The following is a 56701-nucleotide window of genomic DNA, read 5'->3' on the forward strand; positions in this document are numbered from 1 at the left end:
CAGCCGCCAGGCCAGCCACTGGCAGCCCAGGGCCGCGACACCGATCCCGCCGAATGCCAGCAATATCTCTTGTTCGTTCATTCGGGCTCCCTATGCCGGCGGTGTTATGGAAGACTAGCGGTATTTTTACGGCCTACCACCGAGTCTTCATGCCCGCCATCGACCACCCGCTGATCGACCAGTTCCTCGACGCCCTGTGGCTGGAGAAGGGGCTTTCCGACAACACCCGAGCGTCCTACCGCAGCGACCTGGCCCTGTTCAACGGCTGGCTCCAGGAGCGGGGCATGGCGTTGCCCGATGCCGGTCGCGAGCTGATCCTGGACCACTTGGCATGGCGCCTCGACCAGGGCTACAAGCCCCGTTCCACGGCGCGGTTCCTGTCGGGCGCGCGTGGCTTCTACCGCTACCTGCTGCGCGAGAAGCTGATCGCCCTCGACCCGACCCTGCAGGTCGACATGCCGCAACTGGGCAAGCCGTTGCCCAAGTCGCTGTCCGAGGCCGATGTGGAGGCCCTGTTGAAGGCTCCCGACCTTGGCGAGGCCATCGGCCAGCGCGACCGCGCCATGCTCGAGGTGCTGTATGCCTGCGGGCTGCGCGTCACCGAGCTGGTGAGCCTGACCCTCGATCAGGTCAACCTGCGCCAGGGCGTGCTGCGGGTGATGGGCAAGGGCAGCAAGGAGCGCCTGGTGCCGATGGGGGAGGAGGCGGTGGTGTGGGTAGAACGTTACCTGCGCGACGGCCGCGTCGAACTGCTCAACGGCCGCCCCAGCGATGTCCTGTTCCCCAGCCAGCGTGGCGAGCAGATGACCCGCCAGACCTTCTGGCACCGCATCAAGCACCAGGCCCAGGTGGCCGGGATCGGCAAGGCGCTGTCGCCGCACACCCTGCGCCATGCCTTCGCCACCCACCTGCTCAACCACGGCGCCGACCTGCGCGTGGTGCAGATGCTGCTGGGCCACAGCGACCTGTCGACCACCCAGATCTACACCCATGTGGCCCGCGCCCGCCTGCAGGAACTGCATGCCCGTCATCACCCGCGCGGCTGAGCGCTGATCGCACATTGCATGCGTCGCCAGCAGTCAATGCAGGGCGGCGAATGTGGTACGCTTTCGCGGTTTACACCCGGGCCCTGGATCGCGGCCGTTTTTCGGTACGCCTGTTCCGCTTTCGGCCCCCTGTCCGCCTTCAGGAGTTTTCATGCGCGTGACCCAGATTTTAGCCGCCGCCGCCCTGGCGCTGGCCAGTTCCTTCGCCGTGGCTGCGGCCAACGATGCCGAGCAGGCGATTCGCAAGTCGCTGCAGTCGCTGGAGTCGGAAATACCGGTCGACAGCATCGCTGCCAGCCCGGTCAACGGCCTGTACGAGGTCAAGCTCAAGGGCGGCCGTGTGCTGTACGCCAGCGCCGACGGCCAGTTCCTGGTACAGGGCTATCTGTTCCAGATCCAGGACGGCAAGCCGGTCAACCTGACCGAAAAGGCCGAGCGCGTGGCCATCGCCAAGACCATCAATGCGATTCCGGCTTCCGAAATGGTGGTTTACCCTGCCAAGGGCGAAACCAAGTCGCACATCACCGTGTTCACCGACACCACCTGCCCGTACTGCCACAAGCTGCATGCCGAAGTGCCCGAGCTGAACAAGCGCGGCATCGAGGTGCGCTACGTGGCCTTCCCGCGTCAGGGCCTGGGCTCGTCGGGTGACCAGCAGCTGCAGGCGGTATGGTGTTCCACCGACCGCAAGGCGGCCATGGACAAGATGGTCGACGGCAAGGAAATCAAGGCCGCCAAGTGCGAGAACCCGGTCAGCAAGCAGTTCCAGATGGGGCAGTCGATCGGCGTCAACGGCACGCCGGCCATCGTGCTCGAGGACGGTCAGGTGATCCCGGGTTATCAGCCGGCCCCGCAAGTGGCCAAGCTGGCATTGACCGCAAGCAAGTAATTCAATCAGTGAGCCGTCACCATGGGGAGACGGCTGTTTTTTCGACCGGCGCATGGCCGGTCGTTCAATGGGGAGTTCACAGTGAAACCGGTCAAAGTAGGCATCTGTGGGTTGGGGACCGTCGGTGGCGGTACCTTCAATGTACTTCAGCGTAACGCCGAGGAGATTGCCCGCCGCGCCGGGCGTGGAATCGAAGTGGCACAAATCGCCATGCGTACGCCAAACCCGAACTGCCAGATTACCGGTACCCCCATTACCGCTGATGTGTTCGAGGTCGCGAGCAACCCCGAGATCGATATCGTCATTGAACTGATTGGCGGCTACACCATTGCCCGCGAGCTGGTGCTCAAGGCCATCGAGAACGGCAAGCACGTGGTCACCGCCAACAAGGCGCTGATTGCCGTGCACGGCAACGAAATCTTCGCCAGGGCGCGCGAGAAGGGCGTCATCGTCGCCTTCGAAGCGGCCGTGGCCGGCGGCATCCCGGTGATCAAGGCGATCCGCGAAGGCCTGTCGGCCAACCGCATCAACTGGGTGGCCGGTATCATCAACGGCACCGGCAACTTCATCCTCACCGAAATGCGCGAGAAGGGCCGCACCTTCCCCGACGTGCTGGCCGAAGCCCAGGCGCTGGGCTATGCCGAGGCCGACCCGACGTTCGACGTCGAGGGCATCGACGCCGCGCACAAGCTCACCATCCTGGCGTCCATCGCTTTCGGTATCCCGCTGCAGTTCGACAAGGCCTACACCGAAGGTATCACCCAGCTGACCACGGCCGACGTGAACTACGCCGAAGCGCTGGGCTACCGCATCAAGCACCTGGGGGTGGCCCGCAGCACGGCCAATGGCATCGAACTGCGCGTGCACCCGACGCTGATTCCGGCCGACCGCCTGATCGCCAATGTCAACGGCGTGATGAACGCGGTGATGGTCAACGGTGACGCCGCAGGCTCCACCCTGTTCTACGGCGCCGGCGCCGGCATGGAACCGACCGCCTCGTCGGTGATCGCCGACCTGGTCGACGTGGTCCGTGCCATGACCAGCGACCCGGAAAACCGCGTGCCGCACCTGGCTTTCCAGCCCGACTCGCTGTCGGCTCACCCGATCCTGCCGATCGAAGCCTGCGAGAGCGCCTACTACCTGCGCATCCAGGCCAAGGATCGTCCGGGCGTGCTGGCCCAGGTGGCGAGCATCCTGTCCGAGCGCGGCATCAATATCGAGTCGATCATGCAGAAGGAAGTCGAGGAGCACGATGGCCTGGTGCCGATGATCCTGCTCACCCACAGCGTGCTCGAGCAGCGCATGGACGACGCGATCACCGCCCTGGAAGCCCTGCAGGATGTGGTTGGCAGCGTTGTGCGCATCCGCGTCGAACAACTGAACTGAGCCGTCTTTGAGTTAGAGGAATAGGTCATGCGTTACATCAGTACCCGCGGCAAGGCACCGGCCCTGAATTTTGAAGATGTCCTGCTGGCCGGCCTGGCCAGCGATGGCGGCCTGTACGTGCCGGAAAACCTGCCGCGCTTCACCCAGGAAGAAATCGCCTCGTGGGCCGGCCTGCCGTACCACGAGCTGGCCTTCCGGGTGATGCGCCCGTTCGTCACCGGCTCCATTGCCGATGCCGACTTCAAGAAGATCCTCGAAGAAACCTACGGCGAGTTCGCTCACGCCGCGGTTGCCCCGCTGCGTCAGCTGAACAGCAACGAGTGGGTGCTGGAGCTGTTCCACGGCCCGACCCTGGCGTTCAAGGACTTCGCCCTGCAACTGCTCGGCCGCCTGCTCGATCACGTGCTGGCCAAGCGCGGCGAACGCGTGGTGATCATCGGTGCCACCAGCGGTGACACCGGTTCGGCTGCCATCGAAGGCTGCCGGCGTTGCGACAACGTCGACATCTTCATCCTGCACCCGCACCAGCGTGTGTCGGAAGTTCAGCGCCGCCAGATGACCACCATCTTCGGCGAGAACATCCACAACATCGCCATCGAAGGCAACTTCGACGACTGCCAGGAGATGGTCAAGGCCAGCTTCGCCGACCAGGGCTTCCTCAAGGGCACCCGCCTGGTGGCCGTGAACTCGATCAACTGGGCGCGGATCATGGCCCAGATCGTGTACTACTTCCACGCCGCCCTGCAGTTGGGTGGCCCGGCGCGTTCGGTGGCGTTCTCGGTGCCTACCGGCAACTTCGGCGACATCTTCGCCGGCTACCTGGCGCGCAACATGGGCCTGCCGATCAGCCAGCTGATCGTGGCAACCAACCGCAACGACATCCTGCACCGCTTCATGAGCGGCAACCAGTACGTCAAGGAAACCCTGCACGCCACCCTGTCGCCGTCGATGGACATCATGGTGTCGTCGAACTTCGAGCGCCTGCTGTTCGACCTGCACGGTCGCAATGGCGCCGAGATTGCCGGCCTGATGGACACCTTCAAGCAGGGTGGCGGCTTCAGCGTCGAGCAAGACCGCTGGACCGAGGCGCGCAAGCTGTTCGATTCGCTGGCGGTGGATGATGCGCAAACCTGCGAGACCATCGCCGACGTGTTCGCGCAAACCGGCGAAGTGCTCGACCCGCACACCGCGATTGGCGTCAAGGCCGGCCGCGAGTGCCGTCGCAGCCTGGACACGCCGATGGTGGTGCTGGGTACCGCGCACCCGGTCAAGTTCCCCGAGGCGGTGGAGAAGGCGGGCGTGGGCAAGGCCCTGGAGCTGCCGGCGCACCTGACCGACCTGTTCTCCCGCGAGGAGAAATGCACGGTACTGCCCAACGACCTGAAAGCGGTGCAGGCCTTCGTCAGCCAGCACGGCAACCGTGGCAAGCCGCTCTGACGGCAGCGGTATGCAGCGTTGAACCAGGCCCCGGTGCGCAAGCCCCGGGGCTTTTTGTTGCGCGGCCCGCCATGCCACGGCAGGAACCTGGCTTGCTGGCGAACCGACGCGACGCGTCGATACCGTGGCGACACGAGGACGTTGCCGCCCCCTGGTTTCGGATTTTTCCTATGGGACGCCCGCGCGGGCTTTCCTAGAGTGGGCGCCCGTCCAATCCGGAGTCGCCCATGCGCTCACTCAAGGTTCTGCTTCTGGAGCCCCATGCCTATCGGCTGATGAACCTGCACCAGATGCTCAATGGCCTGGGCATCTACGACGTGCGCGTGGCTGAAACGACCCTCCAGGCGCACGGTGTGCTCGAACGACGGGGGCCGGTGGATATCGTCATCTGCGACCCGCTGTCGCCCGAGCACGATGGCATGGGCTTCATCGAGCACCTGGCGCTGCACGGCCTCGCCAGTGCCCTGATTGTCCTCAGTGGCGCCAGACGCAGCGTGCTCCAGGGGGTTGTCGAACTGATCGAGCTGTCGGGCCTGCGGGTGCTGGGCAGCACCCCCGCGCCAGCCAGCCCCAGCCAGTTGCACCCGTTGCTGCTGCAACACCCGGAGGCCGGGCCCGTGGCATGAATCTGTCATGTGCACCGGGCATGCTCGATGAACGTGCAGCGCGCCGCGGCAGAACTTTCAGCCTGTGCCGAGGGTCAGTGAAAGACCCCCTTCAACAACAACGTGAACGGTGAATGGATGGACAATATCAGCTTGTTGCTAAGTGAAGCATTGACGCCCTATCAGGTCACGCTGACCTCCCGGCATGCCAGTGCCGACTTCGACCTGCAGCTGGTCGACCCTGCCGGCGACACCGTGCTGCAGCGCAGTGTCAAGGCCAGCCAGCTGCATGACCAGCGCCTGCTCATCGACCTGGTGGACGGTATCCAACGTGACCTGCGCATCCACGAAGGACGCCTGCAACCCTGCATGATCGCAGCCCTCAAACATGCCCGCCAGGGCCGCGCGCAAATCGTTGCGGCGTGACGGGAACCTTTGTCCAGACAGGTACTCAGACAGCTTAAGGACAGTTGAACGGCATTTTGCTCCGATGCCGCCAGGCTGTTCGTGCGAGGCTCCAAGCAGCCCTCGTTTAACCCCGACGGCCTCCCCACCGCTCGGGGTTTCTTTTTGCCTGCGTAAAAGCGCGTGCCGGGGTCAGTGCTGGCTCAGCAGCTCGCGCGCCGCATCGAGGTAGGTCTTGCGCTGGTCGGGCTCTAGCCATTGTGCATACAGCGGTGCCAGGGTCTGCAGGCGCAGGTTGCGCAGCAACTGGTCGAGGTGGCTGATGGCCTCGCGGCCCAGCGGGGTGTCGGAGCAACCCACGTAGGTCAGCTGGTAGCGCGCCACGCCCTTGATCGGAAAGTACGTCAGGGCCTGGGGCTGCGGCTGCTTTTCGTTCATGTAGCGCACTTCCGGCCAGTAGGCCAGCAGCAGGTTCAGGCGCCCCAGCTGCTGCATCTGCAGCAGGCTGCCCACCGCATCGTTGCCGTAATGGCGGCTGATGGTGGCGGGCGGGGCGTTGGCCAGTATCGCGTCCACGGCGGGGCTGTAGCTGCGCTGGCCGACGACACCGAGCTTGTGCGTGTTGCTTGCCAGCAGGGCGTCCAGGTCGATTTCGCCATCGTGCAGGTACGGCGCAAGGCTTGCCTGGTCACTCTGGCGGGCAATCACCATGTTGCTCTGCGCAGCCAGCGCCGGTATCGAGAACTTCACGAAGCGCTCGCGCTCCGGGGTTCGCAGCAGCGTGGGGTCGCAGGTGAAGGAGGGCTCCTGGAGCATCTGCATGCCGCGCGCGCGGTTGACCCGCACGATGCTGTGCTGGTACTCGGGCATCTGCGCGATGAGCAGCGGCAGCAGCTGGTCCATGGCGCCCTGGCCGGTTTTGGGGCCCTCGAACACGGTCAGCGGCGGCAGGTCGCGCAACAGCCAGGTGAGGGTTTCCTTGGCCCAGCTCGAGGCAGGCAGCAGGCTCAGCAGCACAGCCAGCAGTGCGCCGTGCAGGGTGCAGCACATGGCGCGACTCAGACCGCGCCCTGTTCGCGAAGATGGGCGATCTGCGCCGCGTCATAGCCCAGCTCGCCCAGCAACTGCGCGGTGTGCTCGCCCAGCGCCGGCCCCACCCACTCGCTGGAGCCTGGGGTGTCCGACAGCTTGGGCACGATGCCCGGCATCTTGAACGGCTTGCCGTCGGGCAGCCTGGCCTGGAGGAACATCTCGCGGGCGAGAAACTGCGGGTCGCTGAACATGTCTTCGGCCGAGTAGATGCGGCTGGCCGGCACCTGGGCCTGGTTGAGCACCTGCATCAGGGTGTCCAGCGGCACGCTGCGGGCCCAGCGGTCGATCACCGCATACAGCTCGTCGCGGCGCATGTCGCGCCCGTCATTGCTGGCCAGCGCCGGGTCGGCGGCCAGGTCGTCGCGCCCGATGGCCTGCATGAAGCGTTTGAAGATCGCATCGCCATTGGCGCCGATCTGCACATGCTTGCCATCGGCGCTGGTATGGATGGAGGAGGGGGTGATGCCCGGCATGATGTTGCCGGTGCGCTCGCGGATGAAGCCGAATACGTCGAACTCCGGCACCATGCTCTCCATCATCGCGAAGATGGCCTCGTACAGGGCCACGTCGACCACCTGGCCCTGGCCCCCGTTGACCTCGCGATGACGCAGCGCCATCAGTGCGCCGATCACGCCCCACAGCGCGGCAATCGAGTCGCCGATGGAAATGCCGGTGCGTACCGGCGGGCGGTCCTCGAAACCTGTGATGTAGCGCAGCCCGCCCATCGACTCGCCGACCGCGCCGAAGCCGGGCTGGTCTTTCATCGGCCCGGTCTGGCCGAAGCCGGACAGGCGTACCATCACCAGCTTCGGGTTCAGCGCGTGCAGTACCTCCCAGCCCAGGCCGAGCTTTTCCAGAACGCCGGGGCGGAAGTTCTCGATCAGGATGTCGGCCTCGCCCAGCAGCTGCTTGAGAATGGCCAGGCCTTCGGGGTGCTTGAGGTTGAGCGTGAGCGACTGCTTGTTGCGCGCCTGCACGAACCACCACAGCGAGGTGCCCTCGTACAGCTTGCGCCATTTGCGCAGCGGGTCGCCGCCATCGGGCGATTCGACCTTGACCACCTGGGCGCCGAATTCGGCGCAGATGCGCGAGGCGAAGGGGCCGGCGATCAGGGTGCCGAGTTCGATGACTTTGAGGCCGGCAAGCGGTTTGGTGGGCAACGACATGGGGCTTCCGTGGCAGCAGGGCAGAGCGCTAGTTTTTATCACAGGGCGGCAGCGGCAGATACTGCTGTTGGCCGCAGATTGTACGGTTCGGTTCGTTGATTGCCAGCGCATCGGTTAGACTGGGCGACTTTTCCTGTTACCAGAAGCCCGTCCATGGCCCAGCCGTCCACCACCTACAAGTTTGAACTGAACCTCACCGATCTCGACCGCGGCGTGTACGAAAGCGTCAAGCAGACCATCGCCCGCCACCCTTCGGAAACCGAAGAGCGCATGGCCGTGCGCCTGCTGGCCTATGCCCTCTGGTACAACGAGCAGCTGTCGTTCGGTCGCGGCCTGTCGGACGTCGACGAGCCGGCGCTGTGGGAAAAAAGCCTGGATGACCGGGTGCTGCACTGGATCGAAGTCGGCCAGCCCGATGCCGACCGCCTGACCTGGTGCTCGCGCCGCACCGAGCGCACCAGCCTGCTGGCCTACGGCAGCCTGCGGGTGTGGGAAACCAAGGTGATCCCGGCGGTCAAGAACCTGAAGAACCTCAACATCGCCGCCGTGCCGCAAGAGGTGCTGGAGGTCCTGGCCAAGGACATGCCACGCGCCATCAAGTGGGATGTGATGATCAGCGAAGGCACGGTGTTCGTCACCGACGACCGCGGCCAGCACGAAGTCCAGCTGCAATGGCTGCTGGGCGAGCGCGGCTGATCCGCCCGCCGACCTTTTTCAAACCAGAGAAGCCTTGATCACTCCATGCGTATCGAACCGCGTTCACTGCCGTCCACCCTGCCGTTTCTTGGCGACCTGCCGCCCCTGCTGACCCGCCTGTACGCCGCCCGTGGCGTACAGAGCGCCGTCGAGCTGGACAAGAGCCTGGCACGCCTGCTGCCCTATCAGCAGCTCAAGGGTATCGACGCGGCGGTAGACCTGCTGGTGGAGGCACTGGACCAGCGCCAGCGCATCCTGATCGTCGGCGACTTCGACGCCGACGGTGCCACGGCCAGCACCGTGGGCGTGCTGGGCCTGCGCCTGCTGGGCGCCGCGCACGTCGACTACCTGGTGCCCAACCGTTTCGAATACGGTTACGGGCTGACCCCGGAAATCGTCGAGGTGGCACTGCAGCGCACGCCGCAGCTGCTGATCACCGTGGACAACGGCATCTCCAGCGTCGAAGGCGTGGCGGCGGCCAAGGCGGCCGGCCTGAAGGTGCTGGTCACCGACCACCACTTGCCGGGCCATGCGCTGCCGGCGGCCGATGCCATCGTCAACCCCAACCAGCCGGGCTGCGAGTTTCCGAGCAAGGCACTGGCCGGGGTCGGGGTGATCTTCTACGTATTGATGGCGCTGCGTGCGCGCTTGCGCAGCCTGGGCCGCTACGACGACCGCCCGCAGCCGAACATCGGCGAGCTGCTCGACCTGGTGGCGCTGGGCAGCGTGGCCGACGTGGTACCGCTGGACGCCAACAACCGCATCCTCGTGCACCAGGGCCTGGAGCGCATCCGTGCCGGTCGCGCGCGCCCGGGGCTCAAGGCGATTCTCGAGGTGGCCCGGCGCGAAGCGGCGCGCATCACCTCCACCGACCTGGGCTTCATCCTGGGCCCGCGGCTCAATGCTGCCGGGCGCCTGGACGACATGAGCCTGGGCATCGAATGCCTGCTCAGCGACGACCCGACCCTGGCCCGCGAGATGGCGGTGCAGCTGGACGAACTGAACCAGGACCGCAAGTCCATCGAGCAGGGCATGCAGCGCGAGGCGCTGGCCCAGCTCAAGGACCTGCCGCTGGAGTCGATGCCGTTCGGCCTGTGCCTGTACGAGGCTGACTGGCACCAGGGCGTGATCGGCATTCTGGCCTCGCGTCTGAAAGAACGTTATCACCGCCCGACCATCGCCTTTGCCGATGCCGGCGAAGGCATGCTCAAGGGCTCTGCACGCTCGGTGCCGGGCTTTCACATTCGCGATGCACTGGACGCCGTGGCGGCGGCCAACCCGGAGCTGATCAGCAAGTTCGGCGGGCACGCCATGGCGGCGGGGCTGTCGCTGCCGGCCGAGAACTTCCCGGCGTTCGCCCAGGCGTTCGATGAAGAAGTCCGCCGCCAGTTGCAGGAGGACGACCTCACCGGCCGGCTGCTGTCCGACGGCAGCCTGGCGGTCGAGGAGTTCCACCTGGAGCTGGCCCGCGCCCTGCGCAACGCCGGGCCGTGGGGGCAGCATTTTCCCGAGCCGTTGTTTCATGGCGTGTTCCAGCTGGTGCAGCAGCGGGTGGTGGGCGAGCGTCACCTGAAGGTGGTGCTCAAGAGCGAATGCGGTTCGGTGACCCTCGACGGCATCGCCTTCGGCATCGACCGCGAGGTATGGCCCAACCCCACCGTGCGCTGGGTGGAGCTGGCCTACAAGCTGGACGTCAACGAGTTTCGCGGCAACGAGACGGTGCAGTTGATGATCGCCCACATCGAGCCGCGCTGAACCCCTGGGTGGGCAAACTGGTCTAGTCTCTCAGAGACCGGCACTGAGCCGCGGGGAAGCCAAGGCGCTCGGTCCGGTCCACCATTCGGAGACTGGAGAGGTGCCCCATGAGCCTGCTGCTTGAGCCCTATACCCTGCGTCAACTGACGCTGCCCAACCGCATTGCGGTCTCGCCGATGTGCCAGTATTCGAGCGTCGACGGCCTGGCCAACGACTGGCACCTGGTCCACCTGGGCAGCCGCGCGGTCGGCGGTGCCGGGTTGATCTTCACCGAAGCCACCGCCGTCACGGCCGAGGGCCGCATCACCGCCCAGGACCTGGGCCTGTGGTGCGACGAACAGATCGCCCCCCTGCAACGCATCACCCGCTTCATCACAGCCCAGGGCGTGGTGCCCGGCATCCAGCTGGCGCACGCCGGGCGCAAGGCCAGCACGCATCGGCCGTGGCTGGGCAAGCACGGCAGCGTCAAGCCCGAGGACGGTGGCTGGGTGCCGGTGGGGCCGTCGAAAATCGCCTTCGACCCGCAGCACACGGCGCCCACCGAATTGAGCGAAGGGCAGATCCACGAGGTGATCCAGGCCTTTGTCGAGGCCGCCCGGCGTGCACTGGTGGCCGGCTTCAAGGTCGTGGAGGTGCATGCCGCCCATGGCTACCTGCTGCACCAGTTTCTCTCGCCATTGAGCAACCAGCGTCGCGACCAGTACGGCAGCTCGTTCGAGAACCGCATTCGCCTGACCTTGCAGGTGACCGAGGCGGTGCGCGAGGTGTGGCCGTCGGAGTTGCCGCTGTTCGTGCGGGTATCGGCCACCGACTGGGTGGAGGATGGCTGGAACCCGGATGAAACCGTCGAGCTGGCCAAGCGCCTCAAGGCCCTGGGCGCCGACCTGATCGACGTGTCGTCGGGCGGCACCTCGATGAATGCCGAGATTCCCACCGGGCCTGGCTATCAGACACGCTTTGCCGAGCGGGTGCGCAAGGAATCGGGGATCGCCACCGGCACGGTGGGCATGATCACCGAGCCGGCCCAGGCCGAGCACATTCTGCGCACCGGCCAGGCCGACATCATCCTGCTGGCCCGCGAGCTGCTGCGCGACCCGTACTGGCCGCTGCATGCCGACGACGACCTGGGCGGGCAGAAGGCCATATGGCCGGCGCAGTACCAGCGTGCGACCCACCGCGACCAGCCGATCCACGAGTCCGACCTGCGCGACTGAAGGCTATGCCAAAGGGCCGCCGAGCGGCCCTCCTGCGCAGGTACCGCCTGCCTGCGCCGTTGGCCTCAATGCCTGAACATCACATGCCGCACGCAGGTGTAGTCCTCCAGCCCATACATCGACATGTCCTTGCCGTAGCCCGACAGCTTCTGCCCGCCGTGGGGCATTTCGCTGACCAGCATGAAGTGCGTGTTGACCCAGGTGCAGCCGTACTGCAACCGGGCGGACACCCGGTGGGCGCGGCCGACATCGGCGGTCCACAGTGACGAGGCCAGGCCGTAGTCCGAATCGTTGGCCCAGGCCAGCGCCTGCGCTTCGTCTTCGAAGCGGGTCACCGACACCACCGGCCCGAATACCTCGCGGCGCACGATCTCGTCATCCTGCTGGGCGTCGGCCAGCACCGTCGGCTCGAAGAAGAACCCGTCGCCCGTCACCGCCTTGCCGCCGGTGACCAGGCGAATATGCGGCTGGGCCACGGCGCGCTCCACCAGCGCTGCCACCCGGTCGCGGTGTGCGGCACTGATCAGCGGCCCGAGTTCGGTGTCCGGGTCGTCCTGCAACCCGTGCCGGAGGCTGGCCACCGCCTCGCCGAGCTTGTTCACGAAGGTGTCGTAGATGCCGGCCTGGGCATAGATCCGGCAGGCCGCGGTGCAGTCCTGCCCGGCATTGTAGAAGCCGAAGGTGCGAATGCCTTCCACTGCAGCGTCGATGTCGGCATCGTCGAAGATGATCACCGGGGCCTTGCCGCCCAGTTCCATGTGCAGGCGTTTCACGCTGTCGGCGGTGCCGGTGATGATCTGGCTGCCGGTGGCGATCGAGCCGGTCAACGACACCATGCGCACCTTGGGGTGGGTGACCAGGGGCATACCTACGCTCTGGCCCTTGCCGAACAGGATGTTGAGCACCCCGGCCGGAAACAGCTCGGCCGCCAGTTCGCCCAGGCGCAGGGCGGTCAGCGGGGTCTGTTCCGAAGGCTTGAGCACCACGGTGTTGCCGGCGGCCAGGGCCGGGGCGATCTTCCATGCCAGCATCATCAGCGGGTAGTTCCACGGCGCGATGGACGCCACCACACCCAGCGGGTCGCGGCGCACCATCGAAGTGTGCCCCGCCAGGTACTCGCCCGACGCCGAGCCGCCCAGACAGCGGCTGGCCCCGGCAAAGAAGCGGAACACGTCGGCGATTGCCGGCAGTTCGTCGTTCAGCGCGGCCGGGTAGGGCTTGCCGCAGTTGTCCGATTCCAGCCTGGCCAGCTCCCCGGCATGGGCGTCTATCAGGTCGGCCAGCTTGAGCAGCAGTGCGGCGCGGTCTTTCGGTGCGGTCTGCGACCAGCCGTCGAAGGCATGGTCGGCGGCGCACACCGCCGCATCCACCTGGGCTTCGCTGGCCTCGTTGATGTCCACCAGCACGCTGCCCAGCGCGGGGTTGAGCACGCTGTGGGCCGGGCCTTCGCCGGCGACGAGCTGGCCGTTGATCAGCAGTCGGGTTTGCATGGTGTTCGATCCTCCTGGTTCAGGTCATTTGCCGTCGCTGCCGGTCACGTTCTCGGCGCCACGGGTCAGGTAGTAGGCGCCCAGAATCGGCAGCATGGTCACCAGCATCACCAGCATGGCCACCACGTTGGTCACCGGCACGTCGCGCGGGCGGCTGAGCTGGTTGAGCAGCCAGATCGGCAGGGTGCGTTCGTGGCCGGCGGTGAAGGTGGTCACGATGATCTCGTCGAACGACAGCGCGAACGCCAGCATGCCGCCCGCCAGCAGCGCCGACCCCAGATTGGGCAGCACGATGTAGCGAAAGGTCTGCCAGCCGTCGGCGCCCAGGTCCATCGACGCCTCGATCTGGTTCTGCGAGGTGCGCCGCAGACGCGCGATGACGTTGTTGTAGACGATCACCACGCAGAAGGTGGCGTGGCCCACCACGATGGTGAAGATCCCGGGCTCGATGCCCAGGGTCTTGAACGCCGACAGCAGGGCTATGCCGGTGATGATGCCGGGCAGGGCGATGGGCAGGATCAGCATCAGCGACAGGCTCTCCTTGCCGAAGAAGCTGCGCCGGTACAGGGCCGCGGCGGCCAGGGTGCCAAGCACCAGGGCGATCAGCGTGGCCAGGCACGCCACCTGCAGCGACAGCTTGATCGACTCGAGCACGTCGGGGCGCGAAAACGCCACGCCGAACCACTTGAGGGTCAGGCCCCGGGGCGGAAAGCTGAAGGCCGCGTCTTCGGTATTGAAGGCGTACAGCACGATGATCAGGATCGGAAAGTGCAGGAACAGCAGCCCGCCCCAGGCGGCCAGGCGCAGCCCCGGCGAGGCGTTGTCAGAGTGCATCGAAGGCTCCCAGGCGTTTGACGAGGGTCAGGTACACGGCGATCAGCATGATCGGCACCAGGGTGAAGGCGGCGGCCATCGGCATGTTGCCGATGGCGCCTTGCTGGGCGTACACCATGCTGCCGATGAAGTAGCCGGGCGGGCCCACCAGCTGCGGCACGATGAAATCGCCCAGGGTCAGCGAGAAGGTGAAGATGGAGCCGGCGGCGATGCCCGGCACCGCCAGCGGCAGGGTCACCTGCACGAACGTCTGGCGCGGGCGTGCGCCAAGGTCGGCCGAGGCGTGCAGCAGCGAGGGCGGCAGGCGCTCCAGCGCGGCCTGGATCGGCAGGATCATGAACGGCAGCCAGATGTACACGAACACCATAAAGCGCCCCAGGTGCGAGGTCGACAGGGTGCTGCCGCCCACCCCGGGAATGCCGAGCAGCCATTGCAGCAGTGGCTCCAGGCTCAGCTGCTGGACGAACCACTGTGCCACCCCGCCCTTGGCCAGCAGCAGGGTCCAGGCATAGGCCTTGACGATGTAGCTGGCCCACATCGGCATCATCACCGCGATGTAGAAGAACGCCTTGGTGCTGCCGCGGGTGTAGCGGGCCATGTAGTAGGCGATGGGAAACGCCAGCACCGCGCTGGCGATCGACACCGCCACCGCCATGCCCAGGGTACGCAGGATGATGTCGAAGTTGGATGGCTGCAGCAGCGCGGCAAAGTTGGCCAGGGTCAGCTCGGGCGTCACCGCCATGGTGAAGTCGTCGAAGGTGTAGAAACCTTGCCACAGCAGCGCCAGCAGCGAGCCCAGGTAGATCGCGCCGAACCAGATCAGCGGCGGTATCAACAGCATCGCCAGGTACAGGTTGGGGCGACGGTAGAGCAGGGTGGCCAGGCGCCGCATCATCTCAGCGGCCCTCGTCGAGCACGGTTTCGCGCAGCGCGGTCATGGCCTCGCGCGGCCAGTGGGCGTGCAGGCGCTGGCCGGGGTGCCAGGGGGCGGCGTCGGCATACCACTGGCTGTTGGCCTGGCTCACCGCCAGCAACTGGCCGTTGTCCAGCTGCAGTTCGTAGCGGGTGGTGCTGCCCTGGTACTGGATATCGTGCAGCACGCCGCTGAGCTGGAGGACGTCGCCCGGGATGGCCGACGCGCTCAGGCGAATGTGTTCCGGGCGGATCGAGAACGGCTGCGGGCTGGCCACCAGGTGTTGGGCCAGCTCGCCGCGCAGCACGTTGGAGGTGCCGACGAACTCGGCAACGAAGGGGGTGGCCGGTTGCATGTAGAGGTTGCGCGGCGTGTCGACCTGTTCGATGCGCCCGCGGTTGAACACCGCCACGCGGTCGGACATCGACAGCGCCTCGGTCTGGTCGTGGGTGACGAAAATGAAGGTGATGCCCAGCTGGCGCTGGAGCTTCTTCAGCTCGCCCTGCATCTGCTCGCGCAGCTTGAGGTCCAGCGCGCCGAGGGGCTCGTCCAGCAGCAGTACCCGGGGACGATTGACCAGCGCGCGGGCCAGGGCCACGCGCTGGCGCTGCCCGCCGGACAACTGCACCGGCTTGCGCTCGCCGTAGCCGGCCAGGGCCACCATGCCCAGGGCCTCTTCGGCGCGGGCATGGCGCTGGGCCTTGGCCACGCCCTTGACCTTGAGCCCGTAGGCCACGTTGTCGCGCACGTTCATGTGCGGGAACAGCGCGTAGTCCTGGAAGACCGTGTTGACGTCGCGCTGGTAGGGCGGCAGGCCGGCGGCTTCCACGCCGTGGATGCGAATCGAGCCGTGGCTGGGTTGTTCGAACCCGGCGATCAGGCGCAGGCAGGTGGTCTTGCCCGAGCCCGAAGGGCCGAGCATGGAGAAGAACTCGCCGTCTTCGATGTCGATGCAGACCCGGTCGACGGCCTTGACCTCGCCGAACAGGCGGGACACTTGGGTGAACTGTACGGCTGGGGGCATGCGAGGTACTCCACGGTTCTGCGAGGACGGTGCGCTCGCTTTGCCGTCAAGGCCGGCCCTGCAGGTGTGCGAGTCGCCTGCAGGGGCCGGCCTTGACGGCGAAGAGGCCCTAACGGCCGCCCATGATCGCGATGTAGTCCTGGGTCCAGCGGCTATAGGGCACGAACTTGCCCCCTTGCGCCTGCGGCGTGCGCCAGAACGCGATCTTGTCGAACAGGTCGAAACCGTTGGTCTTGCACCCGTCGGCCCCCAGCAGTTCGCTGCCCGAACACGCCGCCGGCACCACCGGCAACGAGCCGAACCACGCCGCCACGTCGCCCTGCACCTTGGGCTGCAGCGACCAGTCCATCCATTTGTAGGCGCAATTGGGGTGCTTGGCCTCGGCGTGCAGCATGGTGGTATCGGCCCACCCGGTGGCGCCTTCCCTGGGGATGGTCGAGGCCACCGGCTGCTTGTCGGCCTTGAGCCCGTTGACCATGTAGCCCCAGGAGCTTGAAGCCGCCACGCCTTCGTTCTTGACGTCGCTCATCTGCACGGTTGCGTCATGCCAGTAGCGGTGAATCAGGGGGCGTTGCTGGCGCAACAGGTCGAGCACCGCCTTGTACTGGGTTTCGTTGAGCTCGTAGGGGTTGTCGATGCCCAGTTCCGGCTTGGCCGTCTTCAGGTACAGCGCCGCATCGGCGATGTAGATCGGCCCGTCATAGGCCTGCACACGGCCCTTGTTCGGCTTGCCGTCCGGCAGGTCCTGCGGCTCGAACACCACGCCCCAGCTGGTGGGCGCCTGCTTGAACACCTCGGTGTTGTACAGCAGCACGTTCGGCCCCCACTGGTACGGCGTGCCGTAGACCTTGGCGTCGACCACGTACCAGGGGCCGTCCTTCAGGCGCGGGTCGAGGTGCTTCCAGTTGGGGATCAGGTCGGTGTTGATCGCCTGCACACGCTTGCCGGCAATCAGGCGCAGCGAGGCATCGCCCGACGCGGTCACCAGGTCGTAGCCGCCCTTGGTCATCAGGCTGACCATCTCGTCGGAGGTGGCGGCAGTCTTGACGCTCACCTTGCAGCCGGTGTCCTGCTCGAAACCGCTGACCCAGTCGTAGGCCTTGTCGCTCTCGCCGCGCTCGATGTAGCCGGGCCAGGCCACGATGTCCAGTTGCCCTTCGCCGGCACCCACGGCCTTGAGCGGCTCGGCGGCCTGCAGGCTGGCGCTGGCGAGGATCCCGGCGCCCAGGGCGCCAAGCAATGCGGTGGTGTGCACAAGCATGATGTTCCCTCTTTTATTGGAATTGTGCAGGGGCAGTGATGACGGTGCTGCAGCGGTGCATTCCCTACTAGCGTAGTGCGTTCCCGCGAATGCAACATCCAGAAGCAAATGCGCAGCGTGACGACGCAGGTCAGGCTTTACTCTGGCGTTTCATTTCCTTGTTGAGGACGTTCAGATGAACACCCGAGGTTTGCTCGACCAGTTGCTAAAGTCCGGCCAGGAGCTGCTGCAGAACCAGGCCGGCAAAGGTGCCAGCGCCAAGCCAGGGGGCAGTGGCGGGCTGGGTGGGTTGCTCGGCGGCGCCGGTGGCGGTGGCCTGGGCGGGCTGCTCTCCGGTGCCGGCGGTGGTGCGCTGGCGGCGGGCGCGATGGGCCTGCTGCTGGGCAACAAGAAGGCGCGCAGCCTGGGGGGCAAGGCGCTCACCTATGGTGGCCTGGCCGCCCTCGGTGTGCTGGCCTACAAGGCCTACGGCAACTGGCAGGCCCAGCAGGGCAGTGCGCCGCAGCGCGAACCGCAGACCCTCGATCGCCTGCCTGCCGCCCAGGTCGAATTGCACAGCCAGGCCATCCTCAAGGCGCTGGTGGCTGCGGCCAAGGCCGACGGGCATGTCGACGAGCGCGAGAAGGCGCTGATCGAAGGCGAGTTCGTCAAGCTCGACAACGACCACGAGCTGCAACAGTGGCTGCATGCCGAACTCAACCGACCGCTGGACCCGGCCGACGTCGCCCGCGCCGCCACAACGCCGGAAATGGCGGCCGAGATGTACATCGCCAGCGTCATGCTGGTGGACGAGGAACACTTCATGGAGCGCGCCTACCTCGACGAGCTGGCCAAGCAGCTCAAGCTCGACCCGGCCCTCAAGGCCGAGCTGGAAAAACAGGTTCGCCAGGCCTGAGTCAGCAAATGCGGGCATATGGCCATCGCGCAGGCCATTTTGCCCGAGCCGTCTTGATCCAGAGCGCGTGCAGATAAGGTGCGTGGGCTATAATCTGCGCATTTTTCTGCTCGCGTAGAATCCTTGAGGGCTGACTGTGAAGAACTGGACATTGCGCCAACGCATCCTGGCGAGCTTCGCCATGATCATTGCCATCATGCTGTTGATGGTGGTCGCTGCCTACTCGCGCCTGGTGGCGATCGAGTCCAGTGAGGAGGCGGTGCGTTCGGACAGCATCCCTGGCGTGTACTACAGCTCGATGATCCGCAGCGCCTGGGTCGACAGCTACGTCAACACCCAGCAGTTGCTCGGCCTGAGCAACCACCGCGAGCTGACCAATGCCGACGCCGAGCTGTACAAGAGCTTCGAGGATCGCCTCAAGCAGAACATGGCCGATTACCAGAAGACCATCCAGTCCTCCGAAGACCAGTCCAGCTACGAGGAGTTCGTGCGCCTGGAGCAGGGCTACCTGAAGCTGCTCGACAGCGTGCTGGAGGCCTACCGGCAGAAGAACTACGCCGAGGCCCAGCGCCTGCTGCAGGACAGCATGACCCCGGCCTGGAACGAGGGCCGCAAGCACCTGAACACGGTGATCGAAGGCAACAGGGTGTCGGCCGAGCAGGCCACCGGTGCCATCGTCAGCGCGGTGACCACGGCCAAGGTCAGCATGATGATCTCGCTGGTGCTGGCGATCATTGCAGCCGGCATCTGCGGCCTGATGCTGATGCGCGCCATCACCGGCCCCATGCAACTGATCGTGCGGGCGCTGGACAAGCTGCGCGGCGGTGACCTCAGCGTGCGCCTGAGCCTGGACCGCAAGGATGAATTCGGCGCGGTGGAAACCGGCTTCAACGAAATGATGAGCGAGCTGACCACGCTGGTGTCCCAGGCCCAGCGCTCGTCGGTGCAGGTCACCACCTCGGTGACCGAGATTGCCGCCACCTCCAAGCAGCAGCAGGCCACCGCCACCGAAACGGCCGCCACCACCACCGAAATCGGTGCCACCTCGCGGGAAATCGCCGCCACCTCCCGGGACCTGGTGCGCACCATGACCGAGGTCACCAGCGCCGCCGACCAGGCCTCGGTACTGGCCGGCTCCGGCCAGCAGGGCCTGGCGCGCATGGAAGAGACCATGCACCAGGTGATGGGCGCGGCCGACCTGGTCAACAACAAGCTGGCGATCCTCAACGAGAAGGCCGGCAACATCAACCAGGTGGTGGTCACCATCGTCAAGGTCGCCGACCAGACCAACCTGCTGTCGCTCAACGCCGCCATCGAGGCCGAGAAGGCCGGCGAATATGGCCGCGGCTTTGCCGTGGTGGCCACTGAGGTGCGCCGCCTGGCCGACCAGACCGCCGTGGCCACCTACGATATCGAACAGATGGTGCGCGAGATCCAGTCGGCGGTGTCGGCCGGGGTGATGGGCATGGACAAGTTTTCCGAGGAAGTGCGTCGCGGCATGGCCGAGGTGCAGCAGGTGGGCGAGCAACTGACCCAGATCATCCACCAGGTGCAGGCGCTGGCGCCACGGGTGCTGATGGTCAACGAAGGCATGCAGGCCCAGGCCACCGGTGCCGAGCAGATCAACCATGCACTGGCGCAGCTGGGCGATGCCAGCAGCCAGACCGTGGAGTCGCTGCGCCAGGCCAGTTTCGCCATCGACGAGCTGAGCCAGGTAGCGGTCGGCCTTCGTGGTGGTGTGTCGCGGTTCAAAGTCTGAAGCCCCGATGAGCGACCTTCAGTCACGCCGCGACACTTCGGTGCCTACGCCAGGGCGCCTGTTCCTGGTATTTCGTATCGGCGAGCAGCGCTTTGCCCTGGACACCCATGAGGTAGTGGAGGTGCTGCCGCGCCTGCCACTCAAGCCCATCGCCCACACCCCGCGCTGGGTGGCGGGGGTGCTGGCGCATCGCGGTGCGCTGGTACCGGTGATCGACGTGGGCGACCTGGGGTTCGGCACCCCGGCGCCGCTGCGTACCAGCACCCGGCTGGTGCTGGTGAACTACCGGGGCCAGGCGCAGGCCGAGCCGCAGTTGCTGGGCCTGATCCTGCAGCAGGCCAGCGACACCCTGCGTTGCCACCCCGACGAGTTTCGCCCCTATGGCGTCGACAACCACCAGGCCCCCTACCTGGGGCCGGTGCGCGAAGATGCCCAGGGCCTGATGCAACGCATCAGCGTCCAGGACCTGCTGACCGACCAGGCCCGCGCCTTGCTGTACCCGCCTGTGGAGGTGCAGCCATGAGCGACGAGCATCGGTTCTTTCGGTTTTTGCAGGAGCGTATCGGCCTGGATGTCGCCTCGGTTGGCGCGCCGATGGTCGAGCGGGCCCTGCGCCAGCGCTGTGCTGCCCTGCAGGCCCGCGACCTGGACGACTACTGGGTGCGCCTGCAGCAGTCGACCCCGGAGCAGCAGGCGCTGATCGAAGCGGTGATCGTGCCTGAAACCTGGTTCTTCCGTTATCCCGAGTCGTTCAGCGCGTTGGCCGGGCTTGCCCTCAGGCGCCTGGCCGAGCTCAATGGCACCCGGCCGCTGCGGGTGCTCAGCCTGCCGTGTTCGACCGGTGAAGAGCCCTATTCGATTGCCATGGCCCTGCTCGATGCCGGTATCGCCGGCCCCGGGTTTCGCGTCGACGGCATCGATATCAGCCCCAACTCGATCGCCCGCGCCGAACAGGCGGTGTATGGCCGCAACTCCTTTCGCGGCAGTGACATCGCCTTCCGCCAGCGCCACTTCAGCGAGGTGGAGCAGGGCCATCGCCTCGACGAGCGGGTTCGCCAGCAGGTCGAGCTGCAGGTGGGCAACGTGCTCGACCCGGCGCTGCGCACCCGCAGGGGCAGCTACGACTTCGTCTTCTGCCGCAACCTGCTGATCTATTTCGATGTACCCACCCAGCAACGGGTGTTCGACGTACTGAAAAGCCTCACCCATGAAGACGGCGTACTGTTCATCGGCCCGGCCGAAGGCAGCCTGCTGGCACGCATGGGCATGCGCCCGCTGGGTATCGCGCAGTCGTTCGCCTATGTACGGCATATCCCGCAGGAGCCGCCCCCAGTGCTTTCGCCGCCGCCCCCGATGCCTGCACCCAGTCCACGGCGGGCGCCTGCGCCGTTGGCGCGCCGTGCGCCAGCCCCGGCACCGCAGCCTGCCCGGGTTGCGCCCCCAGCCGCCGGCAAGCCTGGCGCCGAACAGCTGCTGGCGCAGATCGCCACGCTGGCCAACGAGGGCCGCAGCGACGAGGCACGCGCGGCCTGCGAACGCTACCTGCAGCAGCATGCACCGGATGCGCAGGTGTATTACTGGCTGGGCCTGCTCAGCGATACCGCCGGCGATGCGGCCCAGGCCGTGAGCCACTACCGCAAGGTGCTGTACCTGCAACCCCAGCACCCCGAGGCCCTGGCGCACCTGGCGGCGCTGCTGGCGTCCCAGGGCGATGAGGTGGGCGCCCGGCGCCTGCAGGAGCGTGCGGCGCGCCGAGAGCGCAGCGAGCGGGAGCCTGAACGATGAGCGGCCAGGCAGAGCTGGGCGTGATGGCCGCCACGGTCGAGGCCATCGACGATTGCTGGAACCGTATCGGTGTGCACGGCGACAAGAGCTGCCCGTTGCTGGCCGAGCATATTCACTGTCGCAACTGCCAGGTGTACGCGGCAGCGGCCACGCGCCTGCTGGACCGCTATGCGCTGGCCCAGGACGCCCATGCGCAGACGCATGTGCAGGCACCGGTGAGTGTCGGGCGCTCGCTGTTGCTGTTTCGCCTGGGCGAGGAATGGCTGGCCCTGGCGACCCGCTGCCTGGTCGAGGTGGCGCCGCTGCAGCCGGTGCACTCCTTGCCGCACCAGCGCTCGCGGGTGCTGCAGGGGGTGGCCAATGTGCGCGGTGCGCTGGTGCCGTGCCTGTCGCTGGGCGACCTGCTGGGGCTCGAGCCTGGCAGCCCGGTAGCGGTGTCGGCGCGGGTCATGCCACGCATGCTGATCCTGGGTGCCAGCGGCGGCGCCGTGGTGCTGCCGGTGGACGAAGTGGACGGTATCCATGCCCTCGACCCCGGGCAGCCGGCCAGCGACACCGCCACCGATGCACGCTTCACCGAAGCGGTATTGCAATGGCGCGGTCGCAGCGTGCGGGTGCTGGATGAAGAACAGCTGTTGTCTGCCGTGAACCGGAGCCTGTCATGACCCCAGAGCAAATGCGCGACGCTTCGCTGCTCGAGCTGTTCAGCCTGGAGGCCGAGGCGCAGACCCAGGTGCTCAGCGCCGGCCTGCTGGCCCTGGAACGCAACCCTACCCAGAGTGACCAGCTCGAGGCCTGCATGCGCGCCGCCCACTCGCTCAAGGGCGCGGCGCGCATCGTGGGGATCGACGCCGGGGTCAGCGTCGCCCACGTGATGGAAGACTGCCTGGTCGAGGCCCAGGAAGGCCGCCTGCGCCTGCGCCCCGAGCACATCGATGCGCTGCTGCAGGGCACCGACCTGCTGATGCGCATCGCCACCCTGGGCGGTGCGGCCACCGAGGCGGCGGTCCAGGCCTTCGTGGTGCAGATGGCCGTGCTGCTCGATCCGGCCAGTGCGCTGATGGCGACGGGGCCGGCAATCGGCGACGCGCCCGAGCCGACGCAGAATCCTGAACCCGCACCGGCTGCGCCGCAGCTGGTGCCCCCGGCGCCCGAGCCTGAGGCGCTCGCGCAACCGGAGGCGTCTGCCGAGCCCGTGGCCCTTGCGCCGGGCAAGCGCAGCGAAGGCGGCGAGCGGGTGCTGCGGGTCACGGCCGAGCGCCTGAACAGCCTGCTCGACCTGTCCAGCAAGTCGCTGGTCGAAACCCAGCGCCTGAAGCCCTACCTGGCCACCCTGCAGCGCCTCAAGCGCATGCACGGCCAGAGCATTCGCGCCCTCGATACGCTCAAGGCCGAGCTGGACACCGGCGGCCAGCGACCGGAGGTGCAGGAAGCGCTGGCGCAGGCCCAGCGCCTGCTCGGCGAAACCCGCGAGATGCTGCAGCAGCAGGCCGCCGACCTGGACGAGTTCGGCTGGCAGGCCAGCCAGCGCGCGCAACTGCTGTACGACACCGCGCTGGCCTGCCGCATGCGCCCGTTCGCCGACGTGCTCAACGGGCAGAGCCGCATGGTTCGCGACCTGGGGCGGTCGCTGGGCAAGCAGGTGCGCCTGGAGATCGAGGGCGAAAAGACCCAGGTCGACCGTGACGTGCTGGAAAAACTCGAGGCGCCGCTCACCCACCTTCTGCGCAACGCCGTGGACCACGGTATCGAACTGCCCGAGCAACGCCTGCTGGCAGGCAAGCCGGCCGAGGGCCTGATCCGCCTGCGCGCCTCGCACCAGGCCGGCCTGCTGGTGCTGGAACTGAGCGATGACGGTGGCGGCGTCGACCTGCAGCGCCTGCGCCACAGCATCGTCGAGCGCCAGTTGTCGCCGGCCGACACCGTGGCGCAGATGAGCGAAGCCGAACTGCTGACGTTCCTGTTCCTGCCGGGGTTCAGCCTGCGCGACAAGGTCACCGAGGTTTCCGGGCGCGGCGTGGGGCTCGATGCGGTGCAGCACAGCGTGCGCCAGTTGCGCGGCTTCATCGACCTCAGCCAGCACAGCGGGCAGGGCAGCCGCTTTCACCTGGAGGTGCCGCTGACCCTGTCGGTGGTGCGCAGCCTGGTGGTCGAGGTTGGGGGCGAGGCCTACGCCTTCCCGCTGGCGCATATCGAACGCACCCTGGACCTGCCCGCCGAGGCCATCGTGCAGATCGAGGGGCGCCAGCATTTCTGGCATGAAGGCCGGCACATCGGCCTGGTGGCCGCCTCCCAGTTGCTCAACCGGCCGCCCAGCCAGGCGGCGGAACAGGCCATCAAGGTGGTGGTCATCCGTGAGCGCGACACCCTGTATGGCGTGGCCGTCGAGCGTCTGATCGGCGAGCGCGTGCTGGTGGTGATGCCGCTGGACGCGCGGCTGGGCAAGGTGCAGGACATCTCGGCCGGGGCCCTGCTCGATGACGGTTCGGTGGTGCTGATCGTGGACGTCGAGGACCTGCTGCGCTCGGTCGAGAAGCTGCTCAGCACCGGCCGCCTGGAACGTATCGAGCGCGGCCAGCGCGCCGCCCGCGAAGCGACGCGCAAGCGCGTGCTGGTGGTGGATGACTCGTTGACCGTGCGCGAGTTGCAGCGCAAGCTGCTGACCAACCGCGGTTACGAAGTGGCCGTCGCGGTGGACGGCATGGACGGCTGGAACGCCTTGCGCAGCGAGGATTTCGACCTGCTGATCACCGACATCGACATGCCGCGCATGGACGGCATCGAACTGGTCACCCTGCTGCGCCGCGACAGCCGGTTGCAGTCGTTGCCGGTGATGGTGGTGTCGTACAAGGACCGCGAGGAAGATCGTCGTCGTGGACTGGACGCCGGGGCCGACTACTATTTGGCCAAGGCCAGTTTTCATGATGATGCCTTGCTGGAAGCCGTGGTGGAGCTTATCGGGGGAGCCCAGGGATGAAGATCGCCATCGTCAACGACATGCCCCTGGCCGTGGAAGCCCTGCGCCGGGCATTGGCGTTCGAGCCGCAGCACGAGGTGATCTGGGTGGCCGGCAATGGCGCCGAGGCGGTGCAGCGCTGCGCCGAGCACACCCCCGACCTGATCCTGATGGACCTGATCATGCCGGTCATGGACGGTGTGGAGGCCACGCGCCAGATCATGGCCCGGACCCCTTGCGCCATCGTCATCGTCACGGTCGACCGCCAGCAGAACGTGCACCGCGTGTTCGAGGCCATGGGCCACGGCGCCCTGGACGTGGTCGACACCCCGGCGGTAGGCGCCGGCAACCCGCGTGAGGCGGCCGCGCCGCTGTTGCGCAAGATCCTCAATATCAGCTGGCTGATCGGCCAGCATGGCAGCAACCGCGTGCGGGCAGTGGCAGCCCCGCAGCGCCAGGGCGCACAACGCCAGCGCCTGGTGGCGATCGGTTCCTCGGCCGGTGGCCCGGCGGCGCTTGAGGTGCTGCTCAAGAGCCTGGAGCAGGATTTCAACGCGGCCATCGTGCTGGTTCAGCACGTCGACCAGGTGTTCGCCGCCGGCATGGCCGAGTGGCTGAGCAGCGCCTCCGGCCTGCCGGTACGCCTGGCCCGCGAGGGCGAAGCACCCCAGCCCGGGCAGGTGCTGCTGGCCGGCACCAACCACCATATCCGTCTGTTGAAGGACGGCACCCTGGCCTACACCGCCGAACCGGTCAACGCGATCTACCGCCCTTCGATCGATGTGTTCTTCGAGAGCGTGGCGCGCTTCTGGCAGGGCGATGCGGTGGGCGTACTGCTGACCGGCATGGGCCGCGATGGCGCACAGGGGCTCAAGCTGATGCGCGAGCAGGGCTTTCTGACCATCGCCCAGGACCAGCAGAGCAGTGCGGTCTACGGCATGCCCAAGGCGGCTGCGGCCATCGATGCCGCCGTCGAGATACGTGCGCTGGAGCGCATTGCGCCGCGCCTGATGGAGATTTTTTCGAAATGACGATGTGTAATGAACCAAACCGGTCGTTCGCCAGGGAGCAGGGCGCGCATGAATGATCTACCGCTCGTGGGGTTCCCGACCACCAATGAAAACTCGGCGATGGTGCTGCTGGTCGACGACCAGGCGATGATCGGCGAAGCCGTGCGTCGCGGCCTGGCCAACGAGGCCAACATCGACTTCCACTTCTGCGCCGACCCGCATCAGGCCGTCGCGCAGGCGATCCGTATCAAGCCCACGGTGATCCTGCAGGACCTGGTCATGCCCGGCCTCGATGGCCTGAGCCTGGTGCGCGAGTACCGCAGCAACCCGGCCACCCAGGACATCCCGATCATCGTGCTGTCGTCCAAGGAAGACGCGCTGGTCAAGAGCGCCGCGTTCGCCGCCGGGGCCAACGACTACCTGGTCAAGCTGCCCGACAACATCGAGCTGGTCGCGCGCATCCTGTACCACTCGCGCTCCTACCTCACCCTGCTGCAGCGTGACGAAGCCTACCGGGCGCTGCGGGTCAGCCAGCAGCAGTTGCTGGACACCAACCTGGTGCTGCAGCGGCTGATGAACTCCGACGGCCTGACGGGGCTGTCCAACCGCCGGCATTTCGACGAGTACCTGGAACTGGAATGGCGCCGGGCCATGCGTGACCAGTCGCAGCTGTCGTTGCTGATGATCGACGTCGACTATTTCAAGGCCTTCAACGACTCGTTCGGCCACCTGGCCGGGGACGAGGCGCTGCGCCAGGTGGCCGAGGCGATTCGTGCCTCGTGCAGCCGCCCCAGCGACCTGCCGGCACGCTACGGTGGCGAGGAATTCGCCCTGGTGCTGCCCAACACTTCGCCGGGCGGGGCGCGGCTGGTGGCCGAGAAGCTGCGCCAGACCGTGGTGGGCCTGGCCATCGCGCACAACATGCCGCAGGCGGGCAGCGTGCTGACCATCAGCATCGGCCTGGCCACCCACACGCCGGCAGTCGGCAGCCATTGCCGACAGTTGATCTCGGCGGCGGACAAGGGCCTGTACCAGGCCAAGAATGGCGGGCGCAACCAGGTCGGGGTGGCCTGACAGACCGCCATCGCGGGTCAAGCCCGCTCCCACGGGCATCGTGCTGCCCTTGTGGGGGCGGCTGATCCGCGATCAGGCGCCGGCTTCTCCAAAGGCCGCCCGACGGGCTGCCGCGCACCTGCAGACTCGTTTATACTCTCCGGCTTTTCACAGAATACGCACGAGAGCTGCCCGCCCATGGAAATCCAACCGATCCTGAACACCATCAAGGACCTGACCGAGCGCTCCGAATCCATTCGGGGGTATCTTTGACTACGATCACAAGCATGACCGCCTGATCGAAGTCAACCGCGAGCTCGAAGACCCGAACGTCTGGAACAAGCCCGAGTACGCCCAGGAACTGGGCCGCGAACGCGCCATGCTGGCGCAGATCGTCGACACCCTGGACGAACTGTCCGGCGGCCTGGTCGACGCCCGCGAGCTGCTCGACATGGCTGTCGAGGAGAACGACGAAGGCGCCGTCAATGACGTCGTCGAAGTGCTCCAGGGCCTGGAAGACTCCCTGGCCCAGCTCGAATTCCGTCGCATGTTCAGCGGCGAGATGGACATGAACAACGCCTACCTGGACATCCAGGCCGGTTCCGGCGGCACCGAGGCCCAGGACTGGGCCAACATCCTGCTGCGCATGTACCTGCGCTGGGCGTCCAAGCGTGGTTTCGACGCCACCATCATGGAACTGTCCGAAGGCGACGTGGCCGGCATCAAGGGCGCCACCGTGCACATCAAGGGCGAGTACGCCTTTGGCTGGCTGCGCACCGAGATCGGTGTGCACCGTCTGGTGCGCAAGAGCCCGTTCGACTCCGGCGCACGCCGCCATACTTCGTTCTCGGCGGTGTTCGTGTCCCCCGAGATCGACGACAAGGTCGAAATCGAGATCAACCCGTCCGACCTGCGTATCGACACCTACCGCTCCTCGGGTGCCGGCGGCCAGCACGTGAACACCACCGACTCGGCGGTGCGTATCACCCACGTGCCGACCAACACCGTGGTCAGCTGCCAGAACGAACGTTCCCAGCACGCCAACAAGGACACCGCCATGAAGATGCTGCGGGCCAAGTTGTACGAGCTGGAGATGCAGAAGCGCAACGCTGCGTCGCAGGCCCTGGAAGACAGCAAGTCGGACATCGGCTGGGGTCACCAGATCCGTTCGTACGTGCTCGACGCCTCGCGGATCAAGGATCTGCGCACCAACGTCGAACGCAGCGACTGCGACAAGGTGCTCGACGGCGATATCGACGAGTACCTGGAAGCCAGCCTCAAGCAGGGGCTGTAAGTTTCGCGACCCGCTACAAGACCCTCGCCTGCGGGCGGGGGCAATGAACCCCTGATGGAAAATGTGACCACATGAGCGACCTCAAACTCGACCCGCAAGACCTGCAACAGGAAGAAAACACCCTGATTGCCCTGCGCAAGGAAAAGCTTGCCGCAGAGCGCGCCAAGGGCAACGCCTTCCCCAACGACTTCCGCCGTGACAGCTACTGCAACGACCTGCAGAAACAGTATGTCGACAAGACCAAGGAAGAGCTGGAAGCTGCAGCGATCCCGGTCAAGGTTGCCGGTCGCATCATGCTCAACCGTGGCTCGTTCATGGTGATCCAGGACATGACCGGGCGCATCCAGGTCTACGTCAACCGCAAGACCCTGCCCGAGGAAACCCTGGCAGCGGTCAAGACCTGGGACCTGGGCGACATCATCAGCGCCGAAGGCACCCTGGCCCGTTCGGGCAAGGGCGACCTGTACGTCGAGATGACCAACGTGCGCCTGCTGACCAAGTCGCTGCGCCCGCTGCCGGACAAGCACCACGGCCTGACCGACACCGAGCAGCGCTATCGCCAGCGCTACGTCGACCTGATGGTCAACGAGGAAACTCGCCACACCTTCCGTGTGCGCTCGCAGGTCATCAACCATATTCGCAACTTCCTCATCCAGCGCGACTTCCTGGAAGTGGAAACGCCGATGCTGCAGACCATCCCCGGTGGCGCTGCGGCCAAGCCGTTCGAAACCCACCACAACGCGCTGGACATGCCGATGTTCCTGCGCATCGCGCCGGAGCTGTACCTCAAGCGTCTGGTGGTCGGTGGTTTCGAGAAGGTCTTCGAGATCAACCGCAACTTCCGTAACGAAGGCGTCTCGACCCGGCACAACCCCGAGTTCACCATGCTCGAGTTCTACCAGGCCTACGCCGACTACGAAGACAACATGGACCTCACCGAAGAGCTGTTCCGCGAGCTGGCGCAGCTGGTGCTGGGCAGCACCGACGTGCCGTACGGCGACAAGGTGTTCCACTTCGGCGAGCCGTTCGTGCGCCTGTCGGTGTTCGACTCGATCCTCAAGTACAACCCCGAGCTGACCGCCGACGACCTCAACGACATCGACAAGGCCCGCGCCATCGCCAAGCAGGCCGGCGCCAAGGTGCTGGGCTTCGAAGGCCTGGGCAAGCTGCAGGTGATGATTTTCGAAGAGCTGGTCGAGCACAAGCTGGAGCAGCCGCACTTCATCACCCAGTACCCGTTCGAAGTGTCGCCGCTGGCCCGTCGCAATGACCAGAACCCGAACGTCACCGACCGCTTCGAACTGTTCATCGGCGGCCGCGAGATCGCCAACGCCTACTCCGAGCTCAACGATGCCGAGGACCAGGCCGAGCGCTTCATGGCCCAGGTGGCCGACAAGGACGCCGGCGACGACGAGGCCATGCACTACGATGCCGACTTCGTGCGCGCCCTGGAGTACGGCATGCCGCCCACTGCCGGTGAGGGCATCGGTATCGACCGCCTGGTGATGCTGCTGACCAACTCGCCGTCGATCCGCGACGTGATCCTGTTCCCGCACATGCGCCCGCAGGCCTGAGTGTCTTGAACAAGCCGCCTCTAGGGGCGGCTTTTTCATGTCTGCGACAAGCTGATCGATCAGTCAGCATTCAACGAGGTAGACCCCAGTGACGACTGCAATGGCTCAACAAGGTGCTGCTGGTGTGGCCACAGCGGTAGCCGAAAGTGTTCAGTACCAGGGGCGCAAGGCCAGCCGCCAGGGCAGCGAGCAGCGCCGTCAGCAGATCCTCGACGCGGCCATGCGCATCATCGTGCGTGATGGCGTGCGCGGCGTGCGCCACCGTGCGGTGGCCGCCGAGGCCGGTGTGCCGCTGTCGGCCACCACCTATTATTTCAAGGACATCGAAGACCTGCTCACCGGCACCTTCGCCCAGTATGTCGAACGCAGCGCGGCCTACATGGCCAAGCTGTGGGAAAACACCGAGGTGCTGTTGCGCCAGCTGATTGCCAAGGGCGACGGCAGCCCCGGCGCCCGCGCGCAGCTGGCCGACGAAGTGGCGAAGATGGGCGCCGAGTACGTGCAGCGCCAGTTGCACAACCGCCGCGACTTCCTGATGGCCGAGCAGGCGTTTCGCCAGGAAGCGCTGCTGTGCCCGCGGCTGGCCGAACTGGTGCGCCTGCATGCGCAGATCCTGCTGCGCGGCACCTGCCAGCTGTTGCAGGTGGTGGGTTCGCGCCAGCCACAGCAAGATGCCATAGTGTTGACGGCCATCATCGAGCAGATGGAATATCAGGGCCTGCTCGATGCTGCACAACCCCAGGCCGAAGCGCAGATGCTCGCTATCCTTACCCGATACCTGCATCTGGTGCTGGCATCGGCCTGAGGCTCTACCTAATTCAAGGAGTATCGGATGAAAGCCTGGCGTGTGCTGTTGGCCCTGTCGTTTGTGCTGTTGAGTGGTTGCCTGGTGACGTTCAACGAGCCGATCCCGACCAACCAGCCGGCGCCCAAGGCCCTGCTCGGCAAATGGACCAGCAAGGACGCCTGGGGCGAGCCGCTGACGTTGCAGATCAGCCGCAGGGGCGACAACGCCTACAAGGCGGTGGCCACCGCCAAGGGCAAGAAGCCTGAAACCTACGCCTTCACCGTGGCCCGCCATGGCAACCGCTGGTACCTCTCGGCCGGCGTGCCCAAGCGTCTGGGGGGCAACTTCCTGATCGGCGGGTTCGAGGTGATCGACAACAAGCAACTGGTGATCTACAACCTGGATCTCGAGCAGATCAACCAGGCCCTGAAGAACAAGGAACTGAGCGGTCGCGCCATCGAGGTACCGGAGGAAAACGGCCAGGGCGTGCTCATCGACAGCCCGGCGGCGCGGGTGCTGGCCTACCTGGACGACCCGGCCAACTCCGACCTGTTCATCGAAGTCGCACGTTTTCAGCGGGCCGGCAAGTAGGCTGGCCAACACAAGGAGTTTCGGGTGGACGAGTACCAGCAGACGATACGCACCCTGTCTGATCGCATTGTCCTGGCGCAAACCCCCATTCGCGTACTCGATGCGGTGAAATGGGACGACAGCATTCGCCAGGGTTTCCTCAAGGCCAAGGGCCGGGAAATGCCGGCCGTGGACCGCGCCTACTATCAGGGCAGGCCCTTGTCGTTCGACTCCAGCGCGGTGAAGCTCGAGTTCCAGAACATCGAGCGCGACATCACCCGCCAGCTCGGCCAGTTCAACCCGGTCGGGCAGATCATGCGGCGCATGTGCAAGGAATACCGCATGGTGGTGCGCATGCTCGAGGCGCGCGGCACCGAAGACTTCGGCCTGATTTCCCAGGAGCTTTACGGCGCCGCCTCCGACGCCTTCCATGCCGGCGACCCGACCCTGGCCGACCTGGGCCTGATGCTCTCGGACTACCTGAACAACATCGACGGGCGCGGCGACCTCAAGGACGAACCCAAGGACCTCACCGCCAAGCAGGCCGTGGAGCTGCTCCAGGGCCGCCTGAACAAGGTGTTCGGCGAGGCCGAGGAAACCATCCGCGTGTTCGAGTCCGACGGTATCGTCGCCGACGCGGCGGCGGGCGCCGACTATATCAAGATCCGCAGCGACGCGATGTTCAACAGCCGCGACGTGCGCGCGCTGGAGGTGCATGAAGGGCTGGTGCACGTGGGCACCACGCTCAACGGCCTCAACCAGCCGATCTGCACCTTCCTGGCCAAGGGCCCGCCCTCGTCGACGGTGACCCAGGAAGGCCTGGCGATCCTGATGGAAGTGATCGCCTTTGCCTCCTACCCCAGCCGCCTGCGCAAGCTCACCAACCGCACCCGCGCCATCCACATGGTCGAGCAGGGGGCGGACTTCATGCAGGTGTACGAGTTCTTCCGTGCCCAGGGGTTTGAAATGGCCGAAAGCTATGGCAATGCCAGCCGCGTGTTCCGCGGCTCGGTGCCCAATGGCCTGCCATTCACCAAGGACTTGTCCTACCTCAAGGGCTTCATCATGGTTTACAACTACATTCAGTTGGCCGTGCGCAAGGGCAAGCTGGAGCAGATTCCGTTGCTGTTCTGCGGCAAGACCACCCTGGAAGACATGCGCACCCTGCGCCAACTGGTCGATGAAGGCCTGGTGGAGCCACCCAAGTACCTGCCCGAGCAGTTCCGCGACCTGAACGCGCTGTCGGCCTGGATGTGTTTTTCCAACTTCCTCAACCACCTGAGCCTGGACCGGATTGAAGCCGATTATTCGAACATTCTCTGAGCACTGGCGGGCCGGGCTGCTGGCCGCGCTGCTGAGCCTGGCCGGCTGCAGTTCGCTGTTGTTCTACCCCGAGCGTGGCCTGCCGTTCACGCCCGAGAAGGCCGGGCTGGCCTACCGCGACGTGAGCCTGACCACCGAGGACGGCACGCGCCTGCACGGCTGGTGGTTGCCGGCCAAGGCCGGGGTGCCGGTCAAGGGCACGGTACTGCACCTGCATGGCAATGGCGGCAACCTGGCCTGGCATCTGGGCGCCAGCTGGTGGCTGCCCGAGCAGGGCTACCAGGTGCTGCTGGTGGACTACCGGGGGTACGGGGTGTCCCAGGGCGAACCGACCCTGCCGGCGGTGTACCAGGACATCGCCGCGGCGCTGGACTGGCTGCAGCAGGCTCCCGAAGTGCAGGGCAAGCCGCTGGTGCTGCTGGGGCAGAGCCTGGGCGGGGCGATGGGCATTCACTACCTGGCGCAGCATCCCGAGCAGCGCCAGCGCTTCAAGGCCCTGGTGTTCGACGGGGTGCCGGCCAGCTACCGCAAGGTGGGCCAGTTTGCCCTGAGCACTTCCTGGCTGACCTGGCCATTCCAGGTGCCGTTGTCGTGGCTGGTACCCGATGGCGACAGCGCCATCGGGTCGATCGACCAGTTGAGCTCGCCGCCCAAGCTGTTCTTCCACAGCATCGACGACCCGATCGTGCCGTTGGCCAACGGCCTGGCGCTGTACCGCGCCGCGCCGCCACCGCGGGTTCTGCAACTGACCCGTGGCGGGCATGTGCAGACCTTCGCCGACAAGACCTGGCGCCAGGTGATGCTGCGCTTTCTGGATGACCCCGAGCATTTCAACGGGCTGCGGCGCTTGGCCGAAGTCCCCAATTACCCTGACGAGAAGTCGCAATGAGTGAAGAACGCAACGCCATCCCGCTGATCATTACCGGTATCTGCAGCATCATCGGTACGGTGGGCGTGCTCTGGTACTACGGCTACCTGCATTTCGCCAAGCCCCAGGATGCACTGTTGCTGGCCGACTACACCATGCTCAAGACGGTGCCGGGGGAGGACTACAAGATCTCGCTCAAGCCGGCGGCGCAGGTGGCGCAGTGCATCGATGGCGTGCTGGTGCTGTTCGACACCGAACAGAAGGGCCTGACCGGCGTGCTGGTGGACAACCGCAAGCAGGCGGTGCGCTGCATGGGGCAGGAGACGCCCCAGCAGGTCCAGCAGTAAGCGGTTCCCGGTACGCCGCGTGAATACCTGCGGCGTACCGGGCACGCGTCAGCTACGTGACGAAGGGCCCGGGCGCGGCTCGCGCAGAATGGTCCTGGTCAGTTCCATGCGGGCCTGTTCGACCCGTTTCATCAAGGCCTGGTAGGCCGCGCGGTATTCGCTGCTGTTGAGCGACAGCATGTCCGGCAGCGCTTCGTGCAGGCCCAGCCGACCACTCAGGTGCAGGATGTCGCGCAGGCGCGCCTGTTCATCCTCGCTCAAGGGCGGCGGCAGTTCTTCGTTGCTGACGGCGTCCAGGTATTCGCTGATTCGATCCCGCCAGCGGTTGACCTGCTCCAGTTGCGGTGACGCGGCAAAATCCAGGTAGCGCTGCCAGTAGGCCTGCCCATAGAGGTAGTCGGGCAACTGGCTCATCTGGGAGCGCAACACGGCCTCGCAGGCTTCATCGAGCATGGCCGGGGTAACCCAGCGGGTGTAGCCGGTGAAGGCCTGGGTGGCCGGCTGGTCGCGCAGCCCCAGGCGCGTGGTCAACGCGATCCTGAAATGCAGTTCGATTTCGCTGTAGTCGATCTGGTGCCCCAGGCGGCGCCAGCCCGGCAGGTTGGCGCTGACATGCTCGCGCAGGCGCAGTGCGCGCCAATGGCTGATCGCCATGTCGATCAGTTCGCCCTCGGCTGCAGCATCGCCCACGCTGGCCAGCGCCAGGTCGGCGTGCAGCAGGTTTTCCAGTTGCGAGAACACCACCGCATCGCGGTCGATGCAACTCACCGCCTCGAGTGCCACCTCATACAGGGTTCTGCGCAGGTCCTGGCCGAAAGCACCCCGGATCAATGCCTGGATTCGCGTGCGCATTGCCGTGTGCCTTGGCGGCAAGGCGTGCAGACGGTCCTGGCGCAGCAGCAAGGCGAAGAACTCGATCACCGCCGAGCCGTTGTCTTCGAGCAATTGCCGGGCCCGTGCCTGATCGTCAGCGGACATGCCTTCGAACAGGCGCGGTGCGTCGCGCAGTGCCGTGGCGTGGCGCACCGAGGCCGGTTCGACGTCGGTGGAGCCCTGCGAGTCGGAGCTGGCGCTGGATGCATCGGAGTCCTGCAGCGTGTTGCCCGTGGCGATCATGTCGTCCTCGAACCGCTGGCGCTGTGATTCGGGCAGGTACTCGTATGCCATGCGCAGGCCGCGTACAAGGCCGGCCCCTTCGGGCACGCTGGCAATGGCCAGCCCGCGCAGGTCGGCGCTGTGCACCCGGGGCAGTCGCTCAAGGCCCGTGGGCCACTGGTCGATGGGCGAGGCCAGGTACGACAGGTCGAGCTCTTCCAGGGCCTGCAGGCGGGTCACGTCCGGCATGCGTGAAAGCGGGTTGGCGGACAGGTCGAGGCTGACCAGGCGCTGCAGGCCACCCAGATCGATGATGTCCTGTTCGCTCAAGCTGATGAGGTTCTGCGCCAGGTTCAGGGTGTGCAGGTGCGTTGCCTGCTGCAGTGCGGCGAAAACGCCCTGTTCGAAGCGCGCGCTCGAGCCCTGCAGGGTCAGAATGCGCAGCGAGTCGCGGGTCAGCAGACGGGTCATGTGCTGGGCCGTCCAGCTGAAGTCGGGCACGTCGATGTCGTTCAGGATCAGGGTCTGCAAGCCGCTCAGGGTGCCCAGTTCGGCCAGGCGGGTCGGTGTCAGCCGGGTACGCGACAGGTTCAGGTGGCTGAGCCGGTGCAGGTTCTCCAGACCTTGCGGCAGCTCGGTCAGGGGCAGGTTGACCAGTTCCAGCCTGTGCAGGTTCGGAAAGCGCTGCACGAAGGCTGCCAGGCTGTCGATGCGCGGTGTATCCAGGACCCTCAGCGCCACCACTGCCGGCAACGTCACCGACAACGGTGGCAACGCCTGCTGGCTGTCGATGCGAACCTCGTCCCGCCGGCGCAGAATGCGGCATTCCCAGGCCCGCACCAGCTGCTGCGCCACCTCTGTGCGCTCGGCGCGGGCAGTGGCATCGGCACTTTGCTCGACCCACCGGTCCAGGCTGCCATCGAGTTGCAGGCGCTCCTGTTCCAGCTGCGTCACGTGCGCGCCGATGGGCTGGTTCTGGCTGAGCAGGTGGGCGATGTAGGCATTGACGTAGCGGCGCGCAATGGGCAGCCGATGGTGGCTGATCAGGCGTTCGAGGCGGGTATGCAGTGGTTCGCGATTGAACATGTTCTGCTCGCCACGGCTGGGACTGCGTTGGGCCGGGGCATTGGCGGTGGTGGTCAACCAGCTTCTTTGCACCGGCAGGCCCAGCAGCAGGCGGGCGCGGGTAGGGCGCGCCAGCGCCATCTCCATCAGGCGCTGGTGCAGGCGCTGCGGCTCGTTGAGTCCGAAGCCCAGCCGCGCACTGCGCGACTCGCCCAGTGCATGCAGCAATGCGCGGTAGAACCCGAACTCGCTGGTGTCCTGGGCCAGCAGCACCTGGGTCGCGCTGATTGCGTGCCAGCCCTCGTCTTCATCCAGGTACACCGAGGTGGTATCGACATCGGTCTGGCCCAGCGCTGCAAGCGGGGTGCCGAACCGTGCGCCGCTGCGCAGCAGCAGCGCGGTACCGGCCGGCCAGTGGTCCAGGTGTTCGAGCAGGCGCACGGCCAGGATGAAGGTGTCCTGGTTGATCGAGGCCGGCTGGGTAAAGCCCTCCAGGGCATTGCTCAGGCGCGCGTCATGGTCGAGGGCACGCGCCTGCTCGGCCACGTCCAGAGGCAGGGGCAGCGGCGGGGTCGCCTGCAGCGGGGCATAGATGCGCTGGCGGTTTTCGTCCAGCAGTCGTTGCGCGACACTCAGTGGCAGGTTCGGATAGCGTTGCTGGAGCTCCAGCACCGCATGATCGGTATCCAGTTGTGCCAGTTCGAAGCGGTGCAAGGCGATCGCCCGATTGAGCCGAGGTGACCAGGCATCGTACAGGTCGGCCGGCGGCGGGTTGCAGCCAGTGGTGCAGGGAGTGGCGGTGTCGCCGGGGGGAGGGGTCGAATCGCCGCTGCGACGGGTCCGCCTCGATGCCGGTTCCTTGCCCAGATAGACGGCCACGGCCCGGTAGAAGGCCTGCAGCTGGGGCACATCATCGATTTCGGGTACCGCCAGCCCCTGGGCGATCAGGGCCATGCTGCGCGCTACCTGGTCCTGAATGCGTGCCCGCTGCAGCACATGCACCAGCAGCGCGGGCGCGGGTCGGTCGCGCAGGTACATCTGGCGCAGGCTTGAATTGTCAGCCCCGCTGACGCGACCCAGCTCCAGCAGGCGCGCATCGTCGAAGCCGGCCGCGAGCGGCCCCATGCGACGCAGCAGCGACAGGCGTTCCCAGCGCTGGGGCTGCTCGTGGCGATGGTGCCAGGCTCCGGCACCGTTGTGGTACAGAGGCGGGCAGTAGGCATCCTTGTCGGTGGGGTGGCGTATCTGCCAGTGGCCCTCGGGGGCCTGCTCCACCCGGTAGAACGCCTGGTTGATCATGATCGCCTTGTGCACGCCCTGGGTGTAGAGCCCCATGGTATCGGGTTGCCCGGTCGGGGAGCTGGCGGCGTCAAGGCGGTAACTGCTCAGGTCGGGTAGCCAGCGCCGATAGTCGGCGGGTGCCGGCTTGATCACACGCAGCGGTGTGACCCACTGCGAAGGTGCCTGGCCTTCGTCTTCCTCGGTGCAGCACAGGCCCGCGCCGGCGCCGATCAGCAGATGCGCTTCGAGAGCGCTGGCGAACGGGGTGCACAGGGTGTTCAGGCTGTCGGCCTGCTGCGGTGTGGTCGGGATCAGCAGGCGCGCATCGTCGAGCAGGCGCTCGATCATGTGCTTCTGCACGAACCAGCGCAGCCCCTGGTCCAGGGCGCTGGTGTCCATCGGCAGGTCCAGCATCGCGTCGCTGGCCTGCCAGCTGCTCACCACCCGCTGCTGGTGACGCAGGGGGATGAAGCGCAGAAAGTACTGCTGGAAGGCGGTGCTCGCCAGCGCGCCACGCAGGTTGGAAAAGAAGTGCGTGCGCGAGGGGTACTGCTTCAGCGGGTGCTGCGGGTGGCCCGGCATGTACGCGACGCACGGGGCATCGTCCACCGGCGGGCCGAGCAGAAGGATGCCGGGCACCAGCAGGTCGTCGAACAGCCTGAGCGATGTGCACACCGTTACATCCGGGCCGAAGTACGGGCCCTGTTGCGGGAACTCCACCGAACCGTCCGGATAGGCGCCGATGATCCACTCGAGCAGCTGCCTGCCTTGCCTGCCCAGGTGGCCCCGGATGTGCGCGATGCTGTATTCCTCGCGCAGGGTCGCCAGGTAGGCATCCTGCTTGGCGTCAAGCAGCGTACGGCGCTGGAGCATGGCCTGCAGGTAGGTCAGGTAGACCTCGTCCAGGCTCCTGCGCTGCTGCACGCGATGGAACACCTGTGCGGTGACGGTGGCGAAGTCCTTCGCAGACAGGTCCAGAAGGTTGTAGGTGTACAGGCTCTGAACCTTCGCGAATGCCTGCGTTGCCCGCCGTCGGGCCAGTCGGCCCAGTACCTGGTACTGGTGCAGCTGGCGTCGTTGCTCGGGGCTGGCCTGCTGCAGCCAGGCCGGTTGCTCCTGGGTTTCAAGCGGCGAGAACAGGGTATCGAATTGACGCACCTGCGCGTCGGTGTTGGAAGTGGGCATGGTGCACAGTCCTTGTGGAGGGGGAATGTGGCATTGATCCAGAGGCCCGGCAGGTGGCGGTGGTAGTTATTTGCGCAAGGGGCAGGCAAAAAAAATCCCGCCCTGTAACAGGCGGGATTCTGCGGGTTGCTCAGCCTGTCAGTAGGCTTTGCTTACCGAGCGTGGCGCTACCGGCTGGTTGTCGTTGGAGATGGTGACCTCCACGCGACGGTTCTGCGCACGGCCCGAGTTGCTGGAGTTGTCAGCCACCGGGAACTCCTTGCCGTAGCCCTGGGCCACGATGCGCGATGGGTCTACGCCGGCACGTACCAGTGCGGTGCGAACCGCGTTGGCGCGACGCTCGGACAGCGACTGGTTGTAGCTGGCAGAGCCCTTGCTGTCGGTGTAGCCCTCGACGATCACCTTGCGGTCAGGGTTTTCCTGGAGGAACTGCGCCAGGGTGGTGATGTTCGGCAGGGCGCTGCTTTTCAGGTTGGCCTTGTCGAAGTCGAACAGCACGTCGCCGAAGGTCACCAGGGTGCCGCGTTCGGTCTGCTTGGCGTTGAGGCTGTTCTGCAACTGCTTGATTTGCGCATCACGGGCATCCAGGCGGGCCTGGGCGCGTTTGGCGGCAGCACTTTTCAGGTTGTTCTCGGCGTCACGCAGGGCGATGGTCTGCTTGGCCACTTCCACGCGCTGGTTGGTCAGGTAGGCGAGCTGGTCGACTTTCTTCTCGTCTTCCTTGTTCATGTAGGCCTGGTCGGCCTTGTTCAGCCAGTCTTGCGCGTCCTTGGTTTCCAGCGCCGCGACCTTGCTCGCCTGCGGGTTGCTCTGCAGGGCGGAGAAGTTGGTCCGGGCGGATTCCAGGTTCGGGTTAGGCGGCGTGGAGCAGGCAGCCAGACCAACGCTCAAGGCCAGAAGGGCGGGGATCATCACGTGTTTACGCATAGTGGGTCATCCTTTATCGATTACGAATGCATGGGTCGGTGAGGCGAGCGGCTTACTGCACGCTGCGCATGCCTTCCTCACGCAGGTCCTGCACGCCCTGGTTGGCGTCCTGCACCGCTTTTTCGGCCTTGGCCGCCTGGGCTTTGCGCTCGGCGACGCGAGCGTCCCATTCGGCCTGTTCGGCCAGGCGCTTGGCCTCGTCGTACTTCTTGTCATGCATGGCGATTTCAGCTTGTTTGAGCTTGTCCTGAGCCGCCTTCATTTCCACCGCCGCGAACTCGGTACCGCCCGCGCTGACGGCGGAGTTCACCGCTGACTGCGTTACGGCGTACTGCTCGGTTGGCGGATTGCCTGCGCAGCCGGCCAGAACCAGGCTGCTGCCCAATGCCAGCGCAGCCAGCTTGAGCCCGCGCAGTTGGGTGAAGGAGGTTTTTTCGGTGCGGGTCTTCATGGTGGTCAACTCCATTGGATCACTCCTGATGAACAACGAATTCCGTAACAATCCATCGGCATGGCCCGTCAGCCTGGGGAACACGATATGCCCGTAGCTTAGGGGTTTTGCCGTAATGGCTATTGGCTGTGACCGAAGCGTTTTTTGAATAGTTCAGAAAAAAGTCTCGCCTTATCGTGTTTTTATCTGACTGATCGGTCAGTAGGTTTTCGGGGGAACTTTGCAGCGCGTGCGTAGTACGCGTGCCTGTATGGGTATAGACGGGGTTTGTGGTTCGGGCCATCAAAGGGCCTTGAATGCGGGGTTCTCGAGGCGGCTGCACGGCCCGTTGCAGAGGCCTGCGGGCTGTGGCGCTCCACAGCGCAGCCCGCAGTCGGCCAGCGGATCACTAGTGCGCCGGCCCGTCCTTGCGCTCACTCATGTCGCGCAGGTAACGGCGTGACAACGCCAGAAACCGAGGGGTGGGGCCGACGTCTTCGTAGAGCGGATTGTCGTCCTCGTCGGTGGCGATCACCTGCTGGCCCTTCACATACGGAAAGCTCGCCTCAAGCTCCTCCAGCGCCGCGCCGAGCAATTCGCCCAGCAACTCTTCGGGCCGGCGCTTGGGGTACATTTCGCTCAGCGCCGCCAGGCGCGCCGCCGCTTCGACGTCCAGGTGCAGGACGTGGCCGGTGGCGCTCAACGGGCCCTTGGCGCTGTGTTCCCAATGCTCGGCTAAATCACGGATCTTCATGGTGGCCTCCCACAGGTGGATGTGTTCGTTAGAGCATCGCCACCGCACATAGTTTGGTTGCATCGCCCACCCGGCTTGAAAGCCCAACCTCGACGGGGCACTCTGGACCCAGAGCTGTTTTCCCAGGATGCGGAGGCAAGGCTGATGACCGATATCGATGTGCGCTTGCGAGAAGATGTTCACCTGTTGGGCGAGTTGTTGGGCGACACCGTGCGCGAGCAGTACGGCGAAGCCTTTCTGCAAAAGATCGAAGACATACGTCGCAGCGCCAAGGCCGACCGCAGCGGCAGTGCCGAGCAGCTGAGTTCGACCCTGAACGATCTTGCCGAAGACGAACTGCTGCCGGTGGCGCGGGCCTTCAACCAGTTCCTCAACCTGGCCAACATCGCCGAGCAGTACCAGCTGATTCGCCGTCGTGATGCCGACCAGCCCGCGCCGTTCGAGTCGCGCGTGCTGCCCGAGCTGCTGGCCAGGCTCAAGGCCGCCGGGCACAGCGACGACGCCCTGGCTCGCCAGCTGGGCAAGCTCAGCATCGAGCTGGTGCTGACCGCCCACCCGACCGAAGTCGCGCGCCGTACGCTGATCCAGAAGTACGACGCCATCGCCGCGCAACTGGCCGCCCAGGACCACCGCGACCTGACCCCCGCCGAACGCGACCAGGTGCGCCAGCGTCTGCAACGGCTGATCGCCGAGGCCTGGCACACCGAAGAGATCCGCCGTACCCGGCCGACCCCGGTGGACGAAGCCAAATGGGGCTTCGCGGTGATCGAGCACTCGCTCTGGCACGCCATCCCGCATCACCTGCGCAAGGCTGACAAGGCGCTGCACGAGGCCACTGGCCTGCGCCTGCCGCTGGAGGCTGCGCCGATCCGCTTCGCCTCGTGGATGGGCGGCGACCGTGACGGCAACCCCAATGTCACCGCCAAGGTCACCCGCGAAGTACTGCTGCTGGCGCGCTGGATGGCCGCCGACCTGTTTTTGCGCGACATCGATTCGTTGGCCGCCGAACTTTCGATGCAGCAGGCCAGCGAGGCGTTGCGTGCCAAGGTCGGTGATTCGGCCGAGCCTTACCGCACCCTGCTCAAGCAACTGCGTGATCGCCTGCGGGTGACGCGGGCCTGGGCCCAGAGCTCGCTGGCCAGCCCGCAGCCGGCCCCCGCCGAGGTACTGCACGACAACCGCGACCTGTTCGAGCCGCTGCTGCTGTGCTTCGAATCGCTGCACGCGTGCGGCATGGGCGTGATCGCCGATGGCCCGCTGCTCGACTGCCTGCGCAGGGCCGTTACCTTCGGGCTGTTTCTGGTGCGCCTGGACGTGCGCCAGGACGCCGCCCGGCACGCCGACGCACTCAGCGAGATCACCGAGTACCTGGGCCTGGGGCGCTACGCCGACTGGGATGAAGACGCGCGTATCCGTTTCCTGCAGCAGGAGCTGAGCAACCGCCGGCCGCTGCTGCCTGGCGACTTCAAGCCCCAGGCCGATACCGCCGAGGTGCTCGCCACCTGCCGCGAGGTGGCCGCCGCACCTGCCGCTTCGCTGGGCTCCTACGTGATCTCGATGGCCGGCGCCGCTTCCGACGTGCTGGCCGTGCAACTGCTGCTCAAGGAAGCCGGCGTGCGCCGGCCGATGCGCGTGGTGCCGCTGTTCGAAACCCTGGCCGACCTGGACAACGCCGGCCCGGTGATGGAGCGCCTGCTCGGCCTGCCGGGCTATCGCGCCAGCCTGCACGGGCCGCAGGAGGTGATGATCGGCTATTCCGATTCGGCCAAGGATGCCGGCACCACCGCGGCGGCCTGGGCGCAGTATCGTGCCCAGGAAACCCTGGTGCGCATCTGCCGTGAAGAACAGGTCGAACTGCTGCTGTTCCACGGTCGCGGCGGCACCGTGGGGCGTGGTGGCGGCCCGGCGCATGCGGCGATCCTGTCGCAGCCGCCGGGCTCGGTGGCGGGGCGCTTCCGTACCACCGAGCAGGGCGAGATGATCCGCTTCAAGTTCGGCCTGCCGGACATCGCCGAGCAGAACCTCAACCTGTACCTGGCTGCGGTGCTGGAGGCGACCCTGCTGCCGCCACCGCCGCCGCAACCGGCCTGGTGCGAACTGATGGACCAGCTGGCCGCCGACGGCGTGAAGGCCTACCGTGGCGTGGTGCGCGACAACCCCGAGTTCGTCGAGTACTTCCGTCAGTCCACCCCGGAACAGGAACTCGGCCGCCTGCCACTGGGCAGTCGCCCGGCCAAGCGGCGCGCGGGCGGCATCGAGAGCCTGCGGGCGATCCCGTGGATCTTCGGCTGGACCCAGACGCGCCTGATGCTGCCCGCCTGGCTGGGCTGGGAGGCGGCGCTGAACAACGCGCTGGCCCGTGGCCAGGGCGAACTGCTGGCCGAGATGCGCGAACAGTGGCCGTTCTTCCGCACCCGCATCGACATGCTCGAGATGGTGCTGGCCAAGGCCGACGCCGACATCGCGCGCTTCTACGACGAACGTCTGGTGCAACCGCAACTGCGACCTTTGGGTGCCCATCTGCGCGACCTATTGTCGCAGGCGTGCCAGGTGGTGCTGGGTCTCACGGGGCAGCCGGTGCTACTGGCGCACAGCCCTGACACCCTCGAATTCATCCGCCTGCGCAACACCTATCTGGACCCACTGCATCTATTGCAGGCCGAGCTGCTGGCACGCTCGCGCGCACGCGAAGCCGCTCTGGACAGCCCCTTGGAACAGGCGCTGCTGGTGACTGTGGCGGGTATTGCGGCAGGTCTGCGCAACACCGGTTGAGGGCGGGGCAGGGGTGGCGCGCCAGTGCCCGGCGCGCGCCCCGAGCACCCGGGCGAAGCGGTTTCGCCCCCGGTTGCGCCGGGCGCAACCCGGGCACGAACGGGCCTCACGCAGTATTTTTTTCCGACTTTCGACCGCTTGTGTGGTCCGGGTGCGCTGTGTATCTTGAGCAGCCTTTTGACCGATTTGCGGTCATCACCCGATTCTTGGGATTGGCCCTGAGTGGCGAATCCATTGATTTGCTTATAAAAAATTGAGGAGCACAAGATGCGCGTAATTCTGCTGGGAGCTCCCGGGGCCGGTAAAGGTACTCAGGCAAAGTTCATCACCGAGAAGTTCGGTATTCCCCAGATTTCCACCGGCGACATGCTGCGTGCCGCGGTCAAGGCCGGCACCCCGCTGGGTCTGGAAGCCAAGGCGATCATGGACGCCGGCAAGCTGGTGTCCGACGAGCTGATCATCAACCTGGTCAAGGACCGCATCGCTCAGGCCGACTGCGCCAAGGGTTTCCTGTTCGACGGTTTCCCGCGCACCATTCCCCAGGCTGAAGCCCTGGTGAGCGCCGGCGTCGAGCTGGATGCCGTGGTCGAGATCGCCGTTGCCGACGAAGAGATCGTCCAGCGTATCGCCGGCCGCCGCGTGCACGAAGGTTCGGGTCGCGTGTACCACGTGGTCTACAACCCGCCGAAGGTTGAAGGCAAGGACGACGAGACCGGCGAGCCGCTGATCCAGCGCAAGGACGACACCGAAGAAACCGTGCGTCATCGCCTGTCGGTCTACCACGAGCAGACCAAGCCGCTGGTGGACTTCTACCAGAAGCTGTCGGCTGCCAACGGTGGCAAGCCCAAGTACAGCCACATCGAAGGCGTGGGCTCGGTCGATGCCATCACCGCCAAGGTGCTGGCCGCTCTGAGCTGATCACCGCTCGGATGTGCACACAACGGCCCGCTTGCGGGCCGTTGTTGTTTATAATGCCGTTCTTTTTTCTTGCCCCCTGGAACCCCCGATGACCACCTTGCTGGCCCTGGATACCGCCACTGAAGCCTGCTCCGTTGCCTTGCTGCATGACGGCAAGGTGCTCAGCCACTATGAGGTGATCCCGCGCCTGCATGCGCAGAAGCTGCTGCCGATGATCCAGACGATGCTGGCCGAAGCGGGCATCGCCCTGTCGGCCGTCGATGCGATTGCCTTCGGCCGCGGCCCCGGCGCCTTTACCGGGGTGCGGATCGCCATCGGCGTGGTGCAGGGCCTGGCGTTCGCCCTCGAGCGTCCGGTGCTGCCGGTGTCCAACCTGGCGCTGCTGGCCCAGCGCGCGTTGCGCGAGCACGGCGCAGAGCAGGTGGCGGCGGCGATCGATGCGCGCATGGACGAGGTGTACTGGGGCTGCTACCAGCAGCAGGCCGGCGAAATGCGCCTGCTGGGCAGCGAGGCGGTGCTGGCCCCCGAACAGGTCAGCCTGCCGCCGGGCGCGGCCGGCGACTGGTTCGGTGCCGGTACCGGCTGGGGCTACGCCGAGCGCCTGCCGGTGGCCGTCAGTGGCCAGGACGCCGGCATGCTGCCCCACGCCCTCGACCTGCTGACCCTGGCGCGGTTCGCCTGGGACCGGGGCGAAGGTATTGCGCCCGATCTCGCCCAACCGGTGTACCTGCGCGACAAGGTGGCCACGCCCAAGGCGCGGTAAACCGCTGGTCGTCTATCGCCGTTGCGCATAAACCTTTTGCTCGATATGTGGTCCAGTTATCAGTCGGGCATTTGCGAAGTCTCTCAGGTGCCGCTAAATTGCCATCATTGCTCCTGAGTAATCGTTCATGCGTGTCGACGGCTTCTCTTCCCAGTCCTATCCGATCAAGCGCCCGCTGCGCAAGCCGCCGGTGCGCGAAGAGGACGTGGACGAAGACCTGCCGGGCGAGTTCGAGGCGCAGCCGTCGCCATCAGGTGCTGCAGGCGGCGCCAGCCGCAGCGGCCTGCCGGTGCGCCAGCAGGACATGATCTTCCCGCGGGCGCGCAACAAGCGCACCGCCCAGGCCCTGGCCAGCTACCTGACCACTGCCGGCTTCGTGGACTGGGAGATGGAAGTGCTGGGGTTGGACCTGTACATTTGAGGCATGACGCCTTTACCTTACTTTCTCGGTTGCCCGTCCTGGAGTGAAAACGCCTGGCGCGAGTACCTGTACCCCGCCGACGCCAGACCCAGCGACTTTCTCGGCCTCTACTGCCAGGTGTTCAATGCGGTGGAGGGCAACACCACCTTCTATGCGCGCCCCGCGCCCGCCACCCTGGAACGCTGGGCGCAGATCATGCCCGCGCACTTTCGCTTCACCGCCAAGTTCCCCGGCGACATCAGTCATGCAGACGACCTGCGTCAGCAATGCGTGGCCGCGCAAACCTTCATCAACCTGCTCAAGCCGCTGGGCGCCCGTGTGGCGCCCTACTGGTTGCAGCTGCCTGCCAGCTTCGGTCCGGCACGCCTGGGCGAGCTGGTGGCGTTCATCGACGAGGTGGACGTGCCGCTGGCGGTGGAGGTGCGCAACAAGGCCTTCTTCGCCAAGGGTGAGGAGGAACGTCTGCTCAATCGGCTGTTGCTCGATCGCGGCGTCGAACGCATCTGCCTGGACCCGCGTGCCCTGTTCAGTTGCACCTCGCGCGATCCGGGCGTGCTGCATGCCCAGTCCAAGAAACCGCGGGTGCCGCCACGCCCTGCCGCCTTCAGCCAGAGCCCGCAGGTGCGCTTCATCGGCCACCCGGAACTGGCGGCCAACGAGCCGTTTCTGCTGCCGTGGCTGGACAAGGTCGCGGCCTGGATCGAGGAGGGGCGCACCCCGTACGTTTTCCTGCATACTGCCGACAACCGCCTGGCAGCCGCGCTGGCGCAGCGTTTTCATCAGGGCCTGATGGAGCGCCTGCCCGGCTTGCCGGCCTTGCCTGAACTGCACAGGGCGCCCGCAGCCGAGCAGCTTGGCCTGCTCTGACCGCCCCGTACCGCCTGCTCTGGAGTTGTGATCATGGATGTGCAAACCCTGCGTGCCGAAGCCTTCAAGGCGCTGCATGAACGTGATGGCGCCTTTGTCATCCCCAACCCCTGGGATGCAGGCTCGGCCAAGCTGCTGGCCAGCCTCGGCTTCGAGGCGCTGGCCACCACCAGCGCCGGCCTGGCGTTCTCGCTGGGGCGCCCCGATGCCGAAGGCGCCATGAGCCTGGAGGAAACCCTGGGCAACGCGCGCAGCATCGTCGATGCCACCGCTCTGCCGGTGGCTGCAGACCTCGAGAACGGCTTCAGCGATACGCCCAAGGGCTGCGCCGAGGCCATCCTGCAGGCCGCCGCTGTGGGGCTTGTAGGCGGCTCCATCGAGGATGCCAGCGGCAACCCGCAAGAGCCGATCTATGGCTTTCATCAGGCAGTGGAGCGCGTCGAGGCAGCCGTTGCGGCGGCGCGCAGCCTGGAGTTCCCGTTCACCCTGTGTGCCCGCGCCGAAAACCTGCTGCACGGGCGCCTGGACCTGGACGACACCATCAAGCGCCTGCAGGCCTTTGCCGAGGCCGGTGCCGATGTGCTGTACGCGCCGGGCTTGCGCAGCGCCGAGGAGATTCGCCAGGTGGTGCAGGCCGTGGCGCCCAGGCCGGTCAACGTGCTGATGGGGCTGAGCGGGGTGGACCTGAGCGTAAGCGACCTGCAGGCGCTCGGGGTCAAGCGCATCAGCGTCGGCTCGTCGCTGGCGCGTGCGGCCTACGGCGCGTTCTTCCACGCCGCCGAACGGATCCAGCAGCAGGGCCGCTTCGACTATGCCGAACAGGCGCTGCCGTTCGACCAGCTCAACCAGTTGTTCAGGCGCTGATCATGCGGGGAGTGGGCATTTTCCTGGTGATAGCGATGGCTGCGGGGTTGGTGGCCTGGCAACAGGGCTGGCGCCTGCCGGCTGCCTGGAACCCGTGGGCGGTGCTGGACGTCAAGGCGCCCCCGAACCTGCTGACCCCCTACAAGCTGAGCCGCCTGCAGGATGACCCCAGGCTTTGCGAACAGGCCCTGGCCACCTCGACGCTGCGCTACAGCAAGCAGGCCGACAGCGCGCCAGATGTGGCCTGCCCGCTGCACAACGTGGTGCGGGTGCAGGGCTCGGGCGTGCGCCTGAGCAGCAGTTTTCTGGCCAGTTGCCCGGTGGCGGTGGCCTTCGCGCTGTTCGAGCGCCACGGCCTGCAACCGGCCGCGCAGCGTGCATTCGGCCAGGCGGTGGTGCAGGTCGATCACCTGGGCAGTTTTGCCTGTCGCAATATGTACGGGCGCAAGGAAGGGCGGCGCAGCCAGCATGCCAGCGCCAATGCGCTCGACATCGCCGGGTTCAGGCTGGCCGATGGGCAGCGCATCGAGGTGCTGCGCGACTGGCCGGGTGAGGGGGTGAAGGCGAAGTTTCTACGCGAGGTGCAGGCTGGCGGCTGCGACAGTTTCAACACGGTGCTGGGGCCTGACTACAACGCTGCCCACCGCAACCACTTCCACCTGGATATGGGCTTCTGGCAGATCTGCCGTTAGGCGGCGATGCGCACGTTGTTCAGTACCACCGGACGGGCCCAGCTGAGGTCGAACTCCAGCTCCGACTGCTGCTTGAGCAGCGTGGCCTGGTCGAACGGCTCCGGCGCCGGGTCGAGCAGGCTGGCTTCCAGCTCCGCGATCGGCAGGTGCAGCGGGTAGGGTTGCGGCGCCGGGCCTGGCTGCGGCAGCGGATGACCCTGGCTCATCACCACCGGGCGCACCCAGTTGTTGCTGATGTCCAGCTGGCGCTGCTGCTCTACCAGTTCCAGCGCGCTGAATGGCGGCGCAGGCTTGTCCAGCAGGTCCAGTTCGAATTCGGCAATCGGCAGGAACAGCGGCTCGGGCGGGGCGACGATGGTGTCGTGCACGTCGCACAGGCGCTGGCTGTGGATCTGCGCCAGGGTCTGGCTGCCGGCAATCGGTTCGCCGGTGACGGTGTCGACCTCGGGGACCGCCAGCTGACCTTCCTGCGCACCTTCACCCTGCTGCTCTGCCAACGCCTGGGCAAAGAAGTCCTGCCACAGGTGGCTGACGCCGCCGAGGGTCTGGGTGTTGTGCCGGGCAAAGTCGCCGACGGGCGACAAATAACCGGAAGGGAGCTGAAGAATGTCTGACATGGCAGTCGAAGGCTGTCCGGGTCTGGCAAAATAGCGATTACTGCGGTTATCGGCACAGGCCGGCAATCATTTAATTTTTTTGTGTGGGGAAGGTGAGCGGTGGAGCAACTGGCGGACGGCGGTATCCGGGTCGAGGCGTTGGCTGCCGAGTATCAGGCACAGGCCGAGCACTGGGCGGTGCGCCTGGGCTTGCCGCTGCAGGATGCGTCGGCGGCCTTTGCCGTGCAGGTGGGCGAGACCGGCCTGCAGATCCAGCAGTTGGGCCCGCAGGCACCGGGCCCGGTGCGGGTGGATTTCGTCGAGGGCGCGGCGGCCCATCGTCGGGTGTTCGGCGGGGGCAGCGGGCAGATGATCGCCAAGGCGGTCGGCATCGCCCAGGGCGTGCGCCCACGGGTGCTGGATGCCACGGCAGGGCTGGGCAAGGACGCCTTCGTGCTGGCCAGCCTGGGCTGCCAGATGCAACTGATCGAGCGCCAGCCGCTGGTGGCGGCGCTGCTCGAGGATGGCCTGGCGCGTGCGGCAGCGGATGCCGAGGTGGGCCCCATCGTGGCCCGCATGCAGCTGCTGGCAGGCAACTCCATCGAGCGCATGCGCGACTGGCAGGGCGAACCGCCGCAGGTGATCTACCTCGATCCGATGTTCCCGCACCGCGACAAGAGCGCCCTGGTGAAAAAGGAGATGCGCGTATTCCGCCCGCTGGTGGGCGATGACCTGGATGCACCGGCACTGCTGGAGGCCGCCCTGGCCCTGGCCATCCACCGGGTGGTGGTCAAGCGCCCGCGCAAGGCGCCGATCATCGACGGGCCCAAGCCCAGCCATAGCCTGGAAGGCAAGTCGAGCCGCTACGACATCTACCCCAAGAAAGCCCTCAAGCCCTGACTAGGGGCGGTAGGCCCGCAAAAACACCGCCACCACGTCCTGCACATGTGCCTCGGCAGCCTCGGCGTCCAGCGCCGGGGAGTAGCCGAGCAGCAGGCGATAGTTCGGCGCCCCCTTGAGCAGGCAGAAGAAGTGCTCGGCCGCCCTGGCCGGCTGCTCGATACGCAGCAGGCCATGCTGGTCGACGCGCTGCAGCAGTGCTTCCATCTCGCGCAGCACGCGCAACGGGCCGGCTTCGAAGAAGATCTGGCTGAGCTTGGGGTCCTGGGTGCCCAGGGCCATGATCAGGCGGCTGAGCTTGACCGATTGATCGCTGTTGATCAGCGCCTGGAAGCCGCGCCCGATGTTCAGCAGGACCTGCTCCACCGACGTGCCTTCGGTCAGTTCGAAGAACAGTTCGGGCAACTGGGCCGTGCAGGTGGCCACGATCGCCGAGGAGAACAGTGTCTCCTTGTCGTTGAAGTGGCTGTAGACCGTCAGTTTCGAAACCCCTGCCGCATTCGCGACCGCATCCATGCTGGTGTTGGCGTAACCGTGGGTGAGAAACAGGGCTTTGGCCGCCTCGAGGATGGCCTGGCGCTTGGCGAGGTCCTTGGGCCGGCCGGGGCCGTTGGGGGCGCTGGTTTCGTTTGGCATGAATGACACGTACAGGTTCGTTAAGGGGTACAGGGTACACCGTGGTCGCCGCCAGGGGGCTGCAATCTGCGCTTTGAACGCCTATCAGCGCCAGTGATGGCGGGTGGAAGTGGCTTTTTCGGCTCCACGGAGGGCCCAGGCGGCAGGTCCAGGTGTCAGTTCGGTGCGTGCGACGACCCTGAAATTTCTGTCCGACAATCGCTTCCCGGCGCCGTTGCGCTGATTTACTATACCCGCCGGTATAAATATTAGATGCGCTACTCACGGAAGGTTCTCGATCATGTTGCGCCATGCCTTGCCCCTTGCATTCCCGCTTACCCTTGCCTTGCTGCTGAGCGGCTGCGGGCAGGAGAGTCCCCCGCCAAGCACCCTGCGCCCGGCCATGGTGGTGCAGCCGCAGCTGTCCACGGCGGCGGTCGACAGCTATCCCGGCGAAGTGCGCGCCCGGCTCGAGCCGGAGTTGGCGTTTCGTATTCCCGGCAAGGTCAGCAAGCGCCTGGTGGAGGAGGGCCAGCGGGTCAAGGCCGACCAGCCATTGGCCGAGCTCGACCCGCAGGACGTGCGCCTGCAGCTGGAGGCCAGCCGCGCGCAGATGGCGGCGGCCCAGGCCAACCTGAGCCTGGTCAAGGCCGAGCGCGACCGCTACCAGACCCTGCTGGAGCGCCAGATGGTCAGCCGCTCGCAGTTCGACAACGCCGAAAACCTGTACCGCGCAGGCCTGGCGCGAGCCAACCAGGTGCGCGCCGAATTCGATGTGGCCGGCAACCAGGCCGGCTATTCGGTGCTGCGCGCGCCACAGGACGGGGTGGTGGCCAAGCGTCAGGTCGAGGTGGGCCAGGTGGTGGCTGCCGGGCAGACCGTGTTCACCCTGGCCGCCGATGGCGAGCGCGAGGTGCTGATCAGCCTGCCGGAGCAGAACTTCGGCCGCTTCAAGGTCGGCCAGCCGGTGTCGGTGGAGCTGTGGTCGCAACCGGATACGCGCTTCGAGGGTCGCATCCGCGAGCTGTCGCCGGCCGCCGACCCGCGGTCACGTACCTTCGCTGCGCGCATCGCGTTCGCGGCCGGCAAGGTGCCCGCAGAACTGGGGCAGAGCGCACGGGTGTTCATCCAGCACGCCGAGCAGGTGCCGCTGGCGGTGCCGATGTCGGCCCTGAGCGCCGAGAACGGCCAGACCTACGTGTGGCGGGTGGAGCCTGACAATACGCTCAAGCGCACCGTGGTGCGGGTTGGCGCCTACGGCCAGGCCAGCGTGCCGGTGCTCGAAGGCCTCAAGCCCACCGATTGGGTGGTGGCGGCTGGCGGCCATGTGCTGCACGAGGGGCAGCAGATACGACCGGTGGACCGGTCCAATCGCGTGGTGAATCTGGCGGCCAAGGAGTAAGTCCCGATGGGTTTCAACCTTTCCGCCTGGGCGCTGCGCAATCGCCAGATCGTGCTGTTCCTGATGGTGCTGCTGGCCCTGGTCGGCACGCTTTCGTATACCAAGCTGGGCCAGAGCGAAGACCCGCCGTTCACCTTCAAGGCCATGGTGATCAAGACCAACTGGCCGGGGGCGAGCGCCGAGGAAGTCTCGCGCCAGGTCACCGAACGCATCGAGAAGAAGCTGATGGAGACGGGCGAGTACGAGAAGATCGTCTCGTTCTCGCGCCCTGGTGAGTCCCAGGTCACTTTCATGGCCCGCGACTCGATGCATTCCAAGGATGTTCCCGAGCTGTGGTACCAGATCCGCAAGAAGGTCGCGGACATTCGCCACACCTTGCCGCCGGGTATCCAGGGGCCGTTCTTCAACGACGAGTTCGGCACCACCTTCGGCAATATCTATGCACTGACCGGTGAAGGCTTCGACTACGCGGTGCTCAAGGACTACGCCGACCGCGTGCAGATCCAGCTGCAACGGGTAAAGGATGTGGGCAAGGTCGAGCTGCTCGGCCTGCAGGACGAGAAGATCTGGATCGAGCTGTCGAACCTCAAGCTGGCGACCCTGGGCCTGCCGCTTGAAGCCGTGCAGCAGGCGCTGGAAGAACAGAATGCGGTGACCACCGCAGGCTTTTTCGAAACCCCCAGCGAGCGCCTGCAACTGCGCGTGAGCGGGCGTTTCGAGACGGTGGAGCAGATCGAGCAGTTCCCCATCCGGGTGGGCGAGCGCACCTTCCGTATCAGCGATGTGGCCGATGTGCGCCGCGGTTTCAACGATCCGCCCGCGCCACGCATGCGCTTCATGGGCGAAGACGCCATCGGCCTGGCGGTATCGATGAAGGCCGGTGGTGACATCCTGGTGCTGGGCAAGGCCCTTGAGGTCGAGTTTGCCCGTATCTCGGCCAATCTGCCGGCCGGCATGCAGCTGCGCAAGGTGTCCGACCAGCCGGCCGCCGTGAAAACCGGCGTAGGCGAGTTCGTGCAGGTGCTGGTGGAAGCACTGGCCATCGTGCTGCTGGTGAGCTTCTTCTCGCTGGGCATGCGCACCGGCCTGGTGGTGGCGCTGGCGATTCCGCTGGTGCTGGCGATGACGTTTGCCGCGATGTATTACCTCGGGATCGGCCTGCACAAGATTTCCCTGGGGGCGCTGGTGCTGGCGCTGGGGCTGTTGGTGGATGACGCGATCATTGCGGTGGAGATGATGGCGATCAAGATGGAGCAGGGCTTCGATCGCTTCAAGGCCGCCAGCTACGCCTGGACCAGCACCGCCTTCCCGATGCTCACCGGCACCCTGATCACCGCGGCGGGCTTTCTGCCGATTGCCACGGCGCAGTCGGGCACGGGCGAGTACACCCGCTCGATCTTCCAGGTGGTGACCATTGCCCTGATTGCCTCGTGGATCGCCGCCGTGGTGTTCGTGCCGTACCTGGGCGAGCGGCTGCTGCCAGACCTGGCCAAGCTGCACGCGGCCAAGCACGGCACCACCGATGGCGCCACCGACCCCTATGGCACGCCGTTCTACCAGCGTGTACGGCGGCTGGTGGGCTGGTGCGTGGCGCACCGCAAGACGGTGATCGTGGCGACCCTGGGCCTGTTCGTGCTCAGCGTGCTGTCGTTTCGCTTCGTGCCCCAGCAGTTCTTCCCGGCCTCCGGACGGCTGGAGCTGATGGTCGACCTGAAGCTGGCCGAGGGCGCCTCTCTGAGCAACACCGCCGAGCAGGTCACGCGCCTGGAGGCCCTGCTCAAGGAGCGCGCCGGCATCGACAACTATGTGGCCTACGTGGGCACCGGCTCGCCGCGCTTCTACCTGCCCCTGGACCAGCAGTTGCCGGCGACCAGCTTCGCCCAGTTCGTGGTGCTGGCCAAGACCATCGAGGAGCGCGAGGCGCTGCGCAGCTGGCTGATCGAGACCCTGAACGAGCAGTTCCCGGACCTGCGTTCGCGGGTCACACGCCTGGAAAACGGCCCGCCCGTGGGCTACCCGGTGCAGTTCCGGGTCACCGGCGAGCACATCGAGGAGGTGCGTGCACTGGCGCGCAAGGTGGCGGCCCGGGTGCGCGAGAACCCGCATGTGGTGAACGTGCACCTGGACTGGGAAGAGCCGAGCAAGGTGATCTACCTGAGTATCGACCAGGACCGTGCCCGGGCCCTGGGGATCAGCACCGCGCACCTGGCCAAGTTCCTGCAAAGCTCGCTGACCGGTTCGTCGGTCAGCCAGTTCCGCGAAGACAACGAGCTGATCGAGATCCTGCTGCGCGGCACGCGCCAGGAACGCACCGAGCTGACCAACCTGTCGAGCCTGGCGGTGCCCACCGAGAATGGGCGCAGCGTTGCGCTGTCGCAGGTGGCGACGCTGGAGTACGGCTTCGAGGAAGGCATCATCTGGCACCGTAATCGCCTGCCGACGGTGACGGTACGTGCCGACATCTATGGCAAGGAGCAGCCGGCGACCCTGGTCAAGCAGATACTGCCGACCCTGGAGCCGGTGCGTGCCGAGCTGCCGGATGGCTACCTGCTGGAAGTGGGCGGTACGGTGGAGGATTCGACCCGCGGGCAGAACTCGGTGAATGCCGGGGTGCCATTGTTCATCGTGGTGGTGTTGAGCTTGCTGATGGTGCAGTTGCGCAGCTTCTCGCGCACGGTGATGGTGTTCCTCACCGCGCCATTGGGGCTGATCGGGGTGGTGCTGTTCCTGATGGTGTTCCGCCAGCCGTTCGGCTTCGTGGCGATGCTGGGCACCATTGCGCTGTCGGGGATGATCATGCGCAACTCGGTGATTCTGGTGGACCAGATCGAGCAGGACATCGCGGCCGGGCTGGACCGTTGGCAGGCGATCATCGAGGCCACGGTGCGGCGCTTCCGGCCGATCGTGCTGACCGCGCTGGCGGCGGTGCTGGCGATGATTCCGCTGTCGCGCAGCGTGTTCTTCGGGCCGATGGCGGTGGCGATCATGGGCGGGCTGATCGTGGCCACGGCGTTGACGCTGCTGTTCCTGCCGGCGCTGTATGCGGCGTGGTTCAAGGTGCGCAAGCCCTGAGAAGGCGTTCGCCGGCAAGGCCGGCTCCTACGGGGGCACTGCGCATCCTGTAGGAGCCGGCCTTGCCGGCGAAGGGCCCTAGAGGGCGCCGAAGACCTTCTTGGCCAGGCTGGTAGCCGCGGCCGCCGGGTTCTGGCGGATCGTCGCTTCCTGCTTGCCGATCATCTCGAACAGGCCATCCAGCGCCTGCTCGGTCACATAACCCTCGACGTTGGCGTTCTTGCTGTCCAGCAGGCCCAGCGACGAGGCCTGCCCGGCAAAGCTGTTGTACTGCTTGGCCAGGCCGACCTGGTCGGTGGCCTGCTTGACGATGGGCAGGAACTTGGCACGGATCTGCTCGCGGCTGGTCTTGTTCAGGTACTGGGTGGCCGAATCGTTGCCACCGCTGAGAATACCCTTGGCGTCGGCTACGCTCATCTTCTTGACCGCATCCACCAGCAACGCCTGGGCCTGCGGTACTGCCGCCTCGGCCGCCTTGTTCATGCTGGCTTCGAGCTGGTCGACCTCGGCGCCCATGCCGAATTTCTTCATGGCCTTGGCAGCCTTGCCCAGGTTGCCCGGCAGCTCGATGCGCACGTCCGGGTTGTTGCTGAAGCCGCCTGGGGTGCCCAGTTGCTTGACGGCAATCTGCGCACCCTGGGTCAGGGCATCCTTGAGGCCGCCGGTGGCGTCCTTCTGCGACAGGTCGCCGAGTGACAGGGCCAGCGCACTGGCCGACAACAGCAGGCCGGCACACAGGCCGGTAAAGGTAAGAGCAGGGCGGAACATGGCAGCATCCTTATCCAAAGGCAAAAAGGGGATCAGCGAACGGCGTCGACCTTGATTCGTACAGGCTGGGCGTCGCTACCGTCCAGCTGCACGCCGTGGTGTTCGGTGTTGATGAACAGCAGCTTGCCGTCCAGCTCGATGCGCGCGCTCACGGCATAGCGGTGGCCCGGCTTGACCTGTGCCGGGTCGTAGCTCAGGTGAAACGGCAGGGGCACCTGGCCTTTTACCGGGCCGCTCTGGTTGGCCAGGGTGACAGCTGGCGCATCGGCCAGCGACACGTCCTGCAGGCTGACGCTCAGGGTGGCTGCCGGTGGCAGGGCGATGCGCTGCAGGTAGAACACCTCGCCGTCCAGGCTGGCCTTCGAGGGTGACGGGGTGCTGCTGCAGGCGGCCAGCAGGCTGCCCAGCACAGCCAGGGTCAATTTCTTCATCGTGTACTCCTGTTCAGACTTGTTGCTCGGTGTGTTCGGTGGTTTCGTCGCTGCGCTGCAAGGCCACCTGGCGGATCGACAGGCGCACCTCGGCCGACAGCACGCGCTTGGCGGCGCCTTCGGCCAGCTCGCTGAGTTTTTCATGGTAGCCGAGCTTGCCCGCCGCATCCGGGCGCAGCACGCCCTGTTCGATCTGGGTCTGGATGAAGTGGCGGAACAGGCTCTTGTCGAAGAATTCCGGGGCGTTCAGGCCATGCAGGATCGACAGGCGCTGGGCCATGACCACGCACAGGTCTTCCAGCTCTTCGGCGCTGAGGGTGTGCTGGCCGCTGTTGAGCAGCAGCGCGGTGGCCATGTAGAAGCGCTGCAGGGTCTGGGTGATGGCCCGCGCCAGCAGGGTCAGCAGCACGAACTGGCGCGAACTCGGGGCCGGGCGCAGGTACACGCCGTTCTCGAAACGCAGCAGGCCCTGTTCGACGAATGCCTCCAGCCACTGGTCGATCACCCCGTCGAGCTCCTGGGCATCCCAGCGGATGAACAGCTCCGACTGCAGATACGGGTACAGCGCGTGGGTGTAGCGGCCGATCAGTTCGCGGCTGATGCGCGAGCTGCTCTGGAAGAAGCTTGCCAGCAGCGCCGGCAGGGCGAAGATGTGCAGTACATTGTTGCGGTAGTAGGTCATCAGTACCGCGTTGTTTTCATCCAGGTACAGGATGCGCCCCAGCGCGTCCTGCTGCTCGGCCAGCAGGTCCATGCCGCGCACGTGGCCGATCAGCGCCAGGCCGTCGCCTTCGGGCAGGGTGGTATGGGCCGAGTAGGGCACCTGGCGCAGCAGCGCCAGGTACAGGTCCAGTACCCGCGCCAGGGCGCGTTCGTCCAGGGCCAGGCGGCTGGTGGACAGCAGCGCCAGGGCCACCAGGTTGACCGGGTTGATCGCGGCGGCCTCGTTCAGGTGCTGCGCGACCTTCTCGCCCAGGCGCGAGGTGGTTTCGTTGAGCCAGGCCGGTCGGAACTGCGGGCTGTGGTCCTGTTCGCGCCAGCCCGGTTGCTGCTGGTCGAGGAAGCTGGCCAGGCGGATCGGCTCGCCGAAGTTCACGGCCACCTGGCCGAAGCGCTGCTTGAGCGCGCCGATGACCTTGAAGATGTCGAAGATCGATTCCTTCTTCTTGCTCGCCCCGCGCAGCTCGCCCAGGTAGGTGCGGCCTTCGAGCACGCGCTCGTAGCCGATGTACACCGGCACGAACACGATCGGGGTGCGCGAGGAGCGCAGAAAACTGCGCAGGGTGATCGCCAGCATGCCGGTCTTGGGCTGCAGCATGCGCCCGGTGCGCGAGCGCCCGCCCTCGACGAAGTACTCCACCGGGAAGCCCTTGGTGAACAGGGTGTGCAGGTACTCGTTGAACACCGCGGTGTACAGCGGGTTGCCCTTGAAGGTGCGGCGCATGAAGA

The 56701-nt window shown here is 66.2% G+C and carries 51 protein-coding genes (2 of these 51 cut by a window edge); 34 read left to right on the forward strand and 17 right to left on the reverse strand.

The features are described 5' to 3' along the window. Window positions 1-81 carry the 5' end (the start) of a sodium:proton antiporter gene (locus tag N0B28_RS05805; protein ID WP_058541463.1) on the reverse strand. It extends 1722 nt beyond the left edge of the window, so 81 of the gene's 1803 nt are visible here — the first part of the coding sequence; the start codon lies at window positions 79-81; the stop codon falls past the left edge of the window. Window positions 82-149: 68 nt separating this feature from the next. On the opposite strand from N0B28_RS05805, the gene xerD reads away from it, so the two are divergent. The 6 genes from xerD (at window position 150) to N0B28_RS05835 (ending at window position 5789) form a co-directional block, all read left to right on the forward strand. Beyond that, window positions 150-1046, forward strand: coding sequence for a site-specific tyrosine recombinase XerD (gene xerD, locus N0B28_RS05810; protein ID WP_054915031.1), 897 nt, complete (start codon window positions 150-152; stop codon window positions 1044-1046). Between the two features lie 151 nt (window positions 1047-1197). After that, window positions 1198-1935: a bifunctional protein-disulfide isomerase/oxidoreductase DsbC gene (gene dsbC / locus N0B28_RS05815; RefSeq protein ID WP_043863190.1), complete on the forward strand. Its 738-nt coding sequence runs from the start codon at window positions 1198-1200 to the stop codon at window positions 1933-1935. Between the two features lie 81 nt (window positions 1936-2016). After that, the gene (locus tag N0B28_RS05820) at window positions 2017-3321 is read left to right on the forward strand and encodes a homoserine dehydrogenase (protein WP_043863191.1); all 1305 of its coding nucleotides are present in this window, start codon (window positions 2017-2019) and stop codon (window positions 3319-3321) included. A 27-nt stretch (window positions 3322-3348) separates the two neighbouring features. Continuing rightward, on the forward strand, window positions 3349-4758 hold the full coding sequence (gene thrC / locus N0B28_RS05825; protein ID WP_054915029.1) for a threonine synthase: 1410 nt from the start codon (window positions 3349-3351) through the stop codon (window positions 4756-4758). A gap of 227 nt (window positions 4759-4985) precedes the next feature. Further along, window positions 4986-5384 carry a response regulator gene (locus N0B28_RS05830; RefSeq protein ID WP_052504291.1) on the forward strand — a complete coding sequence of 133 codons (399 nt, stop codon included), beginning with the start codon at window positions 4986-4988 and terminating at the stop codon, window positions 5382-5384. Between the two features lie 117 nt (window positions 5385-5501). Next, entirely contained in the window at window positions 5502-5789 is a 288-nt protein-coding gene (locus tag N0B28_RS05835; RefSeq protein WP_043863193.1) for a DUF3509 domain-containing protein, read from the forward strand. A gap of 171 nt (window positions 5790-5960) precedes the next feature. On the opposite strand, the gene N0B28_RS05840 is transcribed toward N0B28_RS05835, so the two are convergent. Together N0B28_RS05840 and N0B28_RS05845 are read right to left on the reverse strand one after the other, a co-directional pair. Continuing rightward, a complete protein-coding gene (locus N0B28_RS05840) occupies window positions 5961-6818 on the reverse strand; it encodes a TIGR02285 family protein (RefSeq protein WP_274096544.1) in 858 nt (285 codons plus the stop codon). Window positions 6819-6826: 8 nt separating this feature from the next. Beyond that, window positions 6827-8026, reverse strand: coding sequence for a CaiB/BaiF CoA-transferase family protein (locus N0B28_RS05845; RefSeq protein ID WP_078480090.1), 1200 nt, complete (start codon window positions 8024-8026; stop codon window positions 6827-6829). A 153-nt stretch (window positions 8027-8179) separates the two neighbouring features. Between N0B28_RS05845 and N0B28_RS05850 the strand changes: the two genes are divergently transcribed. From N0B28_RS05850 to N0B28_RS05860, 3 genes are all read left to right on the forward strand, one after another. Beyond that, window positions 8180-8722, forward strand: coding sequence for a YaeQ family protein (locus N0B28_RS05850; RefSeq protein ID WP_054915026.1), 543 nt, complete (start codon window positions 8180-8182; stop codon window positions 8720-8722). 45 nt (window positions 8723-8767) lie between these two features. After that, entirely contained in the window at window positions 8768-10477 is a 1710-nt protein-coding gene (gene recJ, locus N0B28_RS05855) for a single-stranded-DNA-specific exonuclease RecJ (protein ID WP_104571844.1), read from the forward strand. 107 nt (window positions 10478-10584) lie between these two features. Further along, entirely contained in the window at window positions 10585-11691 is a 1107-nt protein-coding gene (locus tag N0B28_RS05860) for an NADH:flavin oxidoreductase/NADH oxidase (RefSeq protein WP_043863198.1), read from the forward strand. 65 nt (window positions 11692-11756) lie between these two features. Here N0B28_RS05860 and N0B28_RS05865 read toward each other — a convergent pair whose 3' ends face one another. The 5 genes from N0B28_RS05865 to ydcS form a co-directional block, all read right to left on the reverse strand. Next, window positions 11757-13181 (reverse strand): gamma-aminobutyraldehyde dehydrogenase, encoded by a 1425-nt coding sequence (locus N0B28_RS05865; protein ID WP_275730849.1) that lies wholly within the window; start codon window positions 13179-13181, stop codon window positions 11757-11759. 24 nt (window positions 13182-13205) lie between these two features. Then, entirely contained in the window at window positions 13206-14015 is an 810-nt protein-coding gene (locus tag N0B28_RS05870) for an ABC transporter permease (RefSeq protein ID WP_043863200.1), read from the reverse strand. Then, window positions 14005-14910, reverse strand: a complete 906-nt coding sequence (locus N0B28_RS05875) for an ABC transporter permease (RefSeq protein ID WP_043863201.1) — start codon at window positions 14908-14910, stop codon at window positions 14005-14007. The genes N0B28_RS05870 and N0B28_RS05875 overlap by 11 nt, the downstream gene beginning before the upstream one ends. Before the next feature lies 1 nt (window position 14911). After that, a complete protein-coding gene (locus N0B28_RS05880; RefSeq protein ID WP_275730856.1) occupies window positions 14912-15952 on the reverse strand; it encodes an ABC transporter ATP-binding protein in 1041 nt (346 codons plus the stop codon). A gap of 109 nt (window positions 15953-16061) precedes the next feature. Continuing rightward, a complete protein-coding gene (gene ydcS, locus N0B28_RS05885; protein WP_058541467.1) occupies window positions 16062-17213 on the reverse strand; it encodes a putative ABC transporter substrate-binding protein YdcS in 1152 nt (383 codons plus the stop codon). A gap of 175 nt (window positions 17214-17388) precedes the next feature. Between ydcS and N0B28_RS05890 the strand changes: the two genes are divergently transcribed. The 15 genes from N0B28_RS05890 (at window position 17389) to N0B28_RS05960 (ending at window position 33434) form a co-directional block, all read left to right on the forward strand. Continuing rightward, window positions 17389-18108 carry a tellurite resistance TerB family protein gene (locus tag N0B28_RS05890; protein ID WP_054915019.1) on the forward strand — a complete coding sequence of 240 codons (720 nt, stop codon included), beginning with the start codon at window positions 17389-17391 and terminating at the stop codon, window positions 18106-18108. Window positions 18109-18244: 136 nt separating this feature from the next. Beyond that, entirely contained in the window at window positions 18245-19867 is a 1623-nt protein-coding gene (locus N0B28_RS05895; protein ID WP_043863205.1) for a methyl-accepting chemotaxis protein, read from the forward strand. 7 nt (window positions 19868-19874) lie between these two features. Further along, window positions 19875-20390, forward strand: a complete 516-nt coding sequence (locus N0B28_RS05900; RefSeq protein WP_275730861.1) for a chemotaxis protein CheW — start codon at window positions 19875-19877, stop codon at window positions 20388-20390. Continuing rightward, the gene (locus N0B28_RS05905; RefSeq protein WP_275730864.1) at window positions 20387-21652 is read left to right on the forward strand and encodes a CheR family methyltransferase; all 1266 of its coding nucleotides are present in this window, start codon (window positions 20387-20389) and stop codon (window positions 21650-21652) included. Before N0B28_RS05900 ends, N0B28_RS05905 begins: the two co-directional genes overlap by 4 nt. Beyond that, window positions 21649-22317, forward strand: a complete 669-nt coding sequence (locus N0B28_RS05910) for a chemotaxis protein CheW (protein ID WP_043863208.1) — start codon at window positions 21649-21651, stop codon at window positions 22315-22317. The genes N0B28_RS05905 and N0B28_RS05910 overlap by 4 nt, the downstream gene beginning before the upstream one ends. Beyond that, entirely contained in the window at window positions 22314-24629 is a 2316-nt protein-coding gene (locus tag N0B28_RS05915) for a hybrid sensor histidine kinase/response regulator (RefSeq protein WP_213607011.1), read from the forward strand. The genes N0B28_RS05910 and N0B28_RS05915 overlap by 4 nt, the downstream gene beginning before the upstream one ends. Then, window positions 24626-25639 (forward strand): chemotaxis response regulator protein-glutamate methylesterase, encoded by a 1014-nt coding sequence (locus N0B28_RS05920; RefSeq protein WP_043863210.1) that lies wholly within the window; start codon window positions 24626-24628, stop codon window positions 25637-25639. Before N0B28_RS05915 ends, N0B28_RS05920 begins: the two co-directional genes overlap by 4 nt. Window positions 25640-25687: 48 nt before the next feature. Continuing rightward, the gene (locus N0B28_RS05925; RefSeq protein WP_043863211.1) at window positions 25688-26692 is read left to right on the forward strand and encodes a PleD family two-component system response regulator; all 1005 of its coding nucleotides are present in this window, start codon (window positions 25688-25690) and stop codon (window positions 26690-26692) included. Window positions 26693-26869: 177 nt separating this feature from the next. Further along, a protein-coding gene (gene prfB, locus N0B28_RS05930) for a peptide chain release factor 2 (RefSeq protein WP_100633065.1) occupies window positions 26870-27965 on the forward strand; the annotation gives its coding sequence in 2 pieces (ribosomal slippage) (window positions 26870-26941 and window positions 26943-27965; 1095 coding nt in all). A 71-nt stretch (window positions 27966-28036) separates the two neighbouring features. Then, window positions 28037-29539: a lysine--tRNA ligase gene (gene lysS / locus N0B28_RS05935; RefSeq protein WP_043863213.1), complete on the forward strand. Its 1503-nt coding sequence runs from the start codon at window positions 28037-28039 to the stop codon at window positions 29537-29539. Between the two features lie 100 nt (window positions 29540-29639). Further along, complete coding sequence (locus N0B28_RS05940; RefSeq protein ID WP_275730870.1) at window positions 29640-30344, forward strand: TetR family transcriptional regulator; 705 nt, start codon at window positions 29640-29642, stop codon at window positions 30342-30344. Between the two features lie 27 nt (window positions 30345-30371). Then, entirely contained in the window at window positions 30372-30917 is a 546-nt protein-coding gene (locus tag N0B28_RS05945) for a hypothetical protein (protein ID WP_275730872.1), read from the forward strand. Window positions 30918-30941: 24 nt separating this feature from the next. Beyond that, on the forward strand, window positions 30942-32219 hold the full coding sequence (locus tag N0B28_RS05950) for a flavohemoglobin expression-modulating QEGLA motif protein (RefSeq protein WP_088514554.1): 1278 nt from the start codon (window positions 30942-30944) through the stop codon (window positions 32217-32219). Continuing rightward, on the forward strand, window positions 32191-33108 hold the full coding sequence (locus tag N0B28_RS05955) for an alpha/beta hydrolase (protein WP_275730875.1): 918 nt from the start codon (window positions 32191-32193) through the stop codon (window positions 33106-33108). The genes N0B28_RS05950 and N0B28_RS05955 overlap by 29 nt, the downstream gene beginning before the upstream one ends. Further along, on the forward strand, window positions 33105-33434 hold the full coding sequence (locus N0B28_RS05960) for a hypothetical protein (protein ID WP_043863218.1): 330 nt from the start codon (window positions 33105-33107) through the stop codon (window positions 33432-33434). The genes N0B28_RS05955 and N0B28_RS05960 overlap by 4 nt, the downstream gene beginning before the upstream one ends. Window positions 33435-33482: 48 nt before the next feature. On the opposite strand, the gene N0B28_RS05965 is transcribed toward N0B28_RS05960, so the two are convergent. The 4 genes from N0B28_RS05965 to N0B28_RS05980 all read right to left on the reverse strand — a co-directional run bounded on the left by N0B28_RS05965 (window position 33483) and on the right by N0B28_RS05980 (window position 40171). Beyond that, window positions 33483-38060 (reverse strand): NEL-type E3 ubiquitin ligase domain-containing protein, encoded by a 4578-nt coding sequence (locus N0B28_RS05965; RefSeq protein WP_275730877.1) that lies wholly within the window; start codon window positions 38058-38060, stop codon window positions 33483-33485. Window positions 38061-38198: 138 nt separating this feature from the next. After that, window positions 38199-38987 carry an OmpA family protein gene (locus N0B28_RS05970; RefSeq protein WP_043863220.1) on the reverse strand — a complete coding sequence of 263 codons (789 nt, stop codon included), beginning with the start codon at window positions 38985-38987 and terminating at the stop codon, window positions 38199-38201. A 52-nt stretch (window positions 38988-39039) separates the two neighbouring features. Then, entirely contained in the window at window positions 39040-39453 is a 414-nt protein-coding gene (locus N0B28_RS05975) for a DUF4398 domain-containing protein (RefSeq protein WP_043863221.1), read from the reverse strand. A 373-nt stretch (window positions 39454-39826) separates the two neighbouring features. Then, window positions 39827-40171, reverse strand: a complete 345-nt coding sequence (locus N0B28_RS05980) for a pilin assembly protein (protein WP_116053046.1) — start codon at window positions 40169-40171, stop codon at window positions 39827-39829. A gap of 144 nt (window positions 40172-40315) precedes the next feature. On the opposite strand from N0B28_RS05980, the gene ppc reads away from it, so the two are divergent. The 7 genes from ppc to N0B28_RS06015 all read left to right on the forward strand — a co-directional run bounded on the left by ppc (window position 40316) and on the right by N0B28_RS06015 (window position 47468). Then, complete coding sequence (gene ppc / locus N0B28_RS05985) at window positions 40316-42943, forward strand: phosphoenolpyruvate carboxylase (protein ID WP_116053049.1); 2628 nt, start codon at window positions 40316-40318, stop codon at window positions 42941-42943. Window positions 42944-43210: 267 nt separating this feature from the next. After that, window positions 43211-43861 carry an adenylate kinase gene (adk, locus tag N0B28_RS05990; protein WP_043863224.1) on the forward strand — a complete coding sequence of 217 codons (651 nt, stop codon included), beginning with the start codon at window positions 43211-43213 and terminating at the stop codon, window positions 43859-43861. Window positions 43862-43949: 88 nt separating this feature from the next. Continuing rightward, window positions 43950-44624, forward strand: a complete 675-nt coding sequence (tsaB, locus tag N0B28_RS05995) for a tRNA (adenosine(37)-N6)-threonylcarbamoyltransferase complex dimerization subunit type 1 TsaB (RefSeq protein WP_043863225.1) — start codon at window positions 43950-43952, stop codon at window positions 44622-44624. 127 nt (window positions 44625-44751) lie between these two features. Further along, window positions 44752-45045: a hypothetical protein gene (locus N0B28_RS06000; protein ID WP_043863226.1), complete on the forward strand. Its 294-nt coding sequence runs from the start codon at window positions 44752-44754 to the stop codon at window positions 45043-45045. Window positions 45046-45048: 3 nt separating this feature from the next. After that, entirely contained in the window at window positions 45049-45912 is an 864-nt protein-coding gene (locus tag N0B28_RS06005; RefSeq protein ID WP_104571835.1) for a DUF72 domain-containing protein, read from the forward strand. A gap of 33 nt (window positions 45913-45945) precedes the next feature. Next, window positions 45946-46776, forward strand: a complete 831-nt coding sequence (locus tag N0B28_RS06010) for an isocitrate lyase/phosphoenolpyruvate mutase family protein (RefSeq protein ID WP_043863228.1) — start codon at window positions 45946-45948, stop codon at window positions 46774-46776. 2 nt (window positions 46777-46778) lie between these two features. Then, the gene (locus tag N0B28_RS06015) at window positions 46779-47468 is read left to right on the forward strand and encodes an extensin family protein (RefSeq protein WP_104571834.1); all 690 of its coding nucleotides are present in this window, start codon (window positions 46779-46781) and stop codon (window positions 47466-47468) included. Here the strand turns inward: N0B28_RS06015 and N0B28_RS06020 are convergent. Beyond that, complete coding sequence (locus N0B28_RS06020; protein ID WP_043863230.1) at window positions 47465-48085, reverse strand: hypothetical protein; 621 nt, start codon at window positions 48083-48085, stop codon at window positions 47465-47467. The two genes, N0B28_RS06015 and N0B28_RS06020, sit on opposite strands and share 4 nt — an antisense overlap. 99 nt (window positions 48086-48184) lie before the next feature. On the opposite strand from N0B28_RS06020, the gene N0B28_RS06025 reads away from it, so the two are divergent. After that, a complete protein-coding gene (locus N0B28_RS06025; RefSeq protein WP_275730890.1) occupies window positions 48185-48964 on the forward strand; it encodes a class I SAM-dependent methyltransferase in 780 nt (259 codons plus the stop codon). Here the strand turns inward: N0B28_RS06025 and N0B28_RS06030 are convergent, their stop codons facing one another. Then, on the reverse strand, window positions 48965-49600 hold the full coding sequence (locus tag N0B28_RS06030) for a TetR/AcrR family transcriptional regulator (protein ID WP_043863232.1): 636 nt from the start codon (window positions 49598-49600) through the stop codon (window positions 48965-48967). A 280-nt stretch (window positions 49601-49880) separates the two neighbouring features. Here N0B28_RS06030 and N0B28_RS06035 point away from each other — a divergent pair, with 280 nt between their 5' ends. Further along, window positions 49881-50981, forward strand: a complete 1101-nt coding sequence (locus N0B28_RS06035; RefSeq protein WP_275730894.1) for an efflux RND transporter periplasmic adaptor subunit — start codon at window positions 49881-49883, stop codon at window positions 50979-50981. A gap of 6 nt (window positions 50982-50987) precedes the next feature. Beyond that, entirely contained in the window at window positions 50988-54053 is a 3066-nt protein-coding gene (locus N0B28_RS06040; RefSeq protein ID WP_043863234.1) for an efflux RND transporter permease subunit, read from the forward strand. A 78-nt stretch (window positions 54054-54131) separates the two neighbouring features. Here N0B28_RS06040 and N0B28_RS06045 read toward each other — a convergent pair whose 3' ends face one another. The 3 genes in view from N0B28_RS06045 to plsB are tightly spaced (at most 32 nt apart) and all read right to left on the reverse strand, a layout consistent with a single transcriptional unit that may run on beyond the window. Beyond that, window positions 54132-54821, reverse strand: a complete 690-nt coding sequence (locus N0B28_RS06045; protein ID WP_043863235.1) for a DUF4197 domain-containing protein — start codon at window positions 54819-54821, stop codon at window positions 54132-54134. A 32-nt stretch (window positions 54822-54853) separates the two neighbouring features. Further along, window positions 54854-55252 carry a YbaY family lipoprotein gene (locus N0B28_RS06050; RefSeq protein ID WP_043863236.1) on the reverse strand — a complete coding sequence of 133 codons (399 nt, stop codon included), beginning with the start codon at window positions 55250-55252 and terminating at the stop codon, window positions 54854-54856. A gap of 13 nt (window positions 55253-55265) precedes the next feature. Beyond that, window positions 55266-56701, reverse strand: partial view of a glycerol-3-phosphate 1-O-acyltransferase PlsB gene (gene plsB, locus N0B28_RS06055; protein WP_043863237.1) — the 3' portion only. 1060 nt of this gene lie beyond the right edge of the window; 1436 of the gene's 2496 nt are visible here — the last part of the coding sequence; the start codon falls outside the window, past its right edge; it ends in the stop codon at window positions 55266-55268.

It is taken from the genome of Pseudomonas sp. SD17-1 (assembly GCF_029201585.1).
In the GTDB taxonomy this organism is placed as follows: Bacteria; Pseudomonadota; Gammaproteobacteria; order Pseudomonadales; family Pseudomonadaceae; genus Aquipseudomonas; species Aquipseudomonas palmensis.

What these genes read in the sequence shown, in the direction of transcription:
- N0B28_RS05920 (WP_043863210.1), top strand. Translation starts at nt 24,626, where the DNA reads ATGAAGATCGCCATCGTCAACGACATGCCCCTGGCCGTGGAAGCCCTG.
- thrC (WP_054915029.1), top strand. Translation starts at nt 3,349, where the DNA reads ATGCGTTACATCAGTACCCGCGGCAAGGCACCGGCCCTGAATTTTGAA.
- N0B28_RS06035 (WP_275730894.1), top strand. Translation starts at nt 49,881, where the DNA reads ATGTTGCGCCATGCCTTGCCCCTTGCATTCCCGCTTACCCTTGCCTTG.
- N0B28_RS05900 (WP_275730861.1), top strand. Translation starts at nt 19,875, where the DNA reads ATGAGCGACCTTCAGTCACGCCGCGACACTTCGGTGCCTACGCCAGGG.
- N0B28_RS05915 (WP_213607011.1), top strand. Translation starts at nt 22,314, where the DNA reads ATGACCCCAGAGCAAATGCGCGACGCTTCGCTGCTCGAGCTGTTCAGC.
- N0B28_RS05940 (WP_275730870.1), top strand. Translation starts at nt 29,640, where the DNA reads ATGGCTCAACAAGGTGCTGCTGGTGTGGCCACAGCGGTAGCCGAAAGT.
- recJ (WP_104571844.1), top strand. Translation starts at nt 8,768, where the DNA reads ATGCGTATCGAACCGCGTTCACTGCCGTCCACCCTGCCGTTTCTTGGC.
- N0B28_RS05865 (WP_275730849.1), bottom strand. Translation starts at nt 13,181, where the DNA reads ATGCAAACCCGACTGCTGATCAACGGCCAGCTCGTCGCCGGCGAAGGC.
- N0B28_RS05850 (WP_054915026.1), top strand. Translation starts at nt 8,180, where the DNA reads ATGGCCCAGCCGTCCACCACCTACAAGTTTGAACTGAACCTCACCGAT.
- xerD (WP_054915031.1), top strand. Translation starts at nt 150, where the DNA reads ATGCCCGCCATCGACCACCCGCTGATCGACCAGTTCCTCGACGCCCTG.
- N0B28_RS06050 (WP_043863236.1), bottom strand. Translation starts at nt 55,252, where the DNA reads ATGAAGAAATTGACCCTGGCTGTGCTGGGCAGCCTGCTGGCCGCCTGC.
- N0B28_RS05975 (WP_043863221.1), bottom strand. Translation starts at nt 39,453, where the DNA reads ATGGAGTTGACCACCATGAAGACCCGCACCGAAAAAACCTCCTTCACC.
- N0B28_RS05980 (WP_116053046.1), bottom strand. Translation starts at nt 40,171, where the DNA reads ATGAAGATCCGTGATTTAGCCGAGCATTGGGAACACAGCGCCAAGGGC.
- ydcS (WP_058541467.1), bottom strand. Translation starts at nt 17,213, where the DNA reads ATGCTTGTGCACACCACCGCATTGCTTGGCGCCCTGGGCGCCGGGATC.
- N0B28_RS05880 (WP_275730856.1), bottom strand. Translation starts at nt 15,952, where the DNA reads ATGCCCCCAGCCGTACAGTTCACCCAAGTGTCCCGCCTGTTCGGCGAG.
- N0B28_RS06015 (WP_104571834.1), top strand. Translation starts at nt 46,779, where the DNA reads ATGCGGGGAGTGGGCATTTTCCTGGTGATAGCGATGGCTGCGGGGTTG.
- N0B28_RS05830 (WP_052504291.1), top strand. Translation starts at nt 4,986, where the DNA reads ATGCGCTCACTCAAGGTTCTGCTTCTGGAGCCCCATGCCTATCGGCTG.
- N0B28_RS06005 (WP_104571835.1), top strand. Translation starts at nt 45,049, where the DNA reads ATGACGCCTTTACCTTACTTTCTCGGTTGCCCGTCCTGGAGTGAAAAC.
- N0B28_RS06040 (WP_043863234.1), top strand. Translation starts at nt 50,988, where the DNA reads ATGGGTTTCAACCTTTCCGCCTGGGCGCTGCGCAATCGCCAGATCGTG.
- ppc (WP_116053049.1), top strand. Translation starts at nt 40,316, where the DNA reads ATGACCGATATCGATGTGCGCTTGCGAGAAGATGTTCACCTGTTGGGC.
- N0B28_RS05890 (WP_054915019.1), top strand. Translation starts at nt 17,389, where the DNA reads ATGAACACCCGAGGTTTGCTCGACCAGTTGCTAAAGTCCGGCCAGGAG.
- lysS (WP_043863213.1), top strand. Translation starts at nt 28,037, where the DNA reads ATGAGCGACCTCAAACTCGACCCGCAAGACCTGCAACAGGAAGAAAAC.
- N0B28_RS05945 (WP_275730872.1), top strand. Translation starts at nt 30,372, where the DNA reads ATGAAAGCCTGGCGTGTGCTGTTGGCCCTGTCGTTTGTGCTGTTGAGT.
- N0B28_RS06020 (WP_043863230.1), bottom strand. Translation starts at nt 48,085, where the DNA reads ATGTCAGACATTCTTCAGCTCCCTTCCGGTTATTTGTCGCCCGTCGGC.
- N0B28_RS05905 (WP_275730864.1), top strand. Translation starts at nt 20,387, where the DNA reads ATGAGCGACGAGCATCGGTTCTTTCGGTTTTTGCAGGAGCGTATCGGC.
- N0B28_RS05965 (WP_275730877.1), bottom strand. Translation starts at nt 38,060, where the DNA reads ATGCCCACTTCCAACACCGACGCGCAGGTGCGTCAATTCGATACCCTG.
- adk (WP_043863224.1), top strand. Translation starts at nt 43,211, where the DNA reads ATGCGCGTAATTCTGCTGGGAGCTCCCGGGGCCGGTAAAGGTACTCAG.
- dsbC (WP_043863190.1), top strand. Translation starts at nt 1,198, where the DNA reads ATGCGCGTGACCCAGATTTTAGCCGCCGCCGCCCTGGCGCTGGCCAGT.
- N0B28_RS05860 (WP_043863198.1), top strand. Translation starts at nt 10,585, where the DNA reads ATGAGCCTGCTGCTTGAGCCCTATACCCTGCGTCAACTGACGCTGCCC.
- N0B28_RS05835 (WP_043863193.1), top strand. Translation starts at nt 5,502, where the DNA reads ATGGACAATATCAGCTTGTTGCTAAGTGAAGCATTGACGCCCTATCAG.
- N0B28_RS06030 (WP_043863232.1), bottom strand. Translation starts at nt 49,600, where the DNA reads ATGCCAAACGAAACCAGCGCCCCCAACGGCCCCGGCCGGCCCAAGGAC.
- N0B28_RS05875 (WP_043863201.1), bottom strand. Translation starts at nt 14,910, where the DNA reads ATGATGCGGCGCCTGGCCACCCTGCTCTACCGTCGCCCCAACCTGTAC.
- N0B28_RS06000 (WP_043863226.1), top strand. Translation starts at nt 44,752, where the DNA reads ATGCGTGTCGACGGCTTCTCTTCCCAGTCCTATCCGATCAAGCGCCCG.
- N0B28_RS05925 (WP_043863211.1), top strand. Translation starts at nt 25,688, where the DNA reads ATGAATGATCTACCGCTCGTGGGGTTCCCGACCACCAATGAAAACTCG.
- N0B28_RS06045 (WP_043863235.1), bottom strand. Translation starts at nt 54,821, where the DNA reads ATGTTCCGCCCTGCTCTTACCTTTACCGGCCTGTGTGCCGGCCTGCTG.
- N0B28_RS05960 (WP_043863218.1), top strand. Translation starts at nt 33,105, where the DNA reads ATGAGTGAAGAACGCAACGCCATCCCGCTGATCATTACCGGTATCTGC.
- N0B28_RS05970 (WP_043863220.1), bottom strand. Translation starts at nt 38,987, where the DNA reads ATGCGTAAACACGTGATGATCCCCGCCCTTCTGGCCTTGAGCGTTGGT.
- tsaB (WP_043863225.1), top strand. Translation starts at nt 43,950, where the DNA reads ATGACCACCTTGCTGGCCCTGGATACCGCCACTGAAGCCTGCTCCGTT.
- N0B28_RS06010 (WP_043863228.1), top strand. Translation starts at nt 45,946, where the DNA reads ATGGATGTGCAAACCCTGCGTGCCGAAGCCTTCAAGGCGCTGCATGAA.
- N0B28_RS05910 (WP_043863208.1), top strand. Translation starts at nt 21,649, where the DNA reads ATGAGCGGCCAGGCAGAGCTGGGCGTGATGGCCGCCACGGTCGAGGCC.
- N0B28_RS05870 (WP_043863200.1), bottom strand. Translation starts at nt 14,015, where the DNA reads ATGCACTCTGACAACGCCTCGCCGGGGCTGCGCCTGGCCGCCTGGGGC.
- N0B28_RS05845 (WP_078480090.1), bottom strand. Translation starts at nt 8,026, where the DNA reads ATGTCGTTGCCCACCAAACCGCTTGCCGGCCTCAAAGTCATCGAACTC.
- N0B28_RS05840 (WP_274096544.1), bottom strand. Translation starts at nt 6,818, where the DNA reads ATGTGCTGCACCCTGCACGGCGCACTGCTGGCTGTGCTGCTGAGCCTG.